At 39.5% G+C, this 57,671-nt stretch carries 48 protein-coding genes (2 of these 48 running past the window's edge); 26 read left to right on the top strand and 22 right to left on the bottom strand.

The genetic code is table 11. The annotated features are described in order from the left end of the window. The 6 genes from QMA08_RS07940 to QMA08_RS07915 form a co-directional block, all read right to left on the bottom strand. Positions 1-643, bottom strand: partial view of a hypothetical protein gene (locus tag QMA08_RS07940; RefSeq protein ID WP_290174130.1) — the 5' portion only. 5 nt of this gene lie to the left of the window's left edge; the window shows 643 of its 648 coding nt (coding positions 1-643); it begins with the start codon at positions 641-643; its stop codon lies beyond the left edge, outside the window. A gap of 21 nt (positions 644-664) precedes the next feature. Then, the gene (locus QMA08_RS07935) at positions 665-1,435 is read right to left on the bottom strand and encodes an SDR family oxidoreductase (protein WP_290174129.1); all 771 of its coding nucleotides are present in this window, start codon (positions 1,433-1,435) and stop codon (positions 665-667) included. Beyond that, positions 1,432-2,121: an iron-containing redox enzyme family protein gene (locus QMA08_RS07930; RefSeq protein WP_290174128.1), complete on the bottom strand. Its 690-nt coding sequence runs from the start codon at positions 2,119-2,121 to the stop codon at positions 1,432-1,434. The genes QMA08_RS07935 and QMA08_RS07930 overlap by 4 nt, the downstream gene beginning before the upstream one ends. Next, positions 2,114-3,583 (bottom strand): AMP-binding protein, encoded by a 1,470-nt coding sequence (locus QMA08_RS07925; protein WP_290174127.1) that lies wholly within the window; start codon positions 3,581-3,583, stop codon positions 2,114-2,116. Before QMA08_RS07925 ends, QMA08_RS07930 begins: the two co-directional genes overlap by 8 nt. Then, complete coding sequence (locus QMA08_RS07920; protein WP_002959142.1) at positions 3,580-4,233, bottom strand: thermostable hemolysin; 654 nt, start codon at positions 4,231-4,233, stop codon at positions 3,580-3,582. Before QMA08_RS07920 ends, QMA08_RS07925 begins: the two co-directional genes overlap by 4 nt. 152 nt (positions 4,234-4,385) lie before the next feature. Further along, a complete protein-coding gene (locus tag QMA08_RS07915) occupies positions 4,386-6,467 on the bottom strand; it encodes a TonB-dependent siderophore receptor (RefSeq protein ID WP_290174126.1) in 2,082 nt (693 codons plus the stop codon). Positions 6,468-6,635: 168 nt separating this feature from the next. Here QMA08_RS07915 and QMA08_RS07910 point away from each other — a divergent pair, with 168 nt between their 5' ends. The 5 genes from QMA08_RS07910 to QMA08_RS07890 all read left to right on the top strand — a co-directional run bounded on the left by QMA08_RS07910 (position 6,636) and on the right by QMA08_RS07890 (position 10,870). Then, positions 6,636-7,259 carry a fused MFS/spermidine synthase gene (locus QMA08_RS07910; protein ID WP_290174125.1) on the top strand — a complete coding sequence of 208 codons (624 nt, stop codon included), beginning with the start codon at positions 6,636-6,638 and terminating at the stop codon, positions 7,257-7,259. Next, positions 7,252-8,136, top strand: coding sequence for a fused MFS/spermidine synthase (locus QMA08_RS07905; RefSeq protein ID WP_002959148.1), 885 nt, complete (start codon positions 7,252-7,254; stop codon positions 8,134-8,136). The genes QMA08_RS07910 and QMA08_RS07905 overlap by 8 nt, the downstream gene beginning before the upstream one ends. A gap of 133 nt (positions 8,137-8,269) precedes the next feature. Further along, positions 8,270-8,737: a MarR family transcriptional regulator gene (locus QMA08_RS07900; protein WP_002959150.1), complete on the top strand. Its 468-nt coding sequence runs from the start codon at positions 8,270-8,272 to the stop codon at positions 8,735-8,737. Positions 8,738-8,745: 8 nt separating this feature from the next. After that, complete coding sequence (locus QMA08_RS07895; RefSeq protein ID WP_002959152.1) at positions 8,746-9,810, top strand: HlyD family secretion protein; 1,065 nt, start codon at positions 8,746-8,748, stop codon at positions 9,808-9,810. A 10-nt stretch (positions 9,811-9,820) separates the two neighbouring features. Continuing rightward, positions 9,821-10,870 carry a DUF2955 domain-containing protein gene (locus tag QMA08_RS07890; RefSeq protein WP_138490145.1) on the top strand — a complete coding sequence of 350 codons (1,050 nt, stop codon included), beginning with the start codon at positions 9,821-9,823 and terminating at the stop codon, positions 10,868-10,870. Between the two features lie 113 nt (positions 10,871-10,983). Here the strand turns inward: QMA08_RS07890 and QMA08_RS07885 are convergent, their stop codons facing one another. Next, on the bottom strand, positions 10,984-12,141 hold the full coding sequence (locus QMA08_RS07885) for a benzoate/H(+) symporter BenE family transporter (RefSeq protein ID WP_002959155.1): 1,158 nt from the start codon (positions 12,139-12,141) through the stop codon (positions 10,984-10,986). 378 nt (positions 12,142-12,519) lie between these two features. On the opposite strand from QMA08_RS07885, the gene QMA08_RS07880 reads away from it, so the two are divergent. The 6 genes from QMA08_RS07880 to QMA08_RS07855 all read left to right on the top strand — a co-directional run bounded on the left by QMA08_RS07880 (position 12,520) and on the right by QMA08_RS07855 (position 18,241). Continuing rightward, the gene (locus tag QMA08_RS07880) at positions 12,520-13,224 is read left to right on the top strand and encodes a hypothetical protein (RefSeq protein WP_290174124.1); all 705 of its coding nucleotides are present in this window, start codon (positions 12,520-12,522) and stop codon (positions 13,222-13,224) included. Positions 13,225-13,344: 120 nt separating this feature from the next. Beyond that, positions 13,345-14,088: a zinc-dependent metalloprotease family protein gene (locus QMA08_RS07875; protein WP_002959157.1), complete on the top strand. Its 744-nt coding sequence runs from the start codon at positions 13,345-13,347 to the stop codon at positions 14,086-14,088. Between the two features lie 181 nt (positions 14,089-14,269). Then, positions 14,270-15,586 carry a DUF5666 domain-containing protein gene (locus tag QMA08_RS07870; RefSeq protein ID WP_149603409.1) on the top strand — a complete coding sequence of 439 codons (1,317 nt, stop codon included), beginning with the start codon at positions 14,270-14,272 and terminating at the stop codon, positions 15,584-15,586. 105 nt (positions 15,587-15,691) lie between these two features. Beyond that, positions 15,692-16,225 carry a hypothetical protein gene (locus QMA08_RS07865; RefSeq protein WP_039488825.1) on the top strand — a complete coding sequence of 178 codons (534 nt, stop codon included), beginning with the start codon at positions 15,692-15,694 and terminating at the stop codon, positions 16,223-16,225. Further along, positions 16,225-16,917: a response regulator transcription factor gene (locus QMA08_RS07860; RefSeq protein WP_039488827.1), complete on the top strand. Its 693-nt coding sequence runs from the start codon at positions 16,225-16,227 to the stop codon at positions 16,915-16,917. Before QMA08_RS07865 ends, QMA08_RS07860 begins: the two co-directional genes overlap by 1 nt. Beyond that, positions 16,907-18,241, top strand: coding sequence for an ATP-binding protein (locus tag QMA08_RS07855; RefSeq protein WP_052201252.1), 1,335 nt, complete (start codon positions 16,907-16,909; stop codon positions 18,239-18,241). The genes QMA08_RS07860 and QMA08_RS07855 overlap by 11 nt, the downstream gene beginning before the upstream one ends. 97 nt (positions 18,242-18,338) lie before the next feature. Here the strand turns inward: QMA08_RS07855 and QMA08_RS07850 are convergent, their stop codons facing one another. Then, positions 18,339-19,559: an ectonucleotide pyrophosphatase/phosphodiesterase gene (locus QMA08_RS07850; RefSeq protein ID WP_290174123.1), complete on the bottom strand. Its 1,221-nt coding sequence runs from the start codon at positions 19,557-19,559 to the stop codon at positions 18,339-18,341. 162 nt (positions 19,560-19,721) lie between these two features. Here QMA08_RS07850 and dgt point away from each other — a divergent pair, with 162 nt between their 5' ends. Beyond that, positions 19,722-21,188 (top strand): dGTPase, encoded by a 1,467-nt coding sequence (gene dgt / locus QMA08_RS07845; RefSeq protein ID WP_138490139.1) that lies wholly within the window; start codon positions 19,722-19,724, stop codon positions 21,186-21,188. A gap of 72 nt (positions 21,189-21,260) precedes the next feature. Further along, entirely contained in the window at positions 21,261-22,910 is a 1,650-nt protein-coding gene (locus QMA08_RS07840; protein WP_290174122.1) for a cell surface protein, read from the top strand. A gap of 317 nt (positions 22,911-23,227) precedes the next feature. Here the strand turns inward: QMA08_RS07840 and QMA08_RS07835 are convergent, their stop codons facing one another. The 3 genes from QMA08_RS07835 to QMA08_RS07825 all read right to left on the bottom strand — a co-directional run bounded on the left by QMA08_RS07835 (position 23,228) and on the right by QMA08_RS07825 (position 25,290). Continuing rightward, positions 23,228-24,106 carry a bile acid:sodium symporter family protein gene (locus QMA08_RS07835; protein ID WP_290174121.1) on the bottom strand — a complete coding sequence of 293 codons (879 nt, stop codon included), beginning with the start codon at positions 24,104-24,106 and terminating at the stop codon, positions 23,228-23,230. 95 nt (positions 24,107-24,201) lie between these two features. Beyond that, positions 24,202-24,783 carry a uracil-DNA glycosylase family protein gene (locus QMA08_RS07830; protein ID WP_149603756.1) on the bottom strand — a complete coding sequence of 194 codons (582 nt, stop codon included), beginning with the start codon at positions 24,781-24,783 and terminating at the stop codon, positions 24,202-24,204. A gap of 150 nt (positions 24,784-24,933) precedes the next feature. Continuing rightward, positions 24,934-25,290, bottom strand: coding sequence for a VOC family protein (locus tag QMA08_RS07825; RefSeq protein WP_039488837.1), 357 nt, complete (start codon positions 25,288-25,290; stop codon positions 24,934-24,936). 219 nt (positions 25,291-25,509) lie between these two features. Here QMA08_RS07825 and QMA08_RS07820 point away from each other — a divergent pair, with 219 nt between their 5' ends. From QMA08_RS07820 to QMA08_RS07810, 3 genes are read left to right on the top strand one after another with little or no spacing between them, the layout of a single operon-like run. Then, on the top strand, positions 25,510-25,851 hold the full coding sequence (locus QMA08_RS07820; protein ID WP_002959167.1) for a hypothetical protein: 342 nt from the start codon (positions 25,510-25,512) through the stop codon (positions 25,849-25,851). Then, positions 25,848-27,449: a PepSY-associated TM helix domain-containing protein gene (locus QMA08_RS07815; protein ID WP_290174120.1), complete on the top strand. Its 1,602-nt coding sequence runs from the start codon at positions 25,848-25,850 to the stop codon at positions 27,447-27,449. Before QMA08_RS07820 ends, QMA08_RS07815 begins: the two co-directional genes overlap by 4 nt. Continuing rightward, entirely contained in the window at positions 27,446-27,781 is a 336-nt protein-coding gene (locus QMA08_RS07810) for a DUF3325 domain-containing protein (protein ID WP_002959172.1), read from the top strand. Before QMA08_RS07815 ends, QMA08_RS07810 begins: the two co-directional genes overlap by 4 nt. Positions 27,782-28,003: 222 nt before the next feature. Here QMA08_RS07810 and QMA08_RS07805 read toward each other — a convergent pair whose 3' ends face one another. Beyond that, complete coding sequence (locus QMA08_RS07805) at positions 28,004-28,534, bottom strand: lipocalin family protein (protein WP_290174119.1); 531 nt, start codon at positions 28,532-28,534, stop codon at positions 28,004-28,006. A 130-nt stretch (positions 28,535-28,664) separates the two neighbouring features. Here QMA08_RS07805 and QMA08_RS07800 point away from each other — a divergent pair, with 130 nt between their 5' ends. The 3 genes from QMA08_RS07800 to QMA08_RS07790 are packed head-to-tail and all read left to right on the top strand — an operon-like array spanning position 28,665 to position 30,091. Then, positions 28,665-29,120: a YaiI/YqxD family protein gene (locus QMA08_RS07800; RefSeq protein WP_002959175.1), complete on the top strand. Its 456-nt coding sequence runs from the start codon at positions 28,665-28,667 to the stop codon at positions 29,118-29,120. A 1-nt stretch (position 29,121) separates the two neighbouring features. Further along, a complete protein-coding gene (locus tag QMA08_RS07795; protein WP_200220523.1) occupies positions 29,122-29,679 on the top strand; it encodes a hypothetical protein in 558 nt (185 codons plus the stop codon). A gap of 19 nt (positions 29,680-29,698) precedes the next feature. Further along, the gene (locus QMA08_RS07790) at positions 29,699-30,091 is read left to right on the top strand and encodes an ACT domain-containing protein (RefSeq protein ID WP_197121120.1); all 393 of its coding nucleotides are present in this window, start codon (positions 29,699-29,701) and stop codon (positions 30,089-30,091) included. 97 nt (positions 30,092-30,188) lie between these two features. Here the strand turns inward: QMA08_RS07790 and QMA08_RS07785 are convergent, their stop codons facing one another. The 5 genes from QMA08_RS07785 to QMA08_RS07765 all read right to left on the bottom strand — a co-directional run bounded on the left by QMA08_RS07785 (position 30,189) and on the right by QMA08_RS07765 (position 36,718). Further along, a complete protein-coding gene (locus tag QMA08_RS07785) occupies positions 30,189-30,653 on the bottom strand; it encodes a hypothetical protein (RefSeq protein ID WP_290174118.1) in 465 nt (154 codons plus the stop codon). 167 nt (positions 30,654-30,820) lie between these two features. Beyond that, entirely contained in the window at positions 30,821-31,480 is a 660-nt protein-coding gene (locus QMA08_RS07780; RefSeq protein ID WP_290174117.1) for a class I SAM-dependent methyltransferase, read from the bottom strand. A 28-nt stretch (positions 31,481-31,508) separates the two neighbouring features. After that, entirely contained in the window at positions 31,509-35,159 is a 3,651-nt protein-coding gene (locus tag QMA08_RS07775; RefSeq protein ID WP_290174116.1) for an AAA family ATPase, read from the bottom strand. Continuing rightward, a complete protein-coding gene (locus tag QMA08_RS07770) occupies positions 35,156-36,403 on the bottom strand; it encodes an exonuclease SbcCD subunit D C-terminal domain-containing protein (RefSeq protein ID WP_290174115.1) in 1,248 nt (415 codons plus the stop codon). Before QMA08_RS07770 ends, QMA08_RS07775 begins: the two co-directional genes overlap by 4 nt. 78 nt (positions 36,404-36,481) lie before the next feature. After that, entirely contained in the window at positions 36,482-36,718 is a 237-nt protein-coding gene (locus QMA08_RS07765; RefSeq protein ID WP_002959190.1) for a hypothetical protein, read from the bottom strand. Positions 36,719-37,297: 579 nt separating this feature from the next. Here QMA08_RS07765 and QMA08_RS07760 point away from each other — a divergent pair. The 4 genes from QMA08_RS07760 to QMA08_RS07745 all read left to right on the top strand — a co-directional run bounded on the left by QMA08_RS07760 (position 37,298) and on the right by QMA08_RS07745 (position 42,049). Next, on the top strand, positions 37,298-39,745 hold the full coding sequence (locus QMA08_RS07760; protein ID WP_138490129.1) for a M1 family metallopeptidase: 2,448 nt from the start codon (positions 37,298-37,300) through the stop codon (positions 39,743-39,745). Then, positions 39,745-40,239, top strand: coding sequence for a DUF6702 family protein (locus tag QMA08_RS07755; RefSeq protein ID WP_039488858.1), 495 nt, complete (start codon positions 39,745-39,747; stop codon positions 40,237-40,239). Before QMA08_RS07760 ends, QMA08_RS07755 begins: the two co-directional genes overlap by 1 nt. 321 nt (positions 40,240-40,560) lie before the next feature. After that, on the top strand, positions 40,561-41,178 hold the full coding sequence (locus QMA08_RS07750; protein ID WP_002959195.1) for an HAD family hydrolase: 618 nt from the start codon (positions 40,561-40,563) through the stop codon (positions 41,176-41,178). Positions 41,179-41,323: 145 nt separating this feature from the next. Further along, a complete protein-coding gene (locus QMA08_RS07745) occupies positions 41,324-42,049 on the top strand; it encodes a YebC/PmpR family DNA-binding transcriptional regulator (protein WP_002959197.1) in 726 nt (241 codons plus the stop codon). Positions 42,050-42,249: 200 nt separating this feature from the next. Here QMA08_RS07745 and QMA08_RS07740 read toward each other — a convergent pair whose 3' ends face one another. After that, positions 42,250-44,439, bottom strand: a complete 2,190-nt coding sequence (locus tag QMA08_RS07740; protein ID WP_290174114.1) for a malate synthase G — start codon at positions 44,437-44,439, stop codon at positions 42,250-42,252. 239 nt (positions 44,440-44,678) lie between these two features. Here QMA08_RS07740 and QMA08_RS07735 point away from each other — a divergent pair, with 239 nt between their 5' ends. Further along, positions 44,679-46,280 carry an isocitrate lyase gene (locus QMA08_RS07735; protein ID WP_272451560.1) on the top strand — a complete coding sequence of 534 codons (1,602 nt, stop codon included), beginning with the start codon at positions 44,679-44,681 and terminating at the stop codon, positions 46,278-46,280. A 532-nt stretch (positions 46,281-46,812) separates the two neighbouring features. Here QMA08_RS07735 and QMA08_RS07730 read toward each other — a convergent pair. From QMA08_RS07730 to QMA08_RS07720, 3 genes are all read right to left on the bottom strand, one after another. Further along, positions 46,813-48,831: a S9 family peptidase gene (locus QMA08_RS07730; protein WP_290174113.1), complete on the bottom strand. Its 2,019-nt coding sequence runs from the start codon at positions 48,829-48,831 to the stop codon at positions 46,813-46,815. A gap of 155 nt (positions 48,832-48,986) precedes the next feature. Beyond that, positions 48,987-49,721: a 5-oxoprolinase subunit PxpA gene (locus tag QMA08_RS07725; RefSeq protein WP_290174112.1), complete on the bottom strand. Its 735-nt coding sequence runs from the start codon at positions 49,719-49,721 to the stop codon at positions 48,987-48,989. 1 nt (position 49,722) lies between these two features. Continuing rightward, a complete protein-coding gene (locus tag QMA08_RS07720; RefSeq protein WP_290174111.1) occupies positions 49,723-51,534 on the bottom strand; it encodes a glycoside hydrolase family 3 protein in 1,812 nt (603 codons plus the stop codon). Between the two features lie 370 nt (positions 51,535-51,904). Between QMA08_RS07720 and QMA08_RS07715 the strand changes: the two genes are divergently transcribed. Continuing rightward, positions 51,905-53,422, top strand: coding sequence for a sensor domain-containing diguanylate cyclase (locus QMA08_RS07715; protein WP_290174159.1), 1,518 nt, complete (start codon positions 51,905-51,907; stop codon positions 53,420-53,422). Here the strand turns inward: QMA08_RS07715 and QMA08_RS07710 are convergent. Further along, positions 53,419-53,943: a hypothetical protein gene (locus tag QMA08_RS07710; protein ID WP_290174110.1), complete on the bottom strand. Its 525-nt coding sequence runs from the start codon at positions 53,941-53,943 to the stop codon at positions 53,419-53,421. The genes QMA08_RS07715 and QMA08_RS07710 overlap by 4 nt on opposite strands. Before the next feature lie 149 nt (positions 53,944-54,092). Here QMA08_RS07710 and QMA08_RS07705 point away from each other — a divergent pair, with 149 nt between their 5' ends. Further along, on the top strand, positions 54,093-57,671 hold the 5' portion of the coding sequence (locus QMA08_RS07705) for a rhombosortase-dependent M36 family metallopeptidase (protein ID WP_290174109.1). Its footprint extends 444 nt past the window's final position; the window shows 3,579 of its 4,023 coding nt (coding positions 1-3,579); the start codon lies at positions 54,093-54,095; its stop codon lies off the right edge, out of view.

Below are 57,671 nucleotides of genomic sequence, written 5' to 3'. Positions count from 1 at the left end.
TTTTTAATTTTTTATCTACTTTTGCCAATAACTGACTTATTGCTTGTTGACGATATTTATCTGCTTTTGCCCGAGTATCACGAATCCCAGCAGCTTGTGCTACAAGTAGTCGCGCTTTAGCTTGTTTATAATCGCCTTCGTCATACAAGTATTCACCGTATAAGTAATTAGTATCAATGCCTTCGAGATTAAAAGCGAGCGCTTGTTTAAATAATTTTTCAGCTTTGTCGTCATCACCAAAACCAATTGGCCAGCCAGGTACTTTGCTATAAAGCGTTGCAAGGCTTGCGTAAGCTGAGCCATTTAATGCAGTGCCATCAATCGAGAGTGCATTTTCGAGTGACGCTTTTGCTTCTTTTGCTAAACCAAGTGCGCCCAAGCCCCCTTTTGCGCCAGCAAAGCTGGCTAACACAATGCCATTCCAAATATGTGTTTGCGCCGAGCTTGGATAGTCTTTAACAAATAATGCGCTTTGCTCACTTAGTTTCGTAAACGCGTCTATTTGCGCATCGTCTTCAAGTTCGTAATTAGCAATTGCCCACTTTTGTTGAATATCGATTAAGTCTTGCGCTTCATCTGCGTGTACTGTAGTTGCAAATACAGAGGTTAGTATTAAATAAAATGCGAGTGTAAATTTATACATAATTTTTCCCTTGTGTGTTTGTTAACTTAAAAAACGTTTAATTTTAGGTAGTTGCTTTGCAATAGCGTTATCAACAACGTTTGGGAATACGCCATTTATGCGTGCAAATAATTTTTCAGGAAAACCAATAAAGCGCCTTGTTTGGTTTGAACTTATAAGAGCTAATAACTCTTGAGCAACTAATTCTGGCGAGTCCATTTTATTGCCGAGCTCTTTATTCATTGCCCGCGCTTTACTGCTATTAATGGATGTATCTGTTGCTCTTGGTGCTAAATAGGTCACTTTAACGCCTGAACCATTCAACTCACGTGATAACGCTTCTGTAAAGCCACGTAAACCGAATTTACTGGCGCAATAAAGCGTTTGAAACGGGTAGCCAATACTGCCAAACGATGATCCCACGTTAACAATAGTGCCTTTGGTATACGCTAACTGCCCTAAAAATAACTGGCATAATTTAATAGGCACCGACAAATTAGTAATGAGCGTATTATCTATTTGCTCATTACTTGTGTGCTCAAGGCTTTGCATTGTATTTATACCTGCGTTATTAATAAGTAATTTAACGCCGCCGAGTTGCTTGGCTTTTATTGCTAGGTTAATACGTGTTGTATCGTCGGTTAAATCGCCCGTAAATATTTCACTGTCTGGGCATGCACGGCTCAGTTTTTCAAGGGCTTGGGTATTTCGCCCTACAAGTAGTAACTTCCACCCTTTTGCATATAGGGCTTTAGCAATCGCTTGCCCTATTCCGCCTGTTGCACCAGTGAGCACACATAAAGAACTACTCATGCCAATTTGCCTTGTGCACGTGCTTTAAAAAATGGTTCGTCATCGAGTCCACGAAATATATCGCCGTATAAACGATAAAAGCGCTTTGCACCATGAATTATGGCTTGTTGATCCGCCTCGTCTGTTATTTGGTTCATTAGGTTTTCAAAAAACTTTACATGCTCTATATCAAGCGCGCCGTGAGAGGTTAAATAACTAAATGCTTTTTTAGGTAAACCCACAGCATTTGCAATGTTTGAAGCGGCGCTATCCGCAAGCGCTATAGAAGTGCCTTCAAGCACATGCACCATGCCAAAAAAGCTCAACGGATTTTTACGTGCAATGGAGTCGTACGCATACGACACCATCATTTCGGTAGCAAATTGCGGCTGACTACACCGTACTGTTTCTTTGTCAAAACCACAGGCTGCAATGTCATTAAGTATCCACTCTTGATGACCTATCTCTTCTTCAATGTATTCTGCGACGGCTTCGCGCAGCCATTCTTGATCGTCGGTTAATCGTGCACCAACCGACATCATTAATGGCACAGTATGCTTAACATGATGATACGCTTGCGCTAAAAACGAGGCGTATTCTTCAAGTGATGCTTCGCCTTTAAAAACACGCTGAATAATCGGCGCTGCAAGCAGGTAGTTTTGCTCTTGTTTAGTTTGCTCTTTAAGGGTGTTAAAAAAATCACTCATTAATTACTTCTCCAAGTCGGTAAAATTGATCAAACACAGCATGGTATTGCTTACTTATGGCATCTCGTTTTGGGCGATTATTTGTTGTTAATAATCCTTGTTGCACACTTAATGGGGCAGCTAAACGATGCCACTTTTGAATTCGAGCATAGTCGGGTAGTTGTTTATTAATTGTCTTAATGTACTGCGCTAACACTGGGTTACTTAGCTTTGTATCGGCGTAAATAATGGCACTGAGAAAAGGTCGCCCCTCACCAAACACAACGGCTTGTAAAATACCGCTTTGACTGAGTAATAGTGATTCAGGCCACTCGGCACTGATGTTACGACCCATGCTGGTAATAATTAGGTTTTTTAATCGGCCTTTAATAAATAAAGTATTTTGACGCTGCTCGACTAGATCACCGGTTGCATACCACTGGTCTTTGTTGTGAGGTTGATGGTTTAAGTAACCTAAAAACAAATCGCCTTTTATAAAAAGCTGGCCATTTTCAATTTTGGTTTGAATATGAGGTAACACAGAGCCGGCACTATGGATGTTATCGTTTGTGGGTGTATTTAAACTAACGACAGATGCCGCCTCAGAAAGTCCATAACCTTGGTACACCGGTAAGTTTAAGCTACGTGCTTTTACTATTAGCATTTCGCTGACAAGCGCACCACCTACGGCAATAAACTGTAACGAACTAGGCGGTTGCCATCCATCTTCTGCAAAAGTAACTAAGCATGCTAATAGTTCAGGCACTAAAATAAGCGTATTTGGCTTAACTTTATCAATCGCAGCAATAAGCTGTGCGGGCTGTTTTAATGCAGTACCAACAAAGCCTAATTCATTTAACGGCATTAAATGCACTGTACCGCCACTTTTTAAAGGGGCATACACACCGGCTATATTTTCAAGCAATACAGCAAGCGGCAATAAACATAAATGCACAGGCTTTTTAATATTAATTTTATCGCACAGAGATTGAGCTACCTGCATTTGGCTATTTGCAGATAAACACACGCCCTTTGGTTGCCCAGTCGATCCTGACGTAAATGTTACTTTTTGAGTATCTGGAAAATAACTGACGGGTTTAGCTACAACAATTTCGTAAATATATAATGTGTAACACTCAAATAAAGTAATTGATGCGGTCGGCTCCCCAAATAAAGGGTTTGGTATGTCGCTCATAAATATATTAGCGCCGCATTGCGCTAGTACATATTGAGTTTGTTGTTCACTAAAAAAGTGAGCAATTGGCACAGCCACTTTATTCGAAACCGCAGTAGCGGCATCAATAACAAGCCAAGCTGGCGTATTATCGAGCTTATAAGCGATACATTTGCCGTTAAAGCTATGTAGTATTTTTACTATTTTTTGTATTTGCTGGTTAAACTCATCCACGTTAATTTCAAGTGTTTGCTCTTTATTGTGGGCAATAATTAATGGCGATATTGCATGGGTATTATAGTAATTCATACATTCACCAACGCATTTACCAAAGAATTGATATTTGAGTGATTTTGCTGCATCAAACTATAAAGCATTGGGGTATTTAATACCTGTTGGTGAGCTTGCTCTAAACTCACAACGCATACGGTAGGCTGATTAGCGTAGTAACTTCCCCAACTTAGCGGATGCTCCACAACAAAACTGTTTGCCACAGCAATTTCAGTGCAGTTAACGCCTAATAAGCGCAGCAGTGCACGTACTTTTTTAGTGGCGCAAAATACTAAATGTTTTGCTCCTACACTTTGCAGGGCTTCATTAACAACAATAAAATGCCCAAGCGTTGCTTTGCGATGTGTAGAGCATAGGTTGCCAAGCTCAAATACTTTATTACGCTGTGTGTTCTCAGGTAAAAAATGCTCAATGGGCTGTGCTAAGTATTGCTCTATAAATAGAGGAGCTGTTGCTTGCCTTAAACCCAAAGTGCATTGCCCTTCGTTTGTCGTGTATTGGCAAAGTAATGGCATAAAAGAGGTAAGCGTGGCGTTATAAGCGACTAAAAAACCTTCTTTAACTGTGTTTTCTAACGCACTTCTATGCTCATCATTAACGCGAGCACTCACAAAGCGTGAGTTATTTTGAATATAAACGGGTGATGAAGGTAGGTGTGCTAATTGCATAAACATCGCTCATATAAAGTGTATGTTTGTAACTTAGCGAGCGAAACTTAAAGAAAACTTAAGAAACCTTAATTTAAATAAAAAAGCGCCTTAATTATTAAATTAAGACGCTTCAGGATGAAAACTGTTTAAAAGCTTAATAAGCTAAGCTATTAAAAATTATAAGCTATCGACATTTTAAATTGCGTAGGCGCCCCCGGATAAACCCACAAAGCGTTATAACTACTTTGAGCGTAGGCTTCATTAAAAATGTTATGAATACTCACATTTAGCTCTGTTTTATCTGTTAAATTTAATTGACCAAACACGCCGACCAATTGGTAACTTGGTAGTCTAAAGCTCAAATCTGCGGCATCACCTAGGCGGCTGCTGGTATATTGGTAACTTGCACCAAATTCAAGCTCTTTACCCATTAATGCTGTTTGATGGCTAAGTGTAAGGTTTAGATTGTTTTTTGGTACATTGACCAGTGGGCTGCCTTTTTCTATTGGCACGCCCCAATCGGCATTAATAATGTCGTTTGCTGTGGTGGCATCTATATAGGCGTACGATAAGTTAAATGCTGTTGCATCGGTAATATAGGTATTTAAATCAAGCTCAAACCCTTTGCTATCAGCTTTACCAATGGGAGCCGAAAAACCAACGTTTACAGGATCTGCCACTAACATATTACTTTTAGAAGCATCAAAAAGTGCCACAGTACCGTTTACACCTAAGTATTCAAACTTAGCACCAACTTCAAACGAGTCGCTGTACTCAAAGCCAAACGGGTCGCCGTTTGCATCAGTACCGCTCAGTGGTAGAAAGCCTTCAGAGTAACTGCTGTAAAAGGTTATTGTATTATTTAGTTCGTACACTACGCCAACGCGTGGGCTTATTTGGCTCTCAGAACTGGTTGAAAACACACCGCTGTTGGTTTCTAAAATATCTTGGTCTACGCTATCAAATCTAAGACCAAGTAAAAGTTTAAACTTATCAGTGATATCCATTTGATCTTGAATGTAAATACCGTAAGCGTTTTGCTCTTCATCATTTTCATAAAGTAGCGAAACAGCAGGACGTTCACCAGAATAATCAGGCTCAAAAATATCAATAGTATAAGTGCCATTACCGCCACGATAACGAGAAAGCGCCGTGCGCAAATCGTATTTATATGCATCAATACCTATTAATAAATGATGCGAAATGCCGGCTGTATCTAAACTTCCACTAACTTCAAACTTTACACTTAAATCTTCTACTTCGTAGTCGCGATAGCGCTGCTGGCGGGTAAGTGTGCGGCCATCTTCAAATAACGATTGGCGTGACGGTGCAAGTTCTGCATCTGACGAAAAACCCGTTAAGCTAGAGTCTCGATAATTTGCACCTACAACAAGTGACCATTCCTCGTTAATATCGTGGTTAAGCGTAATTTGGTGGCCTCGAGAGTAAACCTGCGTGTCTCCATCGTTTGGGTTACCTAAATAGCGCGAGCTTGGTAGGGTGTCAAAATCGTTATCGAGTACGACAACACCACGGTCGAATAGCTGAGCTAAATCTACGTATTCAAACTCATAAGTTACACTGGTCGATGCGTTTATTTGATGATATATAGACGGCGTAATCACCTTTTTATTGGTGTATACCTCATCGCGGTAGCTGTCACTATCTTGCCATGCGCCATTTATTCTAAACGCGGTGGTATCGTTAATGCCGCTGGTGTAATCGCCTTCAACGCGATTAAAACTGTCGCTGCCTAAGCTTAGTTTTAGCTCGCCTTGTGAGTCAAACTGTGGCTTTTTAGTTACAATATTTACAGTCCCGCCTGGCTCTGATCGCCCATAAAGTGCTGAACCTGGGCCCTTTAGTACTTCAATGTAATCAATGTTAGATATATCACGCGGGCCGCTAAAACCACGCCCACCGCTAAAGCCATTAACTAAATAGCCCGATGGCATGTTTTCGTTACCCGAAAGGCCACGAATAGAAAAGCTATCCCACAATGCACCGCTATTGTTTTTACGTGAAATACTAGCTGAAAAATCAAGCGCATCTTGTAGTTGAGTAATTCCTTTTTTAGTAAGCTCAGCACTATTAATACTAACTATAGATTGTGGCATTTGCTTTTGAGGAATATCACCGCGATAAGCTTGTTTATAAGTGACAGATATTTTTTCGATTTCTTCTTTTTGATCTTGCGCAATACTGGGCGCACTAATTCCTAGGCAGGCTAAATAAATTAAAGAGTACTTCATGTGATTGATTAACTAAGCAAGTGTTATATTATAACAAAATTGTAGCATGTGTTACTTTATAACAAAACTTCTTTTTAAAAAATCACTGAGCGATTAATTAATGCACTAGCGACTGCCGTGTCATCACGTTAGTATAGTGTTCTACTTAAGTTACATAACGATAATTACATGAGCATAAAAACAAACGCGTTAATTTACTTTTTAGCTTTTTGCAGCGGTTTTTGCATTATGGGGATTGAACTTTTAGGAGGGAGAATTCTCGCCCCTTTTTTTGGTAGTAGCGTACATATTTGGGGCAGTATAATTACAGTATTTATGCTTAGTTTATCTTTTGGGTATTTACTTGGCGGTAAACTCAGCACTAAAAATGCATCACTTACCAAATATGGTTTAATATTTTTAATAGCCAGCATTATGGTGGTGCCTATTACATTATTTTCGCAGCCAATAATGGAATTTATATTTACCCATATTGAAGATAGCCGCTACGGCTCACTCTTAACGTCAACTGCTTTATTTTTTATACCTACCGTTATTTTAGGCATGATCTCGCCCTACTCTGTGCGCTTACTAGTAACCGATAGAGATAAAAGCGGCCAAGTCGCTGGGCGTTTATACTTTGTAAGTACGCTTGGCAGTGCACTGGGTACTATAATTACCTCATTTTACTTTGTACTCGCGTTTGACGTAAATACTATTATTAGCGCCTTTGCTCTAACGCTTGGGTCACTGGGTTTAGTCGCGATTGTAATTAATACCTTGGCTAGTAATAAGGAGCTTGCTCATGCTTAAATATTTACTACTGCCGTTAATTGCATTTTCGGGTTTTGCGTGTAGTAAAGTTATCCACGAAGAGCGCTCGCTTTATCGCAATATTATTGTTGAAGAAACGAGCGACTTACGTTGCCTTAAATTTAATACTAAAAGTAGCCAAACAAGCCAAAGCTGTATGTATAAGAACAATCCCGACAAACTTGTTTTTAATTACACAAAATTGACTTTTGCGAGCCTTTTAGTAGCCGATAACCCTAAAAATGTACTTATTATAGGGCTAGGTGGCGGTACGCTTTCTAACGTTATTCATGAGCTATACCCCACTGCAAAAATTCATAATGTTGAAATAGATCCTGCAGTAACTAAAGTTGCACGCGATTACTTTAACTTTATAGAAAACGATTTAGTGACATCAAGCGTGCAAGATGGCCGTATTTTTATAAAACGTGCCGCAATTAAAAAACAAAAGTACGATTGGATTATTTTGGATGCATTTAACGGCGACTATATTCCGGAGCATTTGCTTACTAAAGAGTTTTTTGAAGAAGTACAAAGCGTATTAGCCGAAGGCGGCGTTATAGCTGCAAATACGTTTTCAAGTAGTAAACTTTATGAACATGAGTCGGCAACTTACCACGCTGTATTTGGCGACTTTATAAATGTAAGTCGCGAAAATCGTAGTAATCGTATTATTTTAGCGGGACTTAAATCAATGCCGAGCGAAGCGCAAATTAACACGCGTGTAAATGCTCTGGCCCCTAAATTAGTAAAATACGGTATAGACATAAAAGCGATTAGCCAATTTATGCAATTTACTAAAAACGATCAAGATTGGCCTGCAGATACAAAAGTACTTACCGATCAATACTCCCCTGCTAATTTACTTAACTTTTAAACTCCTGCTAAACCTCACCATTTTTACAAGTGAGGTTTAGCAAATATTTTACCATTTCCCTCTCTTTCATATATTTACTTAGCAAGCTAAGTAATGATAAAATAGTTAGCTTGCTAACTATGTTGGGATGGCTATGCCTACACACAAACCTTTTCACGAAACGCTCGATTTAACTGTTATCGGTAATATGGGCCGAGTTCATCGCTTATGCCGCGAAGCGGTAACTATTGCTGTTGAGCCTTTAGGGCTTACTCAATCGCGCTGGACTGCACTAATGCATATTAGTATGCGTGGTGAGGGACTAACACAACTTGAACTTGCTAATAGCTTAGGGATAGAAATGCCTTCATTGACTCGTACGCTTAAGCAATTAGAGGAGCAATCGTTAATTGTTCGCCGTGTAGACAAACATGATAAACGCAGTAAAAGACTCTATTTTACTGAGCAAAGTGATGCCATTTTACATTCATTGCAAGAGACTATTTCCGATATAAAAAATCAGTTATACAGCGGTTTATCTGTTGAGCAACTAGATGCGATTGCATTTGGTTTGATCAAAATGGAGCAAAACGCCCTTAAATGTATTCAAGTTAATAAGTAAGGCTAAAAATGACACCGGATCAAAAGTTTGCACGCTATGTAAGGTTTTCTCTCATAGGGTTTATCTTAGTATTTATTTACTATTTAGTGGCCGATATGGTTTTGCCTGTGACACCACAAGCACGTGTTTATCACCCTGTTGTGCAAATATCACCGCAAATTAGTGGCCGAGTCACTAGTGTGCAAGTTAGTAATAACCAATCAGTTAAAGCAGGCGATATATTATTTAGTATCGATGAAGGCCCATATAATTTAGCTAAAGAACAAGCTCAACTCGCCCTTGATGATGCCAAATTACAAAATAAACGCCTTGATACCAATGTTAAAGCGCTTGAGGCACAAATAAGTGCAGCAAACGCTAAACAGCATGAGCAAAAACTATTAAAAAGCAGAGGCGAAAAGCTCTATAAGCAAAAGTCTATATCGGAGCAAGAACTTGAAAGCATTCGTGCTAATTTTGAAGCGAGTAAAGCAAATGTTGCAGCCCTTGAAGCGCAGTTAGCTGAAGCGGTTTTAGCTAGAGGTGACTCAGGTAACAAAAACTTAGCCATGCGCCACGCTGCTAACCAGTTAGCACAGGCTGAGTTAAATTTATCCTACACAAAAGTGCGCGCATTAAGTGACGGTGTAGTTGCTAACTTACAATTATTAAACGGCGCATACGCAGTTGCAGGCAGCCCATTATTAGCTATTGTTGCTAAAAAAGCCGACTTAGTTGCCGACTTTAGAGAAAAGTCACTCTCAAATATGAAGCAAGGCACCCAAGCGCGTGTAGTATTTGATAGCCGTCCAGGTGAAGTTTACGACGCAATACTTGAAACATTTGAAGCAGGCGTTAGCAGTGGTCAACTTAGTGCTAATGGTTTACTAAGTACAACAGAAACCAGTAATCGCTGGGTGCGTGATGCACAGCGTCAACGCATTCACTTAAAGCTCATAAATCATCAAGACTTAATAGCAAACATGCCTAGTGGCTCACGTGCAACAGTACAATTATTACCAGAATCAACAATTGGGCAATGGTTTGGCTCTGCACAAATCAGGTTTATTAGCTGGTTACACTACATTTATTAATGGAGGCTTTATGACTCAAATTGTTAGCCAAGGCCCACAATTAGACTCCAATGGCCTTCGCCAAGCACTGCGCATTGCAGGTGGCTGTACCCTTGGCTTTACTATTAGTAAATTAATGAACTGGCCCAATGGTATATTTTTTACCGTTTATCCTATGTTGATATTGGGCATGGTACCTACGTTAAGTCGTGGGCTTATAAATCAATTTATAGCATCTGCTGCATTTAGCGCACTTATAGTGCTGATAATGCAGGGATTGTTTTCTCACTTGCCAGTCGTTATGACATTGTTAGTGTTTGGTGTTTTCTGCTTTTTATTTCATAAAATGAGTAGCGGTAGTGCCTTTTTATTTGGCGCTTTAGGCGTAATCAGTCTTTCTATTCAGCTACATTTTTCCAGCTATGTTGATCAAGGAAGCAGTATTTATCCGTTAATCTTGACTAATGGTTTGGCTATATTCTTAACCGTTATTATTGGAGCATTAATGCATGGCCTATTTCCTGATGTAACCGCAAGGCCTGGGCGAGTAATGCCAGCTAAAGCAAAAGAAAGTATTCGCCATGAGGTATTGTTATGCTCAACCGTGGCTACGCTCTCTTTTGTTGTTTTTCAGGTTCTTGATTTACAAGACTCAATATCTGCGCAGGCAGCTTCTGTGCTTATTTTATTTTCGTTGTGCTGGAAAGCCGCAGGTATGGCCGGTTGGCAGCGAGCAATTGGAACGCTTATAGGCTGTAATGCAGCGTTACTATCGCAACTATTTTTGTATAGTCACTCTGATTTTTTACTTTTTCCGATGGCTATTTTATGGATACTTTCGTTTGTTTTTGCGCGCTTTCATATTTTAGGCGGAGGCATACCTGGCATTGGTTTTGGTGTATTGACTACATTTGGTATTTTGTTTGGAAATTCACTCGGGCCAGGCCAAGATCTTGTTTATAGTGCAATGTACCGGTTTAGTTCGGTATCTGTGGCTATAATCTTAAGCTTATGTGTTGTGTATGTTATGCACCATATACTTAATCGGTTTAGCGTAACTCGCCATCATACTTATGATTAGGTAAACTCTGTTTGTAAAACTAAAGGCTGCAATTGCAGCCTTTTTAATAAGCTTGGTTAAACTATTTTAATCATCTATATGAGCAATAATTTCGCTTTACATATTCACAGTTTTTAGTCTTTCCTGGTGATAATAAGCGTTAGCACACCCGCTATAATCCCCCAAAAAGCAGACCCTACTGAGAGCAATGTTAAGTTAGATGCAGTTACTAAAAAAGTGACTATTGCGGCCTCAGTATATTCAGTACTACTAAGGGCTTGCTGCAAACTATTAGCAATGGTGCCAAATAGCGCAATGCCCGCCAAAGCTAAAATAAGTGCCTGTGGTAAACTTGCTACCAAGCCAACTAATGTAGCTGCGCACAACGCCATTAAAATATAAAATACGCCAGCCGCTATACTCGCCCAATAACGTTTATCATGATTTTTATCCGCCTCATCACTCATACATATAGCTGCGGTAATCGCGGCTAAATTAATAGAGTAGGCTCCAAAAGGAGCACTAAGCATATTTACAAAGCCAGTAACATTAAGAGATGCAGATATAGGCGCTTTATATTTATGTGCTTTTAAAACCGCAATACCCGGTAAATTTTGCGAAGTCATGGTAACTATATAAAGTGGTAAGCCTATACTAATACATGCTTGCAAGTGGAAAGCGGGTTCAATATAAGCAAATTCGCTCATTTTCCAGTGCAGCGCGCTGGTATCAATATGGCCCATTTGCCAAGCGAGTAATACACCTATAATAAGCACGCTTAACATAGCAAAGCGGGCAAAAAAGCGTTTACCAATAAAGTACATAACGACCATTAAGCCAATTACTAAAGGCATGTCGTTCATAAAATTAAACACATCGATACCAAAGGTAACAAGCACGCCGGCCAACATGGCGCATGCAAGCTCACTTGGAATACGGTTCATTATTTTTTCAAACCAGCCCGTAACCCCCGACAAAAACACGAGCAATGCACTGAGCATAAACGCGCCAATAGCCTCGTTTAAGTTATACCCTTGGGCACTTGAAATAAGTAATGCAGCTCCCGTGGTAGACCACGCAATTAAAACAGGTACTTTGTAATAGTACGATAAACCAATTGACGTTGTGCCCATCACTAAACCGAGCATTAAAATCCAACTAGCTACTAAATCGGGCGTACCACCAAGGGTTATCACTACCTGATAAATTAATGCAATAGAACTCGAAAAACCAATAATTACAGCCACAAGTCCTGCTGTAATTCGGTTAAGCAACTGATCAGACACCTTCATAAATTCCTCGTAATGCATTTATGCAGCACACAACATACGTGCCCAATAATTACATTGCAATTAGCGATTGGTTTACAAAAGGTGAAATAAATTCACTTTTTATTTTTCATTGTAATTAACGTCAAAAAGTCACTTTTAACCATTGTATTTAACTAAACAAACAAGTACCTGTAACTGCGCCAAAGCCCGTGTAAACACTACTAAAAACCAATACTAAAAAGAGCAAAAAACACACCAAAAATAAATATCCTTATATTTTATAAGGAATTATAAAATTAAGAAATAATTCTTTTCGGTTACATTTATTATCTTGATCTAATCCATTTAATAATATAAAACGTAACAAATAGTTAACCAAAAACACTAAAAGAGAAACAAATGAAGAGTTCTGTCGTCTTACTAATTGCTATACCATTATCGGCATTTGCAGTTTATGGGCTATTTTTTAATGCAGATGAAACGGGCGAACCTATCGCGCCTGTTGCTATTGATTTTGTTCCTATTGATTTACAAAAAACGCGCAATACACATCCCCCTGCACCTATTGATATGAGTAAAGATCCCATTACCGTAAAACCCATTGTTGCCCCTGACAGCAGCTTACCGTTTGAAGAATTTGATGCCGTAAATCGCCTATCCGACAAAGCAAAGCAAGTGCTCATAAACGCAAAAGTTTTACCTACCGACTTACATAACGAAGCCTATATTGAGTTTGATTTAAATTCTTTACAGGCGTTAGAGACTGGCGAAAACTTCGATTTAGCTATTCCGCAAACAGCCGAAACATTCACCGCAGAAGTGACTAATGTGGTTGAGTCTGAAAATGGCGATAAGAGCATATTTGGTAAAATAGTGGGTGTTGACGGTCGCATGCATAATACCGTTTTAACGGTAGGTAAAGATGCCGTATATGGCCAATTTACTGCACCTTCTGGCAACTATGTATTCGAAAGTAAAGGTAAGTACGGATGGATTGCAGCAAAACGCGATTTATATAAAAGCCACATAGAGCATGATGTAACCGCACCAAAACCCAAATCAGATAAAAGCATCGATATATTTGCACCAAAAATTGATGGCTAACCAAAAAGTATAAAAAGCAATTAAAGCCGCACTATAAGGCAGCTTTAGTGTGTCTGCTTTTTATGATCTCAACCAAGTTAAAAACAGTTCCAACCACAACAAGAGTAAGGAAATACAATAATGAAAAAAGTAATCACAACAACCGCACTGGCTGCGGCATTATGTGCAGCAAGTGTTGCACAAGCAGAAACAATCGATATCGGTATTTTATATACCGACCAATCAGCTGCTGCAACTAGCAATATTGACACTAAAATAAATCAACTAATTGCTTTTAGTAATCAGGTATATAGCCAAAATGGCGTTGATATAACACTACGCTTAGCTGGCAAACAAAACTTAGGTGACTACGCAGTAACGCCGTCTGAGGATTGGTTAGATTCGGTTACAAATAGCAGCTACGTAGATGGTTTACGCAGCGATTGGAAAGCCGACATGATTGCCGTATTAGGTACTGGCCAAAGTGCTGGCAATGGGCTTATTTCATGTGGTTTAGCATGGGTTGGCCAAGGCACTAATGGCAATCTATATAGCTCAATGAGCAGCCGTATGTACTCAATCACTGCAATTGATTGTGGTGCAACTACATTTGTACACGAACTTGGTCATAACCAAGGTTTAGCGCATTCACGCAAACAAGGTGACACATCTGGCGGTGTATATGTTGATGGCATGGGTCATGGCGTACAAAATGAGTTTGCAAGTATTATGGCTTACCCGCACGTTTACGGTAGCGCAACTCAGTACGATTACTTCTCTAACCCTAACTGGAGCGTAAACGGTATTGCATTTGGTATTACAAACCAAGCGTATGCAATTCGCACGGTTACTGCTACAAAAACAAGTATTGCTAACTTTAAATAAGTAGCGCATTAAAAAGTGGGCTAAATAGCCCACTTTAAAGTTTTAACATGTTCTTCCCTGCAGAGCGCTTACGCGCTCTTTTTTATAACATTAACAAAAATTAATGTTCTGTCCACCTTCTTGATATACATGGTTAAGTACACTTACTCCATCAGCAATAGTTATTAACTTGGAGTTTCCCATGACCAACCAATCAATTAAAAATACAGCAAAACTAATCTCATTAAGTGCTATTACACTTGCGTTAACAGCATGCGGCAGTAGTTCGTCAAATAACGACAACAACGAGCTAACTGCTTCAGCTAATTTACCGAGTGTGATCATTGGGCAAGTAACAGGTGTAACGTCGGATTCAATTACTGTAAACAATCATATTATTGCAGCAGGCTCAGCAGAAGTAGAAATAGAGGGCAATAACGCAACTCTTGATAATATAAAACAAGGGATGATGGTAGAAGTAGAAACAAATGGTGCCCGCGCAACAGAAATAGATTACGACCCCGTATTTAAAGGTCCTATTAATATAAAAAATGATCAAGTAAATATTGCAGGAATAACACTCAGTAACTTAAACAGCAGCGACTTTAGTCAAGGGCAATTATTTGAAATAAGTGGCTACAGTCATTCATTAAACTCATTAACGGTTACCTACCAAGCCCCTATTACTAACAGCCAATCAGAGCTTGAAGTGCAAGGCAGTATTACCAATTTAAACCAGCAGTTGCGTACATTTACTTTAGGTGATTTAGTTATTAACTACCAACAAGCTGATATAGACGGCACACTAAGTAATGGTCAACTTGTTGAGGTTGAAGGTTTTTATAATAATGCAATATTTAGTGCAACCGAGGTTGATGCAGAGCAAAGCCTTAGTTTTACCGATAATATAGACACCGAGCTTGAAGGCGTAATCACCTTTGTAAATAACAATATGAGCTTAATAACATTAAACTCGCAGTGGCAAGTTAGCATTAATGATCAAACTCAATTTGAAGATGGCACCACCGCTAATCTTGTTGTTGGTCAAGTTATTGAGGTAGATGGTGTATGGCAGCAAGCCGATAATAAATTACTTGCTCAAGAAATAGAATTTGAATCAACAAACATCAACTCAAATACAACTAATCAGCAGTTTTCGGTAGCCGGTGTTGTTAGTTACGAGCAAGATATAGCGACAATAAATGGCATTGAATTTACATTTAATAGCCAAACTGTATTTGAGGATGGATTATCGGTTAATACCCTAGATGGGCAGTGGGTTGAGCTTGAAGGCACTTATAACAATGAGAAAAACAGCGTAAGCGAAGTTGAACTAGAGGACGATACAAGTGAGATTAACTTAACCGGTTTAGTGTCGGCAAATCAAAATCAGCAAGCAACGCTTTGGGGTTACATAAGTGAAGATAACTCATTAACGCAATATTTAAATCAAACCGTAGAATTAGAATGCCAATGGGTTGCAAGCAACCAAGTAAGAGCATGCGTTTTAGATGACTAGTAGCAATATAAAGCGCTGATATAAAGAATAAATCATACGACTAAATAAATGTGTTTAGCCCTCTTATTTGGTAGGCTAAACACATTAAAACAAGAGCATACTTACATGAAACATATTTTTTTGAGCGCCTTATTTTTTTGCAGCGGGTTGTGCTATGCAAGCAGCTCTGCAATTTTTGACAAACTTAATAATGCAGACGAGCCATCACCACAAAGTATTTTAAAAAATATAGAAACCGAATACCTAAATACAGCCGTTATTGTAGAGTTTGAGCTAGAGTTCGAAAAAGGACAAACCACCTACGAGGTAACACTTTTTGAACAAAAACATAATCGTTTTATTGAATTGCTAGTTGATGTAAAAGGTAAACTAATTGAGCTTGAATACGCCCCGCCAGAGCTTGATGAAGACGACGAAGTTGCAGCCGCTAAATTAATGCGTAAAAAAAATTACCGCATGTATCAACTTGTCCAGTCGTTAGATTCAACACAAACACAATACTTAATAGAAGCTCAACTTGAGCAAGATATGGGCGTAACTTATATGGTTGCCACATTTGTATCGTTAAAAGGGCGCCATAAAAAAGCCATTGATCTCGCAACAGGTAAAAACCTACCACTACTGCGTTGGGGCAATTAATGAAATTACTTTTGGTTGAAGACGACAAACAAAACCGCGAGTTTTTATACAAAGCCTTTAGCGAGCTAGGCTACACCGTAGATACCGCACAAGACGGTCAACAAGCATTATTAATTGCCACATGCGAAGAACACGACGCGATCGTGCTAGACCGAATGCTACCAAAGCTAGATGGTTTGCAAGTACTTGCTGCGCTTAGAGCAACAGGAAAAACAACGCCTGTACTAATACTCTCGGCGTTAGATAAAGTAGACGACCGAGTTGCAGGCTTAAAAGCAGGTGGCGATGACTACCTTATAAAGCCCTTTGCGTTTTCGGAATTGGCCATTCGTGTAGAGAACATAATTAAGCGCCCTTTTCATAACCAACCACCACAAACCGCGTTAAGTTTAGCAAACGTAAACCTCGATTTTCGTCATCACAAAGCAGATGTAGCTGGGCAAACACTTAACTTACAACCTAAAGAATTTAAACTTTTACATTTTTTACTCGATCATAAAAATAAACTCGTTACGCGAACTTTGTTGTTTGAGTCGGTATGGGAATATAATTTTGACCCTGGCACAAATGTAATAGATGTACACATAGCAAGGTTACGTAAAAAGCTAACATTGCTTGGTGCTAAAGTACAAATAGAAACAATACGAGGCGTTGGCTACCGATTACAAGTAGAGCAAAATAATGATTGTTAACTCCAACCTTTGGCAACAATTTAACCCGCGTTTTAGTTCTGTATGGCGACTTACACTCGCGTTTGCCACCATTACATCGGTTGTTTTAGTGCTATGCGTTGTGCTTATATATCAGCTATTATTGGGCGAGCAAACACGCCAAGTAGAAAGGCGCTTAAACGCCGAGCAAGTTCGTATTGAAGGGCTTGCTAATGAATTTGATAAAGCCTCTTTTTTTCAGCAACTAGCGGTATTTCGTAACGAGGGCGAAATTTTAATATTTTGGCAAAGCGATGACGAGCAATTTCAGCAATTAAGCTTTTTACCTAACGATATTCCAAAGTTGCCAAACACCCTTGAGTTTCCTGTGCTCGACACCCAACGTGGGCAAATTAGGCTACTTACCACCGGTATTGTAAACACCAAACATGGCAATATTGTTATTGCCACAGCCACCGAACATTTAAGCCGCTTAATTACTGAATTTAAAACCATTGCAACCTGGGCTTGTTTGGTCAGCTTGTTACTTACCTGTGTGTTTGGCTATATTTTTGCGCGCAGGCATTTAAGGCGTGTAAATTATTTTAATAACGTAGTAGAACAAGTTCAAAAAGGTGATTTATCGGCGCGTGTAGTGCATAAACAACACGGTGATGAGTTTGTAAAACTAGCCAAACATATTAATACCATGCTAGACACCATCGAAGAAAACTTTGCCTTAGTGCAAGGCATTACCGATAACATAGCACACGATTTAAAAACCCCACTTACTCGATTGCGCTTACAACTAGAGCGCCAAGCAGTAAAACAGCCAGAGCTTGGGCTTGAAATAGAACAGCTTGATACTGTATTACATACCTTTGATGCCATGCTTAAATTGACTCGCCTTGAGCATGGGCAATTTCCGTTAAAGTTAGAACCTATAAACTGCCAAACACTTATTAATGACTTAATAGACATATTAGAGCCCAGTGCACAGCAAAATCAGCAGCATATAAATGTAATTAATCAGGGGGAGTTAGTACTTCAAGGCGATAAAAACTTACTTTTTCAGGCTTTATTTAACCTAGTCGAGAATGCTATTAAATACGCAGGTAATGAAGCAACTATACACATTACGCTTACCAGCAATCATATAAATATTAGCGATAATGGCAAAGGAGTAGAACCCACACAATTATCGCAACTCACTAAGCGTTTTTATAGGGGCGACCCCGCAAGGCAAAAAGAAGGGTTTGGATTAGGTTTAGCCACCGTAAAAGCAATATGTGAACGCCACCAACTTGTGCTTACTTTAACAAGCGACGAACGCGGCTTTACCAGCACTATAAGTGTATGTAACTAGTAAGGAGAACTAGTACAGGTAATGAGTATAAATATCTCTGCAGTTAAACATAAAAAAGCGGCTATTAGCCGCTTTAAATATCACAAAACCGGTCGGCTTAATGCACAACCACTTTTTGCTTAATTGCTGGCATTAATGTTTTACCATTGCCATCTACTTTGTTTAACAATTTAAGCCCCATCACTTTTGCAAGTACTGGGTAAATATCAAGGTTACTCACTTCTTTAAGGCTTACACCTTGTTTAAATGCAGGGCCTACAGCAATAAATGATGCTGCCATATCCTCGGTATATGCATAACCGTGAGTCCCTAAATAGGTTGGTTTTTTACCATTGGTAAATACCGTTGGCGCTGTAGTTTGCACCACAATATCGCCTACACGAGTGCCTTTATTGTAATGGTACGCTGCTAACTGCTCGTCAGTTAATACTGTATAACGACCGTTTGCTGCTTTTTGTAAACGAGCTTTATAGCCGGCTATATCTGCATTTATTGCATCGGGTTGAGTGTATATGAGTAAACGTGGACCGGTGTTTTTAACTAAAAAGTTTTCATCTTGAGGCAGTGTGGTTACATCAATACTTTTATCTGGATCTATACTCGCCATACCATGATCCGAGACAATAACTAAGTTTACCTCTTGCTCTAATTTACTTAAGCGGGTTTGTAATTGTCCCATTAATTCATCAAGTTGTTTAACTGCATCTCGCGTTTGTGGTGCGTCTGGTCCAAACTCATGACCCATGCTATCAACTAGCGAAAAGTAACTCGCAATAAAACGTGGGCGCTGTGCTTTTGGTAAACTTAACCACTGAATAATTTGATCAACACGGCTTTGGTAATCGCTGTATTTAGAATAGTGATAAAAGTAATCTGGTGTCATGCCGTTAAATAACGCATCTGACTCAGGCCAAAAATAAGTAGCCGATTTAAGCCCCTGCATTTTTGCTAAATTCCAAAGCGGAATCCCCTTCACCCAAGTGCTATCGCCCAATGCTTTGCCCATGCTGTAACAGTCGTTTTTACGCGCTTTATCACAAAAGCTATTATCAACAATGCCATGGTTTACCGGCAGTAAGCCCGTAATAATAGAAATATGGTTAGGAAACGTTTTTGTCGGATAAACAGGTATTAGTTTTTGTGCGCGAACACCGCGCTCGGCCATTGCTTTTAAATTTGGCGCACCGTGTTTTTCAATATAATCCCAACGCAGGCCATCAATTGATACAAGCACCACAGTTTGCTCTTTTGCAGCAAATGCGCTGTTCATTCCTAACATTAGGCAAATTGATACTGCCTTTAAAATCCACTGTTTCATTATAAACACCTATAAATGCACAACAATTACTCAAAAAATTATTTTAAAGCATGTTGTTACTTTATGATACAAACTGATAGATTAAACCCTGTATATTAAAGACAAATGACTATGTGCTAAAAACTATGCCAGTCATCAATTGTAAAAAGGATAAGTATAAAGATGACCATAGATTTTAGTAAAAAAATAACGCCAGCACGAATGTACCGCACAACCTCTAACTTACAAATGGCGCTAGAAAGCGACCGTGGCCGGATTATTAACAGTGCCGCTATTCGCAGGCTTCAGCAAAAAACCCAAGTGTTTCCGCTTGAGCGTAACGCAGCTGTTCGTTCGCGCTTAACTCACTCGCTTGAGGTACAACAGGTTGGTCGTTTTATAGTGCAACGTATTTTTGCTAATTTAAGCTACCAACAACAAAAAGATTACGGCTTAACCGACCTAGAACGCCCGCTAGAAAGCTTAGTAGAAATGGCCTGCCTAATGCACGATATAGGCAACCCACCATTTGGACATTTTGGCGAAGCGGCAATAAACCACTGGTTTAACAACAACCTAGCAAGCGTAACACCCGAGCGCTGCAAAGAGCCCAATACCGGTATAGGTGTTGTTTTTAAACACCTTGCGCTTGATATTTGTAACTTTGAAGGCAACGCTCAAGGCATACGTATAATTCATTCGTTGCAAACGCTTAATTTAACTTACAGCCAAAGTGCTGGTATTTTAAAATACACTCGCCCTGCTGGGCTTGATGTAAAAGACATACCGCAAAATAAAAACTACTTAATGAAAAAAGTGGGTTACTACTACAGCGAAAAAAACTTTGTTGAAGCGCTACAAAAAGAGCTCACTATTGAGCCTTACTGCCGCCATCCTGCAAGTTACATAATGGAAGCCGCCGACGACATTTCGTATTGCCTAGCCGATATAGAGGATGCTGTTGAAAAAGGGATCATAAGCACCGAATTCTTATGTACACAGCTTAAAAGTCATTATAAAAAGGCACTCATAAACCTAACAATAGACGACACAGAGCACCAAACTTTTGTAGATAAAGCAGTTGACTACGCACATGAACGCGCCAAAGCACAACCGTATAATTTTAACAGCGAATTTTTTATATACCTGCGCGTAGCACTTTTACATCCGCTAGTTGGACATGCTGCAAAACGCTTTATTGAAAATATAGAACCTATTTACCATGGCGATTTTAACCAAGCACTTTTAGAAGATAGAAGTCATCTACATGCTGTAACCAAAATGCTAAAGCAAGTGGCACTTGAGCATGTATTTTCAAACAAAGAAGTCGAAAAATTAGAGCTACAAGGGTATCGCATAATTAATGGTTTGCTCGATTGCTATAAACCATTACTTCAATTGAACAGCGATGACTTTAGGCGCGCTCTAAATGGTGATTCGCGTTTATTAATTGAGTCGCGACTTGTTAAAAAGCTCTCTAAAAAGCACTTAAATAGTTACCAACACGCAATAGATGCGATGCAAGAAGAGCCCGATCACTTTGCAGCGTATGAATTTTATTATCGCTGTAGATTAATTCAAGATTATATAAGCGGTATGACAGACCAATTTGCTTACGATGAATATCGCAGCCTTATGGTTATTGATTAGTCGTATTACTCTGGATAATTTTCAATTTTGCGCTTAAAATCAAACTATTAATATTTAAGCGCGCATAACTTTATGATATCAAAACTAATTAGATTTACCCTTTGCTTTGCCCTATTTTATAGTGCGCAAAGTGCTGCATACAACGAAGCTATGTGCATTTTAATTAAACAAGAAATGCAGCAAAATAGTAATAATAAAGCGAGTCAAAAATATCGTAAGGCAGCGCGTGATTACAAAAACAACTGTAATAAGCCAAAAGAAATTCAAGCACAACCAAAGCCACAGATAATAGAGCCAGAGCCAGAGCCGGCGATTATTACTCAGCCGCAACCAAAAATTGTTGAACCTGCCCCTGTAATACAACCCACTGAAGAAGCTGTTAAAGATAGCATCAACGAGCAAACACTTAATTTAACTGATGATCAAAAACAACAAATTAACGATCAGCTAAATACCAACAGTAACGAAATAGTAATTGATGCAGAGCCAACAAAAGCAGCACCCGAGCAAGTAGTTACAGAGCAAAAAAACGAAGCTGTGATAGAGCAAGTAAAACCGGCGACGCCAGAGCAAAACGTTCAACCTACGCCTGAAAATCCTGTACTTGTAAAACCAGCACCTGTGTTTACTAAACCAGCGCCTGTAATTGCGCCGCAACCTTTAGCACAAAGCCCAAGCTCGTTACTTTTACCCACTTCAATACTTGTTATAGTGGTACTTATTGGCGCTATGGTAGTCGTGCGCTTGCGCCGTGCAAAACAAAGCAAAACGATGGCAGAACCGACTATAGCGGCTCCACCTGAAGTTAAATCAGAAAAAATTGCTACGCCAGCTAAACCTGAAACTACAAAAGAGCCAGAGATTGAGCCTGTCGTCATCAACGAAGTAACTCAAAATAATAAACCAGTTAAGAGCAGCGTAGAGGCAAATGAAGACCCTTTAGAGCCTACGAACACTACACAAAATGCTGATATTGAACATACACCACCGCAAATTTCAGATGAGCAAAACAACGTAGTTACACCATCGCAAACAAGAGAAATTGAGCCTGCACAAATAGAGCCAGCAGATACTTTAGAGCAAACAAGTACCGCTACGTTTAACGAAGTAAAACAAAAACCAGAGCCTAATACAGCCGAGTTTGAAGCCGCCGCCAAAACAACCTTAGAGCGTATTAAAAATGCCAGCAGCTTTAATGAGCCAGAAGTACGCGACTTTGACCCAGATGCAAAGCCTGTAAAAAAACAGCGTAAGCACCATACAGCGCGAGTAACGGAATCTGCGCCAATGGAAGCCGAACATAACACTGTAGAGCCGGTTATTAGTACTCCTGAGCCAGTAACAGCGAGTGAGCCGGTTGTAGATTTACACGCACCAGAGCAAATAGCTGACGCTCAATCGACTACATATACAACAGAGCAAGACTTTAAAGAACCAGAGGTACGTACATTTAACCCAGATGCACCATTACCTGGTGAAAAGCCGATGCCTAAAAAACAAAGCGCAGCACCTGAGCAAGCACAAACAACACCGCCAGTTGATGAGCCACAAAGTGAGCCTAAAAAAGCAGACAGTAACAATCCATTTGCTAACTTGTCGTTAGACTCAAGCTGGGATCCTGACTCAACTGAAAAGCCCAAAATAGAAGAGAAAAAACGCGCGCCTAAATCGCAAGCATTAATAGATGCAGAAGAACGCGCTAAAAACATGCAAACCAAATAGTAAGTTTTAAAGTAGCGCCTCATATTTGAGGCGCAGTTTTAGTAAACACATAATTAACTGTTTTTCACCGTATTACTTACACTCTTACCTTCCTCTAAAATGCGCCTTAGTAATTAGGAGCTTCGCTCCTTGCGCGAGCAAGCTCAGCGCCTGGTGCAATATTCAAGCTTGAGAGTGTTTTATAAGCCTACAACTTATTGGCGCGATGAGTGCAGAGCATACATTTAACTGGTGGTATTTTTAGACTGGAGTTTAAGGCTACGTTATCCGCAGCCATAAATTAAAGTAACGTGGTCAACATACCCTAATTAAAAGCCCTAGTTAACAGCCCTAGCGGTACGTTTATTTTTAAGCTTTAACCCGCCAATTAATAGCAGTGGCCCTATAAACATGGCAAGGCCATACACGCCACCGGTAACTGCGTATTCTGGTTTATTTAAAAAGCTAATAGCAATTAAAATAGCTAACGATGCATTTTGAATTCCAACCTCAATTGAAAGCGTCAGCGAATCAGTTAAATTTAATTTTGAACACTTAGCAATTAACCAACCAACAACCATTGAACCAATATTAAGCGCTATGCACGCCCAAAATACATCGTTAAATGAGCTAATTAATAAATCGCGCTCTTTTATTACTAGTGCGGCAATCATCATAAGCATAAAAAACAACGAGAAGCGTCTAAAAAACGGCTCTGCTTTAATGGCAAAATCACTTTTAAAGTGACGTAACCAAATGCCTATAGCAACTGGCACTAAGGTAATAAAAAATAGCCCTAATGAAGTAGTTAAAATAGAAAAAGTAGCATCGTCTGCTGGGGCAAACTGGCTCATAGCAAAGCCAATAATAAACGGTGTAGTTATTATACTAATTGCGGTAGAGGCAGCGGTTAAACTTACCGAAAGCGCTAAATTAGCTTTAGCAAGCTGACTTACTACATTTGACATAGTACCGCCGGGGCAAGCAGCTAATATCATTAATCCAATAGCGATAGGCGTTGGTAGGTTAAATAAATAACACAATCCTAATGCTAATAAAGGCATTGCTACAAGTTGGCCTATTAAACCAATAACAATAGCGAGCGGGCTTTTAAATAGACGAGTAAAATCGGTTGTTGTGAGCCCAAGACCCATACCAAACATAATAAGTGCAAGAGCGAGCGGAAGTATTACTTCGGTTAATATAGATGCATTCAAATTAGACAGCCTCGTTTGTTATTGTTTTTAATTAGAGTGTTAATTTTTAAGTTAACTGTAACGCCCCTTTACAATAAATCCTAATGCTAGAAGCATTACTTATTTAAAATAGTAGCAATGCGTTTACCCAGTTCTGGAAGTACATCTTGTTCAAACCATGGGTTCTTTTTAAGCCATATATTATTACGCGGACTCGGATGTGGAAGCACTAAATAATTTGGCCAATACTCACGCCACGATTTTACTAACTCCGTAAGTGGCATTTTTTTAGTCTCTGGTAAATGATACGCCTGCGCGTATTTACCAAGCACTATTGTCAGCTCAATATTTGGTAGTGCAGCCAATAATTGCTCGCGCCATGCAGGGGCACATTCTTTTCTCGGTGGTAAATCACCCGACTTACCCCTACCCGGGTAGCAAAAGCCCATAGGTAAAATTGCTATATTATTAGCGTCGTAAAATTCATCACGTGTTAGCCCAAGCCATTCTCGTAGGCGGTTTCCGCTTGCATCGTTAAACGGCACACCTGTTTCGTGAACTTTGATTCCAGGTGCTTGCCCTGCAATTAAAATACGTGCGTTTGGGTTAAATTGTATAACAGGGCGAGCCCCTAAAGGTAAATGAGGTTCACAGATCACGCATTTACTAACTTGCTCTATTAATTGGTGACTATTCATGTTTATTTGGCCTTAAATGCTTAATATTTATCCTAAATGGCCATTTAGGATAAATGAGTTGGTAAAAAATCGGTTTATTTTAATTAAAACGAGCGTTAGTTAGTAAAATCGTGATCTTTAAGCTCATTCGCGCTACAAGCCTTGTAAAACCTAGTGTTGCTCTGCCCATACAGCAAATTCATTGCCGCTCGGCTCTGCAAAATGAAACCGGCAACCACCCGGAAATTCAAAAATAGGTTTTAAAATTGTGCCACCATGGAGTTGTACTTTTTTATACGTGGCGTGAATGTCGTTACTATAAAAAACCAATAACGCAGCACCATTTTGAGTTAGCGATTTAAGCGGCGCATTAAAAAAGCCACCATCGAGCCCTTGGCCACTAAACGCCGTGTATTCTGGGCCGTAGTCAGTAAACTGCCAATTAAATACACGACTAAAAAAGGCCTTAGTTGCGGGTAAGTCGCATGCAGGGAACTCAACGTAATTTAGTTTTTCGTGATCGCTCATCGTTATTCACTCTTTATTTTTACTCAGTTTATTAACCTTAAGCTTTACATAGAGCCTGTGCAATATCATTAAATAATATCAGATCAGTATTTTACTAAGTAAGCATAACTTACTCAAAAGTTAAACATCACAAATGAGAATAACTATCTTTTGTATTTGTAACATATATAATAGCGCCTTTGTTTTATCCTCAGCTTTAAATAAAGGGATTAATTAACTATGCAGGCACCTTTGCACAGTGCGCCATTCGATAAGGTTAACGTGATTGCGCTTATAGTAAAAAGCGTAAGCAGTTATCGAGTTTTGGTATTTTTACGTTTTTTTATTGCCATAATTGGTGGCTATGCTTTTACCTCTGCAAGCACTGCGTTATTAAGCTTTGTGTTGCCAATAGCTAAACAAGACGCTGTGCTGTTTAGTGTTTCAATCAGCATTTTAATTTATGCCGTAGTATTTATTTATGCCTTTAGCGTTAAATCATTAAAAACAGTGTGGATCAGTATTTTACTAAGTACGGGAGCGTTCATTGGATTGCTTGCATTACTGAAGGGTTGGGTATGAAAGACAGCTTTTTCAGATCGATGACTTGGTTGCACACTTGGGTAGGATTACTCGTTTGTTGGTTATTATATTTAATATTTTTTGCAGGGACTCTTAGCTTTTTTAGAGACGAAATAACCTTATGGAATCAACCAGCCATACATAATGTGCAAGCCCAAACACAGCGTATAGAAGCGCAAAAACAACAAATAATTACAGGGTTCGATTACTTAGCTAACCATGGAGCTAACTCATCAAGCTGGCGTATTACATTACCCGAGCCACGCATTCCTTATTTAATTTATGGTTATGCAAAACCAAAAGAGCCAGGCCAGCGCCGCAGCCGGTTTGAAAACACACAGCTAAACCCTAATACCATGCAAGAGCTTGAGCCCTTTGTAGATACTAAAGGCGGTAACTTTTTTTATCGGCTGCACTATGATTTACATTACATGGATGCAATAACCGCACGCTGGATTGTGTGCTTTGCTAGCTTTTTTATGCTGATTGCCATTATATCGGGGGTGGTTATTCATAAGCGTATTTTTAAAGATATGTTTAGTTTTAGACGTAATAAAGGTAGCCGTACGTGGTTAGATGCCCACAATTTAAGCTCTGTGCTTGCCCTGCCTTTTCATTTAATGATTACTTACACGGGCATGATTACGCTCATATTTATGTTGTTTCCCTACCCTGCGCAAACGTCTTATGATGACGGCATGCGTGGCTTTTTTAACGATGTAACACCTCGCAATACCATGACCGATAAAGCCCAAGGCGAATTGCCAATGGTGCCAATACAACGTATTTTGGATCAGGTTTATACTAAGTGGCCTCATGCAGATATTACTCGCGTACAAGTTAATCAACCAAATATGGCAGCTTCAACAATTACCGTATTGGTAAGCGCAGGTAAAACACTACGTGACCAAGCACCACGCTTAATATTTAGTGGTGCTACAGGGCAAATGGTCGCTAAAACTGATGACGAGCTAACTAGCAGCAAAGCGCTTTACGAATCACTTAATTCAATGCATACAGGACGTTTAGCTACGTGGTTGTTGCGCTGGTTATACGTATTAGGCGGTATTGCAGGCTGTGTAATGATTGGCTCTGGCTGTATTATGTGGGCTAAACGAATTCGCGAGCGAACTAAAAATAACGTTAAACCTTCGTTTGGTTTAAAACTAGTTGAAGGGTTAAACCTAGCCACTATTATGGGACTACCACTGGCAACGTGTGCATTTTTTATTGCTAACAGACTACTTAGCCCAACTACCGCAGAGCGCGCCGATAAAGAAATACTCGCGTTCTTTTTAACATGGCTAGCGGTTGCTCTTTTAGCACTTATAAAGCGCGACACACTGCAATGGCGAGTTATGGCAGCTATAAATGCTGTTGCATGTTTAAGCGTACCGGTTATTAATGCACTTACAACTAACAGTAATCTAATTAGCTATTTGATGCACAAACAGTGGGCTTTATTTACTTTTGATGCACTGTTTTTGTTATTTAGTATATTGTTTTTTATACAAACCGAAAAATTACGTACTGCTAAAAACAACTCAAAAATAATCAGCCCTAGTCAATCTAATAACCTTAAAAGGCAAAAACCATGATTGATTTACTTGGGTTTAGCCTATGCCTGCTCAGTTTTAACTGTTTTGCGCTGGCTAAGTATAATCATTTTAAAGACGTATTTAAAAAACGCCCTACAGAATCCCAACGTAAAAAGCTGTTATTAGCTGCTTGGATCAGTATTTTACTAAGCTTAGTGCTTTGTATAGTTACTCAAGGTGGATATGGAGCATTACTATTTTGCGGGTTTATGAGCCTAAGTGTCTTAATTATAATGGTTTTTTATAATTTTTTAGTAGGCTACGTAAAGTGGTTTAGTGTTTTAAATAGCGTGTTAGTTGTACTAAGTGGGTTGTTTTTAGCATTAAACTAGCCTTAGTTAGTAAAAACGTGATCCGTTACTTTCCCATATATTAGGCAAAAAAAATGGCAAGCTATATAGCTTGCCAACAATAGGGGATATTCAGTGTTTCCAATACTTGCTGTCTCACGGCAAGTACACACAATATAACCATAATATATTTAAGTTACTTTACAGTTAAATTACTCTTTTATTACTACTTTAAAAACGTATATAACTAACTGTAAACCCCCTTTACATAGTCTCTTGGTTTACCCAAATTATTTCATCGGTAGCAAAGCCCAACTCTTTAGCTTTAGTTAAAAAATGTTCTTTAAGCTCTTTGCTAACCGTTGGTGTACGCGACAAAAACCACAAGTAATCTTTGTTGTAACTGGTTATAAATGCATATTGATAATCGGGTTGGTCAAGTTCAAAAATCACATAAGCGCCATAAAATGGACCAAAAAACGAGACTTTAAAATGCCCTGTGTCGGTGCCCTCAACAAACTTGGCTAAGCCTTCGGCGTCATCCCATTTTTTATCATCCGTTAAATACCCTTTGTTAAGGACCTTTACTGTGCCGTCGCCGTTAATTGAATAAGTCGCGGTAACTTGCTCCATACCTTCTTCGAATGAGTGATTGAGCCGCGCTATTTCAAACCATTTGCCTTTATATTTTTGTATATCAAAGTTTTTAACGGGTGTTATTCCCTCAGGAGGGCTGGTGCAGGCACTAAGAAAAAACAACCCTGTAATAAGTAAACCGTATTTAATAGCCTTCATGTAAGCTCCTTTTTAAATTACATAAATAGTACGTATTATCTAAATATAGATGGATATAAAGTTTGCTAGCCGATTAAAAAAATTTGCTATAGGATCATATTAATTCTAAAGCAATAAAAATGACCATAGCATGAAAATTTGGGTAGATGCAGACGCGTGTCCTGTTGTTATAAAAGAAATACTTTTTAGAGCTGCAGAGCGTATGAAAATCGAGACTATTTTAGTGGCTAATCACGCAATGCGTATTCCGCCGTCAAAATACATAAGCCGCGTACAAGTGTCGTCAGGGTTTGATGTAGCCGACGACGAAATAGTAAAACGTGTTGAAAAAGGCGATTTAGTTATTACAGGCGATATTCCGCTAGCAAGTGAAGTAATTGATAACGGCGGGCAAGCACTCAACCCACGTGGTGAGCTTTATACCACCGAGAATATCCGCTCAATACTTAACGTGCGCGACTTTATGGATACCATGCGCTCAAGTGGCGTAGAAATGAGTGGTGGGCCGCCGCCACTTAGCCAAACCGATCGCCAAAACTTTGCAAATAACCTTGACCGTATTTTAGCGCAAAACAAGGCTAACTAGTTTGAACACACAATTAGTTGGCTTAGGTGATACGCAATTTAGCGTGGCGGTATACGTAGCAAAAGCGCCGCCAATGCCGTTTTTTGAAACACTTGAATGCCTAGAACCGGTTATAAATGAGCAAATAAATACCATAAACCAGCACTGTGGTAATGGTTGGCGCAAAGTGTTTAACGTGTATGCAAAAGTGCTATTTGCCCTGCCAAGTGAGCATTATTCATTTGCCAAACAAGCCCCTACTTGGCAACAATATCGCGATGAATTTTTACTGCAAAAAAACAGTAAAACCGCCCTGCTATTTAGCGCGCCTGACACAACTATTACTTGCCCAGATAAAGCTACTAGCAATAAAAACCAGCTACATATAATTGCTGGGCGTACGCACGCTAAAAACTTATTACAACAAGGTAAGTTGCATGCACAATTTGATTGGCTTGACGACGAGTTTGCAATAGACACAACTAACAACATTATTGTGTGCCCATATTTTGATTATAGACAGTTAAGTAATATAAAAATTGCGAGATTAAGCGAGCTAGTCGCGCAGCTAAAAAAATAACACATTGTAAGGAACGACCATGGCCGGAATTTTAGAGTTAAACGAATTATTAAAATCAATGCAGCCAGCGCTTAAGCAAGGCGAGTATATTTTTTGTTGCTTAGCAGGGAAATTGGCTGATTATGTTCATTTAGAGCCACTTGCCACTTATGTTGAAGAAGAAGGGCTAACCCTTATATTAAAAGCTGAAACCGCCGATAAAGCAGGTATTACTTACGAGGGTAAATATAATTTAATTACTCTTAATGTACATTCAAGCTTAGAGGCAGTCGGTTTAACCGCTGCAGTATCTGCAAAGCTCACTGAGCATAATATAAGTGCTAATGTGGTCGCTGCGTTTTATCACGACCACATTTTTGTACAAACAGATAAAGCACAGGCCGCGATGAAAGCACTTGGAGAGATTGGTTAAGTTTGCAGGCATAAGCAAGGAGCTAAGTGATGTGGATATTAGAGCATCGGGTGGCGCTTCGCTTAACCGATCTACAACAATACAAAAGCTGATATTGCTATAGAGCAACATCAGCTTTTTTGTGCACATTTGGACTATTTTCGCAGTATTGTTTATCTACTGGCTCAAGCTTAATTTTACTTCCTGCATTTACCACTACGCATAGTGTATTTTTATTGAGTTTTTGTTTTTGAATAACCGTAAACTCGCCCTCGCTGGCAGCGTATAAATTATACTGATACGCATCGTTGCCGCCTTCAAACAATGCGGTAAATAACCCTCCAACTAACCCACCGATTATTGCTCCGCCTACCATTTCTTGGGTATTACCATCTAAATTATCTACAAAGCCAAATCCGGCGCCTGCTGCTATGCCTGTACCCACTTCTGATGAAAGTGTTACACGTTGCATAGATTCTACCGAGGCGTAATAGCGTTTAATTATTTGATTTTGATTGTTACGGTCAACACCTTGTGATGCGCAACCCGTGAGGAGTAATACCACTATAAGATACTTTTTCATGCTGATTTCCCTTTTAATCATTTTAATAGGGAAATAGTAAGTATCAGAGCATAAAAAATATGTGAGAACATTGTTTGTATCTGTCAGAAATTGTAAGTGTATGTATAAAATAAAACACCGAGTAAGCTTACTCGGTGTTTATGTGGCTATATTACTTAAATTTAAAACTATTTAATTACATACCCACTAAAACCTAGCGCTTTAAAATACAGCTTTGGAATGCCAAATTTGCACTCATTTAGCAGTTCGCTAAAGCGCATTCTATCGAGCGGGTAAAACTCATTTTCTAGGTCGTGTCCCATTTGTGTTTTACCGGTTTCGGTTAAACCCAATTGCGCGCATGTGGTAAGTTGAGCTTCGCGCTCAAACGTCGTTTCGGGACGCATTAAATCAGCAATATAAAGGAGTGCATCTTTTTTAAGATTGCCCTTCATTGCTTTTAATAACTCTTTTTTATCGCCGTTATCTTCTAAAAAATGCATTACTAATAAACATAAAACGGCATCGGCTTTAACCGATAATTTATCAACGGGGCCATTATGTACATCTACGCGGCTTGTTATGCCTTGTTCATCAAATTGGTGCTGTGCGATAGCGAGCATATCGGCTGATGTATCTTGCGCAGTAAATTGCCATGTAGGGTTTAGTGCAGCCAGTGCAAGTACTTCTTTGCCTGTGCCTGCCCCTACTACCAAAATATGCGCATTGTCGCTTAGCGTTGCTTTTAGCTGTGCGTTAGTGAGCTGATGTAATAATTCATAACCAGGAACTAAACGGGTTATGCGGCTATCGTATTGTGTTGCTTGCTCGCCTGTAAACGTTGGCATTGTATCTCCTTGTTTTCAGTAATGTTGCTTATAAAACTTCAACTGTGGAATATCCACCTGGCTTTTTGGCTACATGCACTTGAGTGGCTACACGCTCGCTCATTTGTGTTACGTGCGATATAACGCCTACTTTTCTGCCTTGTGCTTGCAAAGAATCCAAAGCGTCCATTGCAATGCTTAGGGTTTCGCTATCTAACGTACCAAACCCTTCGTCAATAAACAAAGAATTGATTTGTACTTTGTTAGACGAAAGCGATGCTAAACCAAGTGCAAGCGCTAGCGATACTAAAAATGACTCACCGCCCGAGAGCGTATTAACAGAGCGTTGCTCGTCGGCCATGTCGCGGTCGATAATTGCAATGTCGAGCGTTTGCGCTATGGCGGTTAATTCGTAGCGTTTGTTGAGTGTTTTTAAATGGCTGTTGGCATAGTGCAGTAATATTTTTAACGTTTGTGTTTGTGCTAAGTTACGCATAGTTTTACCCGTTGCATCGCCCAATACTTTATTAAGCAAATGCCACTGCTCTACCTGTGTTTTAAGCGTAGTTAACTCAGCTTGTTTGCCTTCAAGCGCCTTTGCGTTTTGGTTGTGTTGCTCAATAGCGGTATTAGTTGCTAGTAATGAATTTTGCAGCTGCGTTTGTTGCTCATTTAAGCTGCTTAATTGCGTACTTAAAGCCTCTGCACTTTGTGTTGGCTTATCGCTACTGTTGTGTTTTTCAAGCGTAAGTTGCTGCTGTTTTAATGCGGCATTTGCATCTGTTAACGCTTGAGTTAACTGCTCGTGCTGAGTTAAATGCGCTTTAATAGTCTCGCTACTTAGCGTTAGTAAAATTTTGACCTGTTCGTGCGTAACATCGCTGTATTGCGCTTTAAAGTCAGCAAACCACTGGTTATAACGTGCCTCAAGTGTTGCTAGTTCTTGGCTGTTTTCAAGTAAGCGTTGCTCCACATTTTTAAGCGTTATAGCGTGTTCATCTCGTTGTTTTATAGCGTCGTCATAGGCTTTTTGACTCGCTTGAACCTGCGATTGCTTTTGCTCTTGCTCACTTGTGAGTTTTGCTTGATAGTCGTCTGCGCTTATTTGCTCGTTATTAAATAAAGCTAAGCGCTCACTTTGTACCGCGTCTAATAGCGCTTTAGCTTTTACAAACTCTTCATTAAGTGCTTTTAACGATTGCTCGTTTTTACTAACAAGCGGGCTAAGCTGCTTTATTTGCTCATTAGCTGTGTCTTGGCGCTTTTGGCTTTGCTCAAGTTGCGTTTGAGTTTGCTGATACTGCGTAACCTGCTTGTTCAGCTCGGTAAGTTCAAGCGTATTGGCTTGTAATTGCTGCCAAAAATCACTGTTTTCAAATTGATTATTGAGCGTTGTACCCAGCTCGTTAATTTGCGCACTTAGCTCGCTATGCTTACTCGTTAACTGGTTTTGCTGGTGTGTAAGCTCAAGGTGTTTATTACTCAACTGCTGCTGTACTTGCTGCTCTGCTTTAAGTGCTGCTTGTAGCTCATTTACTTTGGTTTGCAGTGTACGTTGGCGTTTTTGTTGCTCAAAGTATTGCGCTTTTTGCTGCGTTAATTGCTTATAAGTTACTTCAAGCTGATCAGGCGTTAAGTCGTTAAGCTCATTACGTGCGCCTTGCATGGTATTTTTAATGTCGAGCTGTTTGGCTTTTGCTGTTTGTATTATTTGCTCAAGTTGTCCGTGTTCAGCAGTTAACACAGCATGTTGAGTTTGGTGCTTATGCAGCTCGCTTTGTGCATGGTCAAATTGCTTTTTAGCTATATTAAAAGCATTTTCAAAATCAATAATTAAGTTATTTAATTGCTGATTTTGATTTACCGCATACGGGTGATCCGTTGCGCCGCACACTAAACAAGGCTCATTAGGGCGAAGCTCAGTGCGTAAATGCTCTACGTTTTCGCTGGCTCTTAAACGCGCTTGGTTAAGTGCGTACTCGCTGCCTTTAAGTGCTTGCTCGCTAGTTATTAAATGCTGATTAAGTAAAGCATGGGCTTGCTGGCTTTCATTTAGCTGCTGATTGAGCACTTGCTGGCGTTGAGTGCTTTGTTTTAGTTCTGCGTTAAATTGCTTATAGCGCTCTCGCTGCTCTTTTAAGTAATCAATACTTTTTAACTGCGCGTCGCAGTGCTCTGCATTAAATTCATTAAGCTGAGTATTTAAAACCTGCAAAGCTGACTGCTCGCTCGTAAGTAACGCCTCGCACTGCTGCACTTTATTATTTTGTGTATTTAAAAGATCGCTCTGACCTGCAAGCTCGGTATTAAGAGTTTGGCTTTGTGCAAGGTTTGCAGTTAATTGCTGTTGTGCATTTAAGTAGGTATTAAAGCTTTGCTGATAGTAGCTCCAGTCTTTTGCTAAAACGTGCAGCTGTGCATGCTCATTAAGCCATTGCTGGCTTTTAGTTGAGTCGGTATTAGCGAGTTCTAGCTCGTTATTGCTTTGTTTAAGCTGCTGTGTGAGTTCATCAAGTTGAGTTTGCTCTTTGGTTATTTGCGACTCTGTGCCTTTTACAGCTTGAGTTTGCAAGGCAATGCTGCTGTCGAGCTCTCTCGCTTTTGCTATAACGGGCGCTGCATTTTGTTTTTGCTCATTGGCGTTATTAAGTAGCTCAGTATGCTTAGCAAGCGCGGTATTACGCTCGTTAATTACCGCTAAATGATCAACACTTTTAAGTGATGTTATTTGCTGCTCTAACGCCGTATTTTGATCGGTTAATTGAGTAAAACGGCTGCGGTTATCTTTTATTTCAAGCGCCTGCTTGGCTTGTTTTGCCTGCTCGCTTTGTGAGGTAATACTTTCAAGCGCTGAGCTTGCTTGTTGCTGGGTTTGCTGTGCCTGCAGTAAGCTTTGCTCAAGCACTGTAGCTTGCTGATACCAGTTAAGTGCTTTTTCGGTTTTGGTCAGCTCTTTTTTAGTGTGTTCGGTTTGCGCTTTTAAATCGGTTAACTTGGTTTGTTGTAGCTCAAGTTCTTCTGGTGTTAATAAGGTATAGCTTTCAAGGCCTGCTTTAAGCGCTTCAAGCTTTGCTACTTGCTCTTTATAGCGCTCAAAAATACGCACGCCAATACGGCTAAATTTATCGGTGCCTGTTAAACACTCTAAAAGTTGTGCTCGCTCATCGCCAGTGGCTTTTAAAAATGCAGCAAACTCATGTTGCGCTAAAAGTACGGCACGGGAGAACTGCTCAAAGTTAAGCCCTATTTTGCTCTCAACTTCTTTTATTGTGTGGCTTTTGTCTGCTATTAAGGTTTGCTCTGGCAGGGTTACTAAGGTGTGCTCTGCTACTTTAAGTTTGCCTGTTACTTTTTTATGGGTGCGTGAAATTGTATAGCGCGCACGATAAAGCTGTTTATCTTGCCCTAAAAAGTCGACCTCGGCGTAGCCTTCCCATGTACCTCTGCGTAGCAAGTTTCGCGCATCATTAAGCTTAATGCTGTCGCCGTTAAACTCAATTAAGTTACCTTTATCGCCGCGCAGCCTCGCTGTTTTTGTATAAAGGGCTAAACAAATAGCATCTAAGAAGGTACTTTTACCAGCGCCGGTATCGCCTGTTATCGCAAACAATCCTGCATCTTTTAATGGGGCTTTAGTAAAGTCTATTTCAGCATCAACTATTGAAGCTAAATTATGAATACGAACTGCGGTTATTTTCATAGTTGTTCTTGCTCCGTAAGCTCGTTTATCACGTCACTTAAAAGTGCTTTTAGCTCATTGGGTACACTTTGCCCAGCCATGTCTTTATCGTTTGCGAATGCTTGTTCTAATAGGTTTAGTGGGTTGAGCATTTCAACTTCGCTTAAATCTTCAAATACGGTGTTGTCGTCATTTTGCGCTGATTGCTCACGTACACGTTCAATACCACAAAATTTAATATGCTTACCTTCAAGTGCTTGTTCTATTTGTTCTCTGAAGGTGGTGTCGATATCGCTTGATTTAAGCTTTACACGTAAATAAGGCGCTGTTGTATTTTGTGCGGTGTCGAGCGCTTTAATTTGCTCGCATAGTTCGTTTAATGGTACACACTCCCCTTTTGGTAAAATAATTACATCGGCAGAGCGCGGAATGTAAAGGGGGTTTACAGTTGTACTAATATGTTGTTTTTCATCAATAATAAACTCAACAACATTTACTTGGTGCGTGTAGTTACGTTCTGAAAACGACATAGGTATAGGTGTGCCGCTGTAGCGAATAATATCGCTTTTAGCGACTTGTTGCGCTTTGTGTAAATGCCCAAGGGCAACATAGTTGGCTTGTTTACCAAATACATTGGCTGAAATAGACTCCTCACCACCTATCACTAAGTTACGCTCAGAATCACTTGAGATATCCCCGCCTTTTGCGTGTAAATGCCCCATAACTATTAATGGTGAGTTTTGCTCGTTTATATTAGTAGCGTGTTCTAGTGCAAGCTCGTAAGCTTTTGCAACGCCTTGAGCATAACTAGGGCCGCTTTCGGTTTGGCTAATTAAACTTACATCGCTTGCACGTAAAAATGGCATAGCGACGATTACAGCGCGTTTACCATTGGTATTTATGGTAATAACAGTTTCATCGGGTGTTGCGACATCAAAGCGCCCTACTACGTGCGTATCAAATTGCGCTAGTAATGGCTGAGCTGCCAAAATACGATTTGCAGAGTCGTGGTTACCCGCAATAATCACTACGTGTAATTGTGGGGATGCCTTTTTGGCGTCTTTAATAAATTGGTAAAGCTGATTTTCGGCGCTAGCACTTGGAGTCGCGGTATGATAAATATCGCCAGCAACTAAAAGTAAGTCTATTTGTTGTTCAACAAGAGTGGCTAATAACCATGTAAAAAAGGCTTGATGTTCAACACGGCGATCGTGTTCGTAAAATTGTTGGCCAAGGTGCCAATCTGAGGTGTGGAGGACTTTCATGTCGCGCTCTTAATAAAACCGTAAGAGCGCCAATATACCCAAGGCTGTTAAAGATGCAAGCCTAAGCCGTGCATTACGTTAGGTTAAACTGTACCAAGCTGAAAAAACAACCGGTAATGCTAAAAGTGCCATTAATAATGGAATTTTTAACGTTTTAGTTTGTTTTGCGTGTAGCGCCTTTAGTGCATTAGTTTCGTTGCACGCTGCTACTTTATCGATATAAAAATAACCCGAATCGAGATACTGCTTACAGTTATTCTCACTTGCTGGAATCGCAATTAGTTCTTGTTGTTTTTTTAGGATGTAAAAATCCATAAGCCCACCGCATTTCTTGCTAGTAATCGATATTAATTTGAGGATAAATGTGACGAATTTATTTGCCTCAAATAAAAAGGTTGGCGATTTTAAATATAAACTGCACTAAAGATCAACCTAAAATTGCACTATTTATCATTTATCGTAAAAATAGCGAATATTAAGGAAGTTCGGCAATATTTGAGCCAATAATTCAGCTGTTTACACTGTATTTTTGTTCAGTAGAGTGGGCTTTTAGCTCATTTTACTTGTTGCAAATTTGAGACGCTTATACGTAGGATTATTGGTTTACCTGATAATGCTAAAGCAATACTTTTTTAGCAAAGTAGGTAAAGTTAATGTACTTTTTCCAAGCTCTAAAACTTGTATTTAACAGCTCAAAACCATTTTTAAACCCCACTTTTGTAAACCCCCTTTACAGTTTTTATTTATTCGTATTTTGTTACAAAATAATTGTACTTTTCAATCTAATAAACTAAGTGAACATCACCCTAAAAATACGGTACTTGGTCGCTAATTTATTGAAGCTAACTAGTATATTTGTCAAAGTATGCTCACAAAATTATATTAGGACTAACAATGAAAAAAATAGGTCTTACGCTAAGTGCTTTTGTATTGCCTTTGGCAATATCTAGTGCGGTTATGGCGTCTTCGGTTGAGCAAACAAAAGGTTCTTTTGTTGATAAATTTCGTCAATTAGACGAAGCGCTTCCTACACCCAACGTTTATCGTAGTGCCGCTGGCGAACCAGGTGAAAAATACTGGCAGCAACGTGTAAACTACGATATTGATGTAAAGCTAGATGAAAAAAAGCACCGTATTACCGGTAGCCAAAGCATTGAATATAAAAATAACTCTCCGCATACACTCAAATATTTATGGTTACAGTTAGATCAAAATATTTTTAAAAGTGATTCTATTGCCGAAACAACTAAAACGTTTAAAAGCACTTTAGAAAGTCTACCAGCTCAAAAGCCTGCTAAATTAAGTTTAGGTGACTTACGCCGTCAGCAATTTATGAGCGACAACGAACTGGGTTATACAATCAGTGGCGTAAAGGATGACGATGGTAAAGAGCTACGCGTAACTGTAGTTGATACTTTAATGCGTATTGATTTAAACGAGCCATTAAAACCAGGTAAAGAAGTAGAATTTAGCATGAACTTTGCCTTCAACATTGTTGAAGAAGATGCTGTAGGTGCACGTTCTGGTTACGAGCACTTTGAAGAAGATGGCAACGACATATTCTTAATTGCTCAGTGGTTCCCTCGCTTAGCGGCTTATACCGATTACGAAGCATGGACAAACAAGCCATTTTTAGGCTCTGGTGAGTTTACGCTTGAGTTTGGTGATTACGATGTTGAGATTACTGTTCCTGCGGATCACATTGTATCGGCAACAGGTAAGCTTGATAACGCGAGCAAAGTACTTACAAGTACTCAGCGCAAACGTTTAAAGCAAGCTGAAACATCTAAGCGTCCTGTGTTTATTGTTAACGCAGAAGAAGCGCTAGAAAACGAAAAAGAAGGCACCGACAAAACTAAAACGTGGCACTTTAAAGCACAGAATGTTCGTGACTTTGCTTGGGCGTCGTCTCGTAAGTTTATGTGGGATGCAAAAGGTTATCAGCAAGGTGGTGACGTTCAGCCTTTAGTTATGGCAATGTCGTTCTTCCCTAAAGAAGGTGGTGACTTATGGAAAAAGTACTCAACTGAAGCGGTAGTACACACAATGGAAGTGTACTCTAAGTATTCGTTTGATTACCCGTACCCAACTGCACAGTCGGTTAATGGCCCCGTTGGTGGTATGGAATACCCAATGATCACCTTTAACGGTCCGCGTACTAAGTTACAAGATGACGGTACTCGTACTTATTCTCAGGCTGAAAAGCGCTTTTTACTTGGCGTAGTTATTCATGAAGTTGGTCATATTTACTTTCCGATGATTGTGAACTCAGATGAGCGCCAATGGACGTGGATGGATGAAGGCCTAAACAGCTTTTTAGATGGTGTTGCTGGTCGTGAATGGGATCCTACTATTCCTTGGGGTGTTGAGCCTCGCGATATAGTGAGCTACATGAAGTCTGAAGTCCAAGTACCAATTATGACTCAGTCAGACAGCGTATTACGTTTAGGCCCTAATGCTTATACTAAACCTGCCGCAGCCCTTAATATTTTACGTGAAGTAATTTTAGGCCGTGACTTATTCGACTTTGCATTTAAAGAGTATGCTCAGCGCTGGAAATACAAGCGCCCTACCCCAGCTGATTTTTTCCGCACAATGGAAGAAGCCTCTGGTGTTGATTTAGATTGGTTTTGGCGTGGCTGGTTTTACACCACAGACCATGTTGATATCTCTTTAGATAAAGTGTATCAACTACGTTTAGACACTAAAAACCCTGATATTGATTACAGCCGTTTACGTGATATTGAAGCAGATAAGCCTACGTCATTATTTGTTGAGCGTAACCGCGCCGAAGGTAAAAAAACATGGGTTGAGCAAAACCCTGATGTTACCGATTTTTATGACGAAAACGACCGATTTACTGTAACCAATAAAGAACGTAACTCGTACAATAAGTTTTTAAAAGGCTTAGAGCCGTGGGAGCGTAAAACGCTTGAACGTGCTTTAGAAGAAGATAAAAACTACTACGTTATGGAATTTTCAAACCTTGGTGGTTTGGTAATGCCTATATTACTTGAGCTAACATATGAAGATGGCACAACCGAAGAGCGTTATATTCCTGCTGAAATTTGGCGTCGTAATTATAAAAATGTTCAAAAGCTAATTGTTACCGATAAAAACAAACCGCTTGTATCAGTTACTGTAGATCCTAATTGGGAAACTGCGGATGTAGATATTGAAAATAATAACTACCCTCGTCGTATTATTCCTTCACGTATTGAAGTGTTTAAAAAGGAAAAGAGTAAAGCTAAAGTAAGTCGCGATATCATGCAAGATATTAAAACTGAGCTTAAAACTGATGAGAAGAAAGACGAAAAAGATAACGGTGAGGAGCCGCAATAATGCGCTTTTTGCTTATTATTGTTTGCCTTTTAGTTGCTGCGCCGAGTATGGCGCATCAACTAAAATCGTCAGTTACAACCGTGCTTTTTAATAAACGAACGCATAATATTGAGTTAATGCATCGCTTTTATTTACATGATACCGAACACGCCGTAGGAACATTATTTGAAGGCAAAATCGATATTATTAGTAATAAAGCCGATCAGCAACGTTTTGCTAAGTATGTTGAATCGCATGTTGCTCTACAAACGTTAAGTGGTGAACCTTTACCACTTAACTTTGTGGGAGCACAAGTTGATGGTAAGTTTTTTTGGGTTTACCAAGAAGCACCAATTCCTGAAAACATTGAAGGAATTAAAATGAGCAATGGCGCGCTTCGTGATTTATGGCCATCTCAGGTAAATATGGTAAACGTTGAGGGCAAAGGTAAGATTAAAACTTTAAACTTTGCACAAGATGATACTTGGCTCGAAGCCCGCTTTGAGCAAAATTAACAGTTAAAACTTCCCCAACCAACGCGCACTGCAGTTAATGTGCGCGTTTTCTTTATACGTTTAAACTGCGTTCATTTTTGATCTGGTATATGTAAATTTACGTAAAAATTGGTAGTTCAATTTGTATATTTACCATTATTTGCGCATGCTACAACTACCAATTATATTTACTGTATTATCAATAGATTGATAGCAGTGCAAATAAATAATTTAAATATAGTTAGTTTCATTTATCCCTTTAGCTATAACTGGCTTGGGCATAAGCAGTAGAGAATTTTATGTTTAAATTTTATTTAGTAATAACTAAATTCAGGGAATGATATGACTACTCAGGTTGAGGCTATTTTTGGAGTAATTTTTGATTTAGATGGAACATTAGTTTCATCCGAACTAGATTTTACATTAATTAAAGCCCAAATAGGTTGCCCTTGCGAGCAAGATTTGCTTGATTACATCGCTCAGTTGCCCTCACCGTATATGCGTGAAGAGGCAATGAATATAGTTCACCAACACGAATTAATAGATGCACAACATGCCAGTATTTTACCCGGCGTGAGTGAAGCTATTAATGCTTTAAAGTCTAAAAATATACCGATGGCAATTGTTACTCGCAATTTTGATAAAGCGGCTGCAATTAAATTACAAAATAACCCACTTCCTATTAGCACAGTTTTAACGCGAAGCGATGCACCTGCAAAACCAGATCCCAGCGCTTTAAATGCTATTGCTACACTTTGGAACATTAATGCCAGAAACTTACTTTATGTAGGAGATTACCTTTACGATATTCAAGCTGCGCATAATGCAAATATGCGTGCATGTTTATACGCTCCAGAGTTAACACCAGCTTACGCCGATCAGGCCGATTACGTTTTACATGACTTTGCTGACTTGGTGACATTAGTTGAGAGTTATTCTGAAAAAATAGAGTTATGTTAAATAGCATGCCATTTGATTTATTCTGAAATGAGTATGTAGTTATAAAAGTTTTTATTAATCAAGTTTTGCCCATTGCGGAGCTAGCCCAATACGTTTTGAATTGGTAAAATACCGCAAAACGTAACGTATTCATTAGGGGCACAAAATGGGCAGAGCATTTGTAGTTCGTCAAAGTTCTATGATCAAAACAGCCAATGCAAAAACAAAAGTAAACTCAAAGTACGGAAAAGAGATTTACGTTGCAGCAAAAAGTGGTGATCCCGATCCCGAAGTAAACCAAACACTTCGCCGTCTAATCGAAAAAGCTAAAAAAGACCAAGTACCCGCACACGTTATCGAAAAAGCAATTGAAAAAGCAGCCGGTGGCGCAGGAGAAGATTACTCTGTTGCCCGTTATGAAGGCTATGGCCCTGGTAACTGCATGGTTATTGTTGACTGTTTAACTGATAATCCAAACCGTACTATCAAAGATGTACGTTTACCATTTACTAAAACAGACTCAAAAATTGGTACTCCTGGCTGTGTAGCGCATATGTTTGATCATTATGCGGTACTTGGCTTTGCAGGCGATGACGATGAAGTCGTATTAGAAGCATTAATGATGGCTGATGTTGATGTAAGCGATGTTGAAGCGGAGGACGGTAAAATATCGGTATTTGCACCGCCAACAGAATACTTTAAAGCTAAAACTGCCCTTGAAGACGCATTTGAAGGCATTAACTTTGAAGTAGACGAAATTACGTTTATCCCTCAAGTTAATATTGAAATTGAAGACGAAGAAGTTATTGCTAACTTTGATAAGTTTATAAATATGCTTGAAGATTGTGACGATGTACAAAACATTTATCACAATGCCATTGTAAAAAATTAAACGTAAACGGTTAAAAGCTTTAAAAAGCGTGTTTTGTGTATACAAAACACGCTTTTTTACGTTTGAATAAATGTTAGATATTCATGTGTATTATCTATATACCTTTAAAATGCCTTAAAAGTGCTGTTATTCTAATTTTAGGCGATAAAAAACCAGCTTTTAAGCTGGTTTAGTACTTAATTTTAACTTTGATTAAGCAGTTAAAGCGTATTCGACTTTTGTGCTTTATATTTTATACGGTAGCTATGTAGTAGTGGTTCAGTGTAACCACTAGGTTGCGTTACGCCCTCTAAAACCAGCGCAGTAGCGGTTTGAAACGCAATGCTGTTATTAAGGGTTTCTTCGCTTGTTGCCATGGGTGTATACGCAGTGTCATGCTCGTTTTGGCCATCAACCACTTTTGCCATTTTAGCCATGGTTGATTTTATTTGCGCTTGTGAGCACACGCCATTTAGCAACCAATTAGCCATATGCTGGCTTGAAATACGCAGTGTGGCTCTGTCTTCCATTAAACCGATATGGTTAATGTCAGGTACTTTTGAGCAACCTACGCCTTGATCAATCCAGCGTACAACGTAACCTAAAATGCCTTGTGCGTTATTTTCTAGCTCACTTTGAATATCTTCTTTTGAAAGCGTTTTAGGGTCTGCCATTAGCGGCGGTGTAAGCAGGTCATTAAGACTCGCAATAGTACGTTTAGCTATACTTTGCTGCTCAGTAAATACGTTTATATCGTGATAATGCATTGCATGCAGGGTAGCGGCTGTAGGGGAGGGCACCCATGCTGTATTAGCGCCTGATTTAGGGTGAGCTTGTTTTTGCTCCATCATTAATGCCATTTTATCTGGCATTGGCCACATGCCTTTACCTATTTGTGCTTTATGACTTAAGCCACAAGCAAGGCCAATATCGACGTTGCGATCCTCATAAGCTTGTATCCATGGTTGCTGCTTAATCTGTGCTTTTGGAAGCACAACGCCCGCTTGCATAGAGGTATGAATTTCATCGCCTGTTCTATCTAAAAACCCGGTATTAATAAATACAACACGCTCTTTAGCTGCATAAATACACGCTTTAAGATTTACAGAAGTACGGCGTTCTTCATCCATAATCCCCATTTTAAGCGTGTTTTTAGGTAAGCTTAGCGCTTCCTCTACTAAGCTAAATAAAGTGTTAGTAAATGCCACCTCTTCTGGGCCATGCATTTTTGGTTTTACTATATTAATACTTTGCGCGCTTGAATTTTTGATACCTGTTTTTTTATTTAGGTCGTGCAGGGCAGCAGTGGCTGTAAACATTGCATCCATAATGCCTTCAAACACCGGTTGATTAAACACATCGGTAATAGCAGGGTTCGTCATTAAATGACCAACGTTTCTTACAAACATCATGCTACGGCCTTTTAAAGTAACGGTGCCGCCATCAAGTGCGGTGTATGTTTTATCACTTTGCAGGGTACGCTCAACAGTTTTATCGCCTTTTTTAAATGATTCAACTAAGTTACCTTGCATCAACCCAAGCCAATTTTTATAAACTTGTACTTTATCTTCTGCATCTACCGCAGCTACTGAATCTTCACAATCCATAATGGTGGTAAGAGCGGCCTCTAGCACTACATCTTTTAAGCCTGCTTTATCTGCTTGGCCAATAATGTGGTGGTGATCGATATGTAGCTCTATATGTAAGTCATTGTTTTTTAATAACACTACGGTTGGGTTTTGTGCTTCACCTTGATAGCCAATAAGCTGAGATGGGTTAGCTAATGTGGTTTGAGAGCTGTCACGCAAGGTAATTAAAAGTGCGCCATCTACTACTGAGTAATTCGTGCTTTCTATATGGGAGCCATTGGTCAGCGGCAATGCTTTATCTAAAAACTGGCGAGCGTAGGCCATTACCTTAAAACCACGAACAGGGTTGTAGGTATTACCTTTTTCAGCCCCGTCATCTTCGCTTAACACATCAGTACCATATAAGGCGTCGTATAACGAGCCCCAGCGAGCGTTAGCGGCATTAAGTGCAAAGCGTGCATTACTTACAGGCACAACCAACTGAGGGCCTGCTGTAAGGGCTACTTCGGGTTCTACATTTTGGGTTTCAATTTCAAAGTTGGCAGGCTCTTTAACTAAATAGCCAATATCTTGCAAAAAGGCTTGGTATTTAGCGCTATCCCAGGTTTTATTAGCAAGATGGTAGTCGTCTATTTGCTGTTGAAGCAGCTCTCGCTTTTCAAGCAGTGCCTTATTAGTAGGGGTAAGTGTTTGAACGATATGTGCAAAACTTTGCCAAAATTGTGACTCACTTAAGTGAGTACCTGGTAGCAATTGATTTTTAACGAAATCAGCGAGTTGTGTGTCTACGCTGAGTCCTGAATGTGTGAGAGTGTGGGACATAGTTGCCTTCCTTTAAACGGTCGCGATGTTGTTGTGTGCTTGTGCGTAAGGCAACAATAACTCAAAAAGGCAATGTTGAGTGCTTTTTAGCCATTCACAAAATGTATAGCCACAATAACAACTATAAATTTACTAAATCTAGAAAAGGAGCCTAATGTTGAATTAAGCGCTACGGAACACACTCCTAGCCACTCTCACAACATTAAAATAATTTACACACTCGTTCGAAGGATTTTATTATGACAACATATCAACGCGAAACAGACACACTCTCTACTCTTTGCCAAACACAAGGCAGCGCATGGAAAGCTATTAACCCTGAATACGCAAGCCGCATGCGTTTACAAAACCGTTTTCGTACAGGGATTGAAATTGCGCAATACACAGCAGACGTAATGCGTGAAGATATGGCTGCATATGATGCCGACACAAGCCAATACACGCAATCTTTAGGGTGTTGGCATGGCTTTACTGCCCAACAAATGATGATGGCTATTAAGCGCCATCAAAAAACAACTAAACGCAGCTATGTATACTTAAGTGGCTGGATGGTTGCAGCACTTCGCTCTGCATTTGGTCCGCTGCCAGATCAAAGCATGCACGAAAAAACATCGGTACCTGCATTAATTGAAGAAATTTACACATTTTTAAAGCAAGCTGATGCACGTGAACTAGACCACTTGTTTAACGATCTAGATGCAGCAAAAGCGAATGGCGGCGATGTTCAAGCTGTTATTGATAAAATAGACAACTTTGAAACCCATGTTGTGCCAATTATTGCTGATATTGATGCCGGTTTTGGTAACGAAGAAGCAACTTACTTACTGGCTAAAAAAATGATTGAAGCCGGTGCGTGTGCCATTCAAATAGAAAACCAAGTATCTGACGCCAAACAATGTGGTCACCAAGCAGGTAAAGTGACCGTTCCACACGAAGACTTTTTAGCAAAAATTAACGCAGTACGTTACGCCTTTTTAGAGCTAGGTATTGATAACGGCATTATTGTGGCACGTACAGATTCATTAGGCGCCAGCCTTACTCAAAAAGTACCTGTGTCGCAAACACCAGGTGACTTAGCAAGCCAATACAATGCATTTTTAGAAACTACGCCAATTAACGGTGTTGATGATTTAAATGAAGGCGATACGGCAATGAAAATTAATGGCCAGTTATGTAAACCAACTCGCCTAGATAACGGTTTATACCAGTTCCGCGAAGGCACTGAAAAAGACCGCGTAGTATTAGATTGTATTACTAGCTTGCAGTCGGGCGCTGATTTACTGTGGATTGAAACAGAAAAACCACATGTTAAACAAATTGCAGAACTGGTAAATCGTGTAAAAGAACACGTGCCAAATGCAAAACTGGTATACAACAACTCGCCTTCGTTTAACTGGACGCTTAAGTTTCGTGAGCAAGTGTACCAAGAGTGGGAAGAAGCAGGCCGTGACCTTAGTGCTTACCCAAGCCTTGGCGATAATAAAGGCCTTATGGCACCAGAAATGGATGCAACAGAACTTGCACAAGCAGCCGATTTACTAGTGCAAAACTTCCAGCGCGATGGCGCACGTGAAGCAGGTATTTTCCATCACTTAATTACTCTGCCTACGTACCATACAGCTGCGCTAAGCACTGATATTTTATCAGAAGGTTACTTTGGCGATATGGGTATGCTGGCTTACGTGCGTGATGTACAACGCCAAGAAATTCGCCGCGAGCAAGCTTCTGTTAAACACCAAGACCTAGCAGGGTCTAACATGGGCGATACACACAAAGAATACTTCTCTGGTGATAATGCGCTAAAAGCCGGTGGTGAAGATAACACCATGAACCAGTTTTAATTCCTAACTAGATAGTGTTACTCAAGGGCCAATAGGCCCTTTTTTATTGTTTAAATTTTTATTTAGATCAGATTTTAACTAACTAAATCATGTTGGATCACTATTTATCTACCTGAGTGAATTTACAGATCAGAGTTTAACTAACCTTTCATAAAACGGCATATTTTGGGTGATTTTGCTGTAAAAAGCGTTTACAACAACTTTAAAAGGCAGGTAAGTGACTGATTTTTGCTTTAATAGACAAACTTAGCGAATTTATAAACCGATTTTTTACTAACTTCTCCGTGCGATAAAACAAAATTTTACTAACTGAGAGGCTATAAACAGTGACTCAAACCGATTTTTTACCAACTCAAGTTACAAAAAATGCTATAAACCGAAATTTTACTAACTGAAGTTTAGCTAAGTCCGATATTTAACTGTCACAGAAGTGTAAAGGGGGTTTACAGTTTGAATACTACGGCGATAAATACAAAAGCCACTTATTTAAAGTGGCTTTTATTTGAGCTATAAATGTTATACAAATTTTAGGTTATTTAGTGTGTTTATCAAACCACCATTGAATATAAGCAACTTTGGTCATTAAGTTTGATGGGCGAGCTGTAATACCATGTGATGCATCAGGAATTCGCACCATTGCAGTATCAACGCTTTGTAGTTTTAATGCTTGATAAAACTGCTCAGTTTCTGATATTGGTGTACGGTAGTCAGATTCGCCAGTGAGCAACATAGTAGGAGTTTTAACGTTTCCAACATAACTAATAGGCGAGCGCTTCATGTAATGCTCAATGTGATCCCACGGTTTACCCGGAAACCAGTAATCAGCAAAAAACGGGTAAAAATCGGCAGTTAGTACAAAACTGATCCAATTAATAACCGGTTTGGCAACTACAGCCGCAGCAAAGCGATCGGTATGACCTACAATCCAAGCTGTTAGTACGCCACCGCCAGAGCCACCGGTTACAAACAATTTAGACTCGTCAATAAAGCCTTTCGCTATTAGCGCATCAACGCTAGTCATTAAGTCATCAAAATCGTTACTTGGATAATTATGATGAATAGTTTGTGCAAACTCTTTACCATATGAATCACTACCACGTGGGTTCATGTATAAAACGACATTACCTTTGGCTGCAAACAGTTGAATTTCAGCGCTAAAGTGCGGGCCATAATTAGCGACAGGGCCGCCGTGAATTTCTAGTATTAGCGGGTATTTTTTGCTGCTATCAAATTCTGGCGGGTAGGCAATCCACCCCTGAATAGGAAGCTCATCGTGGCTTGATTTAACCCAAATTTCTTCCACTTTAGCCAAAGCTTTGTCGCCCAATGCATCTGCATTAAGGGTAGTTAAACGCTGCGCTTTACCGCGTTTAATTGTTGCTATATCAGCAGGGCGCTGAGTATCTGCAAGGGTAAAGGCTACCTCACCATCTTCGCTTACATCAAAGTCGCCACCAGAATAAGGGCGACCAAAGGCAACGCTGCCAATTTGGGTTGTTATTATTTTACGCTTGCCACTGCGTGGTTGATAGGCGAGGGCGGTTTGACCTTTATCGGCGTAACTAAAGTACACACCTTTTGAATTGGCACTCCATTTTATTTGACCTACGCTACGATCAAAATTTGGCGTTAAGCTAGTTGTGTTACCTGTTTTTAAATCACGAATATAAAGTTGAGCATTTTCGTAATTAGTGCGTTTATCATCGTAACCTGTGTACGCTAAGTAACGACCATCGGGCGATACTTTAGGCTGCTCATCAGGACCATTTCGATCAGTAATTTCAGTTATATTTTGTGTGGCTAACTCGAGTTTATAAATTTCACTATTTGTGGGTTTTAGCTGGTTGTTTGTGTGCCTGTTCGCAGAAAAATAAAGTGATTTACCGTCTTTACTAAAACTTACATCGCCCGCGTTATCAAATTCATCATCAGTGAGTTGTTTAGCATTACCACCGTTAGCATCTATGGTAAATAGCTGACTAAAACCTTTTTGTGTGTACCCGCCACCATCTGAACGGTAATACACATCATCAATAAATTTGGCGGGCTCTGCCCAGGTTGCGCCTTTTGGTTTACCTGGTAAGCTCACTGGCGCTGAATTAGCGCTTGGAACAAACATGCTAAATATTAATTGGTTAGAATCAGGGCTCCATGTAATCGAACGTGGACTACTCGTTAAGTTACTAATTTTTGCCATAGCACCTGTTTTAAGCCATTTAATATATATTTGGCTGCTGCCATCGCGGGTTGATATAAACGCAAGGCGTTGACCATCAGGAGAGAGTACTGGCGAATAATCCATATGTACGCCAGAGGTTAGCGGCTGCATTTGTTTGGTTTTGTAATCAACAGACCAAATATTACCCACTTTGCGATCTGTTTTTATATCCATGCGGTTACGCACAAAATAAACAGTTTTACCGTCTTCGGTTATATCTATTTGATTAGCATATTCTAAATTAAACACGTCTTGCAGTTGTAGTGTATTTGTTTCAGCGTAGGCTAAATTGCTACAGCCTAAAATGAGGCTAAGTGTTATAAGCTTTTTCATTTTTATCCCTGTTGTTACTTTTTTTAATTTGCTAAGTAGTTATATGTTAGGGATTATTAAATTAACAGTGGGATGCGATGAAGCTCTTATTTAAATCTATGAGTTAAAGCTGTAAAGGGGGTTTACAGCTTCTATTTGTGGTTGTGTAAAAGTATTTAGTTAGCTGAGTTACACAGGGCTTTTATGTCTTTTATAAGCGCTATGCCATCAGCGTTGTCGCCATGTACGCATAAGCTATCGGCGTTGAGCGTTAGTTTTTTTCCAGTTCGTGTTGTCACGCTGCCATCGGATAAAAGCTGAGTTACTTGTTTTAGTAATGCAGCTTTGTTGTGAACGCTACCCTCAAGTGTTCGTGACACTAAATGCCCGTCGTCGGTGTACTGCCTATCGGCGAATGCCTCGAGTATTAGATCAACTCCTGAGCTTTTAGCTATTTGAATGTGCTTATTGGCATTTTTAGTCGCTAAAATCATTAGCTTTAAATCTATTGGGTAGCTGGCAATTGAATTTATAACGGTTTGTAATATTTTATCATTTGCCATCATGTCGTTATACAGTGCGCCATGGGGTTTTACATAGCTAAGTGTTAAACCTTGTACTTTTGCCATCCCCTCGATAGCGGCTATTTGATAATGCAGGCAATTTGTAAGCTCTTTTTCGCTAAGAACCATTGAGCGCCTACCAAAACCCTGCTTATCTGGGTAGCTTGGGTGAGCACCAATTTGTACGTTATGTTGCTTGGCAAGAGTGAGCGTGCTTGCCATTACATCGGCATCACCTGCATGAAACCCACACGCAATGTTAGCCATATCAATATGTGGCATAACGTCATCGTCTAGCCCCATTTTCCACGCGCCAAAGCTTTCGCCTAAATCACAATTGAGTTTCATATTAGTGCGCCTTTTGCGGTTTTATTGTGACAGGTAATACGCCGTTAGCCGGTGCTTCTCCTAGTAACACTTTTGCAAGTGCGGTAAAAGCAGGGCCAGATACAATATCGTTTTTATCTACATCAATATTATATGCATACGATGCAAGTACAGCATTTGCATAATCGCCAAATTTAGCAATGTCGTAAGGTGCTCTTAGGCTTATAAATACAGTGCTTTTGTTTTCTTCTTTTGCCACTTTTAATAATGACTCAAGTGCTTTTGGCTGCTCCGCATTATTAAGTGCAAAATTTGAATCATCTTTTAAATCATCCATACCACCAATTTCGACCGCACTTTGATTAGGTGTTGCATTACCGGCTATAACTACATCAGCAGCGTGTATTTGTGTTTTAGCTTGTGCCGGATTAAACCCTTGTAAACTACTACAGCTATAGTTAAGTTTTTGCTGGCTGATAGCTTCAATCGCTTGCTGCATTGCCATACATTTACGCGTGTCTGGCATAATAATATGAACATTACTTCCTGCTTTTAAATTAAGCGGCAAAGTACTGTTATTATTTTTAACCTGCGTTATTGCCTCTACAGCAAGCTGCGCTTCTATTTCGCGATGTGCTGCACTGCCAATTGTTTGCTTTGCATTTATGAGCGCGGTAATAGGGTCAAAATTAGTGCTTAATCTAAATTTATTTTTAAGTGCAATTATACGCTGTGCCGATTGTGCTATTTCTTGCTCATCAAGTTGGTTTGATTTAACCGCTGCAACAAGATCTTTAATAAGATCATCGAGTTTATTTAAATCATCTGGTGTTCTAATTTCAATAGGCATTAGGGCAATGTCAGCTCCAGCGGCAAATGTATTTATTACCGCTTGAGTTGGTGTGAAGAAGTTACTAATACCAGCCATATCAAGCGCATCAGTTACTACAACTCCTTGGTAATTAAGCTCGCCACGTAAAATATCAGTAATGATTGCGCGCGACATTGTTGCCGGTTTTATCATAGTTTTGCCATTAACACTTATAAACGTTGTGCTATCGAGCGCGGGATATTGAATATGCGCCGTCATTATCATTCCTGGGTTTTGCTTGGCGATAATGTGTTTAAACGGTGCTAGGTCTTGCTCGTAAATAACTTCTTTTGCGTGGTTTACTTTAGGCAAACCCGTATGGCTATCTACGTTTGTATCGCCGTGACCCGGAAAGTGCTTTAGCGAGGTAATCACGCCATTGCTTTCAAATCCTGCAACCTGTGCGGCGCCCAATTTACTCACTAATGCTGGGTTTTCACCAAACGAGCGTACGTTAATAACTGGGTTATCGGGATTCATGTTTACATCAACCGTGGGCGCGTAGTTTACATTTATACCCAGCGAATTTAGCTCTTTAGCTATTACTGTTGCTGTTTTTGTCGCAAAGCTTATACCGTGTTTTTTGTAGGTTGCGCCAATCGACATATTACCGGTAAATGAGGTAGCAACATCACGGGGTAAACGCGCTACACGTCCGCCTTCTTGATCTATTGATATAAATAGCGGCAGCTTACTACTGGACTTACTTGCAGCTGTTTGCAATTGGCTATTAAGCGTAATGGTTTGTTCTATCGATTGAATGTTTTCAGAAAATAAGATAACCCCACCAATATCGTATTTTGCAATAGCGGTAGCGAGCTCATTAGGTAACTCGGTCATTGGAGTTCGGCATTTATTACTTACTCCTTGCTGACAGAAGTAACGAAAGTCGAGTATTAGCTTTTGCCCAAGTTTTTGTTCAAGAGAAAGCACGGGTTTAGCAAGCGAGGATTGTAATGGCATTAAGCACCCAGATAAAAAAACGATAGACGATACAATACACTTATTTAGCAAAACACACTCCAAAGCTAAAAAGTAGATAAGTATAAGCAGCTTAACTACTTTTTGAGGTAACTGCAAAAGAAGGATTTTTTGCAGAGGAACCAATAACGTATTGTAAAAGTTAAAGAAAATTCATAATCTTGCTATTAGCGAAAAGTTATATTTAGTTATATTTTTTGTGGCTTTGTTAATATTAGATAATAAATTTTCAAGAGGGTATAATTGCGGGCTTTATATACAATTATAGGTTCGGGTACTGAATACCTGTACTTAGGATGGCATACGTTTGCGAAAAAAATTATTAACGGCCTTAAATCTTCGATTTCTTATTTTGCTTTTAGCGATTACGGCTTCTATTAGTACTTTAGTAAGTAGCTTTTATTCTACCTACCAAGTACAAAAGGAGCAGTTAACGGCTTACACGCTAAAAAGTAACTATGCTTATGCCAATAAACTGGCATCAGCAACAGATAATTTTTTAGAATCCGCAATGCAACAACTGGCCTATTCAGCTAAAAAAATAGAGCAAAGAGTTGATGATGAAGATTTATTAAACCAAGAAGCGACCCGCTTACACTTACAAACGAATAGCTTTAACTCGGTTGTAATTAATAAGCATAGTATTGTTGTCGCAACCTCTCCTAAATTTCCGCAACTTATTGGTGAATCAATCCACTCACCCGGCGCTGTACAAGCGCTACAAGAAAAAAGACCATTAATCAGCGCGCCTTATATGTCAGCTGCTGGGAACTTTATTGTTTTTATTTCTCATCCTTTGTTTGATCAAAGTGGAGATTACCTTGGTTATATTGGTGGCTCCCTTTATCTAAAGGAGCGTAATATTTTAAATAGCTTATTAGAGCAGCATTATTATGAGGGTGGAACATATATTTATGTGGTCGACGCCAGTAGGCGAATTCTCTATCACCCAGATCAGGCACTAATAGGGACAGTCGTCACAAATAATTCCATCACTAATAATATGATTACAGGCCAAAGCGGTACTTCTATTGTTAAAAATAGCCAAGAGATAGAAATGCTAGCAGGCTTTTCCTCTGTGCCTAAAGCAAAATGGGTAATTGTCGCTCAGCGCCCTGTAAGCGCAACGCTTTCGTCACTTGATTTACTCATAACTGAAGTGATAAAACGTACATTACCGATGGCTGTTATTACGTTTCTTTTAATCGGTTTTTTTGCTCACTTTATTTCCAGGCCTTTAAAACAACTAGCAGACAAAGCAAATACACTTGACGATCCAACAAGTATTGAAGAGCTCAAAAGTGTTAAATCTTGGTACTTTGAAAGCCAAAGACTAAAAATTGCAATGCTCAATGGAGTTAATACTTTGCAAATGCAGATAGGTCAGCTTCGTCATGATGCGCAAACAGATCCCCTAACTGATACTCATAACCGTAGGAGTTTAAACGGTTTATTAAACCAGTTGATGTTTAAGCAAACTCCATTTGCTATTTTAGAGATAGACATCGATTTCTTTAAGCGAGTTAACGATACCTTTGGCCATGATAAAGGAGATGAAGCTCTTAAATCGCTTACTGATATTATCAAACAATTATCTCGAAAAGACGATATCGTAGCACGTATAGGTGGTGAAGAATTTGTACTTGTCTTGCCTAATGAAAACAGCCAAAGTGCGCTCAAAATAGCAGAGCGACTACGTAAAACTGTTGAGTCTACAAATATGGAAACTATCGGCTTTATAACAATTTCTATTGGGATTGCAACTTGGCCTGAGCACAGTAACGACATAGACCAAGTTTACAAATGTGCTGACAAAGCACTTTACCATGCAAAAGAACATGGCCGTAATCAGTGCATTGTTGCTGATTAAAAGTGTGTTTCGATAGGTGAATAGTTAATTGCAATTTCTACATTGCTAACTGATCTATAGCTGTTTAGAGCACTAGACAATCCTGCAATATCAACATCTTTTTCAACAAGTAATGTGTAATTGTGAGCTGTTGACTTGATTAATTCATAATTATTTTTTAACTCATCTGGCACAGAATCGGTATTTAATGTAATGGTAAGAGTACCTGTTACTACACCTTTTTGTTTTAAGTTCTGATTATAAATAACGTCGCCTTTAAATAACTGCTCAGAGTTAAAGATAAGTTTATCACCCGATGAATTTATGCTTTTAGATGCATTTTTAATAACACCTTGGCTACTTTCTTTTTTAGGAAAAATAGTGTCAGTTTTCTGGTTCTTAGATGGTTCTTTTATAATGATTTCTGCTGTTTTAGGTTGTGCCTGAGAGTTGTTAACTTCTGTTTTTTCACTGTTATTACATGCAGATAGTAATAAAGCTGCGATTATTGGCACTGCGCTTGTAAGAATTGTTTTTTGCATTCGTTTACCTTTGTTTACTTTTCTCTAAATTTAAAGCTATTCAGCTTTATTCAAGCCTGTATATTACCAATTTAACCAGTCGTTTACACAAAACAATCAATTTAAAAACATTAAGTGTTTAAACATAATAAATACAAACAGGTGGATACATGTCTCAATTTAAGTTAACAACTATTGCCATGGTTGTAGCATCAACATTAGCAGCAGGTGAGCTAACGGCCGCTGAACAAACTCGATTTTATGATGTAAGTGCTACAAATGGAGTTACTCAGGGTACTTCTTTAGCTGCTGTTCAGCAGAAAACCTTAGCCGAACGCGCCACTGTATCGGGTCAAAAATCTATTTACGATGCACAAATGGGTAAAGCAACATTTTTATGGCAAGCAATAGGTCAGCGTAAGCCTGACATGGCTTTAATCGCAGCTGATAACCGTAATCAATATGCTGCTGACTTTTATATTGAGGCTTTAACAGGTATTAGTAACCGTAAAGCAACAGCATCTTCTGCCGTTATGGTTGATTTATCAGAGCAAAAACGTGGTTCTATTAGTGCTAAATACAAGCAACAAGTAAACGGTGTTGAAGTTTTTAACCGCGAATACAACTTGTTAATGGATAAAGAGTACAACTTAGTAGCAAGTTCGGGTTATTTTGCTGATACGTCGTCATCTAAAAATAAACTTGCAGCATTAACTGGTTTTGTAAGCTCTGAGCAAAGCATAAAAAAAGCATTTAGTGAATTAGCAAATATTGATGTCTCACTTCGTAAAATTGGTAACGAAGGTGGGTATGTAAAATATGAGGCTAAATCACTAGATGATTCTAAAGTTGTTTTAGGTACGCCACGTGCAAAAGAAGTATTTTTTGAAGTGGCAGGCGAGCTTAAATCAGCTTATTACATTGAAGTAGAAGTAGCAGAAGTTGGCTCTTTAGAAAGTGACTACTTTAGTTACGTAGTAGATTCAAATAACAGCAAAGTATATTTTGCGAAAGATTTGAAATCTCATGCAGCTGATTTTAATTACCGCGTTTACGCTAACCAAGATGGCTACCCAATGGAAAGCCCGCACGGTGACGTAATTCCTGCAGATGGCCCAGGACAAGTAGACGAGACTGAGATTTTAGATGCGCCAATGGTATCTCTATCTTACTACAGCAAACTAAGCACAATAGACCCATGGTTAGCTGATGATGCAACGACAACATCGGGTAATAACGTATTCGCTTACGCAGATGTGGTTGCACCTCAAGACTTTAGTGAGGGTGACTTTACCGCTGAAACAACTGCAGACTTCACATTTGACTACCCTTATCGAGTAGATGAAGTTGCAAATAGCTACGCAAACCGTAAAGCAGCTATTGTTAACTTGTTTTATATGAATAACTTTTTACATGATTTTTTCTATGATCATGGTTTTGATGAAACATCAAATGTAGCGCAGGTATCTAACTTTGGTCGTGGCGGCATAGAAGGTGACCCGATTGAAGCACAAGCTCAAGATAACTCAGGTCGTAATAATGCAAATATGTCTACACCAGCTGATGGTGCTAGCCCACGTATGCAAATGTACTTGTACAACAGTAAAGATGCCACTGTTGGTGTAGATTTTGGTATTACAGTAACTTCACATGATTCTTTAGGCCTTTTAGCTTCAACAAAAGAATCTGACTTTGGTAAATACCAATTCAGTGATGTGGCTGCAGAAGTTGTTCGTTTAGATGATGGAAATACAGTAGATTCAATAAGTGTGAACGATGGTTGTGAGCCTGCAATAAATGCAGCAGAACTAGCAGGAAAAATTGCAATTGTAGACCGTGGTTCATGTGCTTTTACGATTAAAGTAAAAAATGCACAAGATGCAGGTGCAATAGCAACTATCGTTGTTAATAATGACCCAGATACGGCAGAACCGGCACCAATGGGCGGTGAAGACGATACTGTAACCATTCCAAATATGGGTTTAAATTACGCTGATGGTCATGCAATGTATGACCTAATTGATGCTGGTGAAGTTGTTACTGTAGACATGTTTACCAAAGCAACATTAAAAGATGGTACGTTTGATAATGGTATTATTGCTCATGAATGGGGTCACTACATTAGTAACCGCTTAGTCGGTAATTCATCAGGCCTTATTAACTTCCAAGGCCGCGCAATGGGCGAAGGCTGGGGCGATTTCCACTCATTAATGTTTATCGCTAAAGAAAGCGATATAAATATTACAGGTAACGATAAGTTCCAAAAAGCATATGGTAGCGGCACATTTGTAGAAGACTTCTACTTCGGTATTCGTCGTCTTCCTTATTCAACTGATACAGATGTAAATGCATTGTCGTTCCGCCATATTACTGAAAATGCTGGTGCTGATATTGGTATATCACCAACAAGCGTGGCTTCTCCTCATGCTGCCGGCGAAATTTGGGCAACTGTATTATGGGAAAACTACGTAGCGCTTATCAACGAGCATGGCTTTAATGAAGCACAAACTCGAATGGCAGATTACTTAGTTGCAGGTTACAAATTAACACCTATAGCACCAACCTACACTGAAGCACGTGATGCTATTTTAGCTGCTGCCTATGCAGTAGACCCTGCTGATTACAAATTAATGGTAGGTGCATTTGCTAAACGTGGTATGGGTCTTGGCGCAGTATCGCCAGATCGTTTCAGTGAAGACCTTACTGGTGTAGTTGAATCGGATAAAACACAGCTTTCTAGCTATGCATTTGCAAGTGCTGACTTAAACAACATGTACAATGGTACAGAGCTTGGTTTTTGTACTAACGACAATATTTTAGATAAAGGCGAAACGAGTACGGTTAGCGTAACAATTACTAACCGTGGTAGTGAAGTACTTAGTGGTACAACAGCACAACTGACTGTTATAAGCGATCATGATGTAACATTTGAAAATGATGGTTTACTTACTTTTGGTGAAGTTCAACCGTACGAAGCAATAACTAGTAACGATATTAAAGTTACTTTGAACGAAGCGGGTACAGCTGAAACACTAGAAATTGAAGTCACATTCCCTGAAATTGAAACGGACGATGATATCGTTGAAGCACTTGATCAAACACTCACGTTTGAAGTAAATATGGGCTTTAAATCAGAAATGCCTGTTGGAGCTGTAGTTTCAGATGATATGGAAGTAGCAAGTTCATCACTATTAGATTTAAAAGAAAACGTAATGTTTGGCGGTGATTTAGCTGTTGGCACTCAGGTTATGGATAATAGTGGTAATATTGCCTTCTTTGAACAAGGTGGGTTTGAGCTAGGCACACAGGCAATGCGCCTTGTAAATAATGGCTTCCAATCAGATGTAGCAATAGAGAGTAAGCCATTCGAAGTTGGTTACTCAGGCGACTTTGAAATCTCGTTTTGGCATTTCTATAGTATTGAGCAAAACTGGGATGGTGGTGTTGTAGAAGTTAGTGTTAATGGCGGTGACTGGGTTGATGCTACTGAAATTGGCGGCACATTTGATGTTGGCTACGACGCTGTTCTAATCGAAAACGATTCGCAAGAACTTCAAGAACGTGAAACTTTTACTGGTAATAACGTACAAGATAGTGGCGCGTATGGTAATTATGAAACTATAAACTTTGGTGATGCCCTAAACGGCAACTTAGTAAAAGTACGCTTTAGAATTTCATCAGATGGCGCAGTAAGTGATTTAGGTTGGTGGATTGATAACCTAACTATGTCTAACGTTTTATCTCCTGTA

Source organism: Pseudoalteromonas sp. APC 3355 (genome assembly GCF_030407615.1).
Taxonomy (GTDB): domain Bacteria; phylum Pseudomonadota; class Gammaproteobacteria; order Enterobacterales; family Alteromonadaceae; genus Pseudoalteromonas; species Pseudoalteromonas distincta.
The sequence above is the reverse complement of the archived record's forward strand: the minus strand, read 5'-3'. Positions and strand labels throughout refer to the sequence as shown.

Bases quoted from the DNA above. Each gene is read 5' to 3' on its own strand.
- QMA08_RS07935 (WP_290174129.1), bottom strand. From the start codon at position 1,435: ATGAGTAGTTCTTTATGTGTGCTCACTGGTGCAACAGGCGGAATAGGG.
- QMA08_RS07930 (WP_290174128.1), bottom strand. From the start codon at position 2,121: ATGAGTGATTTTTTTAACACCCTTAAAGAGCAAACTAAACAAGAGCAA.
- QMA08_RS07925 (WP_290174127.1), bottom strand. From the start codon at position 3,583: ATGAATTACTATAATACCCATGCAATATCGCCATTAATTATTGCCCAC.
- QMA08_RS07920 (WP_002959142.1), bottom strand. From the start codon at position 4,233: ATGCAATTAGCACACCTACCTTCATCACCCGTTTATATTCAAAATAAC.
- QMA08_RS07915 (WP_290174126.1), bottom strand. From the start codon at position 6,467: ATGAAGTACTCTTTAATTTATTTAGCCTGCCTAGGAATTAGTGCGCCC.
- QMA08_RS07910 (WP_290174125.1), top strand. From the start codon at position 6,636: ATGAGCATAAAAACAAACGCGTTAATTTACTTTTTAGCTTTTTGCAGC.
- QMA08_RS07905 (WP_002959148.1), top strand. From the start codon at position 7,252: ATGCTTAAATATTTACTACTGCCGTTAATTGCATTTTCGGGTTTTGCG.
- QMA08_RS07900 (WP_002959150.1), top strand. From the start codon at position 8,270: ATGCCTACACACAAACCTTTTCACGAAACGCTCGATTTAACTGTTATC.
- QMA08_RS07895 (WP_002959152.1), top strand. From the start codon at position 8,746: ATGACACCGGATCAAAAGTTTGCACGCTATGTAAGGTTTTCTCTCATA.
- QMA08_RS07890 (WP_138490145.1), top strand. From the start codon at position 9,821: ATGACTCAAATTGTTAGCCAAGGCCCACAATTAGACTCCAATGGCCTT.
- QMA08_RS07885 (WP_002959155.1), bottom strand. From the start codon at position 12,141: ATGAAGGTGTCTGATCAGTTGCTTAACCGAATTACAGCAGGACTTGTG.
- QMA08_RS07880 (WP_290174124.1), top strand. From the start codon at position 12,520: ATGAAGAGTTCTGTCGTCTTACTAATTGCTATACCATTATCGGCATTT.
- QMA08_RS07875 (WP_002959157.1), top strand. From the start codon at position 13,345: ATGAAAAAAGTAATCACAACAACCGCACTGGCTGCGGCATTATGTGCA.
- QMA08_RS07870 (WP_149603409.1), top strand. From the start codon at position 14,270: ATGACCAACCAATCAATTAAAAATACAGCAAAACTAATCTCATTAAGT.
- QMA08_RS07865 (WP_039488825.1), top strand. From the start codon at position 15,692: ATGAAACATATTTTTTTGAGCGCCTTATTTTTTTGCAGCGGGTTGTGC.
- QMA08_RS07860 (WP_039488827.1), top strand. From the start codon at position 16,225: ATGAAATTACTTTTGGTTGAAGACGACAAACAAAACCGCGAGTTTTTA.
- QMA08_RS07855 (WP_052201252.1), top strand. From the start codon at position 16,907: ATGATTGTTAACTCCAACCTTTGGCAACAATTTAACCCGCGTTTTAGT.
- QMA08_RS07850 (WP_290174123.1), bottom strand. From the start codon at position 19,559: ATGAAACAGTGGATTTTAAAGGCAGTATCAATTTGCCTAATGTTAGGA.
- dgt (WP_138490139.1), top strand. From the start codon at position 19,722: ATGACCATAGATTTTAGTAAAAAAATAACGCCAGCACGAATGTACCGC.
- QMA08_RS07840 (WP_290174122.1), top strand. From the start codon at position 21,261: ATGATATCAAAACTAATTAGATTTACCCTTTGCTTTGCCCTATTTTAT.
- QMA08_RS07830 (WP_149603756.1), bottom strand. From the start codon at position 24,783: ATGAATAGTCACCAATTAATAGAGCAAGTTAGTAAATGCGTGATCTGT.
- QMA08_RS07825 (WP_039488837.1), bottom strand. From the start codon at position 25,290: ATGAGCGATCACGAAAAACTAAATTACGTTGAGTTCCCTGCATGCGAC.
- QMA08_RS07820 (WP_002959167.1), top strand. From the start codon at position 25,510: ATGCAGGCACCTTTGCACAGTGCGCCATTCGATAAGGTTAACGTGATT.
- QMA08_RS07815 (WP_290174120.1), top strand. From the start codon at position 25,848: ATGAAAGACAGCTTTTTCAGATCGATGACTTGGTTGCACACTTGGGTA.
- QMA08_RS07810 (WP_002959172.1), top strand. From the start codon at position 27,446: ATGATTGATTTACTTGGGTTTAGCCTATGCCTGCTCAGTTTTAACTGT.
- QMA08_RS07805 (WP_290174119.1), bottom strand. From the start codon at position 28,534: ATGAAGGCTATTAAATACGGTTTACTTATTACAGGGTTGTTTTTTCTT.
- QMA08_RS07800 (WP_002959175.1), top strand. From the start codon at position 28,665: ATGAAAATTTGGGTAGATGCAGACGCGTGTCCTGTTGTTATAAAAGAA.
- QMA08_RS07790 (WP_197121120.1), top strand. From the start codon at position 29,699: ATGGCCGGAATTTTAGAGTTAAACGAATTATTAAAATCAATGCAGCCA.
- QMA08_RS07785 (WP_290174118.1), bottom strand. From the start codon at position 30,653: ATGAAAAAGTATCTTATAGTGGTATTACTCCTCACGGGTTGCGCATCA.
- QMA08_RS07780 (WP_290174117.1), bottom strand. From the start codon at position 31,480: ATGCCAACGTTTACAGGCGAGCAAGCAACACAATACGATAGCCGCATA.
- QMA08_RS07775 (WP_290174116.1), bottom strand. From the start codon at position 35,159: ATGAAAATAACCGCAGTTCGTATTCATAATTTAGCTTCAATAGTTGAT.
- QMA08_RS07770 (WP_290174115.1), bottom strand. From the start codon at position 36,403: ATGAAAGTCCTCCACACCTCAGATTGGCACCTTGGCCAACAATTTTAC.
- QMA08_RS07765 (WP_002959190.1), bottom strand. From the start codon at position 36,718: ATGGATTTTTACATCCTAAAAAAACAACAAGAACTAATTGCGATTCCA.
- QMA08_RS07760 (WP_138490129.1), top strand. From the start codon at position 37,298: ATGAAAAAAATAGGTCTTACGCTAAGTGCTTTTGTATTGCCTTTGGCA.
- QMA08_RS07755 (WP_039488858.1), top strand. From the start codon at position 39,745: ATGCGCTTTTTGCTTATTATTGTTTGCCTTTTAGTTGCTGCGCCGAGT.
- QMA08_RS07750 (WP_002959195.1), top strand. From the start codon at position 40,561: ATGACTACTCAGGTTGAGGCTATTTTTGGAGTAATTTTTGATTTAGAT.
- QMA08_RS07745 (WP_002959197.1), top strand. From the start codon at position 41,324: ATGGGCAGAGCATTTGTAGTTCGTCAAAGTTCTATGATCAAAACAGCC.
- QMA08_RS07740 (WP_290174114.1), bottom strand. From the start codon at position 44,439: ATGTCCCACACTCTCACACATTCAGGACTCAGCGTAGACACACAACTC.
- QMA08_RS07735 (WP_272451560.1), top strand. From the start codon at position 44,679: ATGACAACATATCAACGCGAAACAGACACACTCTCTACTCTTTGCCAA.
- QMA08_RS07730 (WP_290174113.1), bottom strand. From the start codon at position 48,831: ATGAAAAAGCTTATAACACTTAGCCTCATTTTAGGCTGTAGCAATTTA.
- QMA08_RS07725 (WP_290174112.1), bottom strand. From the start codon at position 49,721: ATGAAACTCAATTGTGATTTAGGCGAAAGCTTTGGCGCGTGGAAAATG.
- QMA08_RS07720 (WP_290174111.1), bottom strand. From the start codon at position 51,534: ATGCCATTACAATCCTCGCTTGCTAAACCCGTGCTTTCTCTTGAACAA.
- QMA08_RS07710 (WP_290174110.1), bottom strand. From the start codon at position 53,943: ATGCAAAAAACAATTCTTACAAGCGCAGTGCCAATAATCGCAGCTTTA.